At 39.2% G+C, this 57,671-nt stretch carries 55 protein-coding genes (2 of these 55 running past the window's edge); 16 read left to right on the top strand and 39 right to left on the bottom strand.

Annotation, left to right across the window (positions count from 1 at the left end):
* The 6 genes from FFM66_RS04865 to FFM66_RS04840 form a co-directional block, all read right to left on the bottom strand.
* Positions 1-345, bottom strand: the 5' portion of a protein-coding gene (locus FFM66_RS04865; RefSeq protein ID WP_137605175.1) for a RidA family protein. Its footprint begins 42 nt before the window's first position; 345 of the gene's 387 nt are visible here — the first part of the coding sequence; it begins with the start codon at positions 343-345; its stop codon lies beyond the left edge, outside the window.
* The gene (locus FFM66_RS04860; protein WP_137605174.1) at positions 323-775 is read right to left on the bottom strand and encodes a Fur family transcriptional regulator; all 453 of its coding nucleotides are present in this window, start codon (positions 773-775) and stop codon (positions 323-325) included. The genes FFM66_RS04865 and FFM66_RS04860 overlap by 23 nt, the downstream gene beginning before the upstream one ends.
* A gap of 149 nt (positions 776-924) precedes the next feature.
* Positions 925-1,857 carry a cysteine synthase A gene (cysK, locus tag FFM66_RS04855; RefSeq protein ID WP_137605173.1) on the bottom strand — a complete coding sequence of 311 codons (933 nt, stop codon included), beginning with the start codon at positions 1,855-1,857 and terminating at the stop codon, positions 925-927.
* A gap of 104 nt (positions 1,858-1,961) precedes the next feature.
* Positions 1,962-2,822 carry a glucosaminidase domain-containing protein gene (locus FFM66_RS04850; protein ID WP_048605200.1) on the bottom strand — a complete coding sequence of 287 codons (861 nt, stop codon included), beginning with the start codon at positions 2,820-2,822 and terminating at the stop codon, positions 1,962-1,964.
* 215 nt (positions 2,823-3,037) lie between these two features.
* The gene (gene tkt / locus FFM66_RS04845) at positions 3,038-5,032 is read right to left on the bottom strand and encodes a transketolase (RefSeq protein WP_137605172.1); all 1,995 of its coding nucleotides are present in this window, start codon (positions 5,030-5,032) and stop codon (positions 3,038-3,040) included.
* A gap of 81 nt (positions 5,033-5,113) precedes the next feature.
* Positions 5,114-5,356, bottom strand: a complete 243-nt coding sequence (locus FFM66_RS04840) for a DUF896 family protein (protein WP_048605198.1) — start codon at positions 5,354-5,356, stop codon at positions 5,114-5,116.
* 128 nt (positions 5,357-5,484) lie between these two features.
* Here FFM66_RS04840 and lexA point away from each other — a divergent pair, with 128 nt between their 5' ends.
* Together lexA and FFM66_RS04830 are read left to right on the top strand one after the other, a co-directional pair.
* Positions 5,485-6,114 (top strand): transcriptional repressor LexA, encoded by a 630-nt coding sequence (lexA, locus tag FFM66_RS04835; protein WP_137605171.1) that lies wholly within the window; start codon positions 5,485-5,487, stop codon positions 6,112-6,114.
* Between the two features lie 121 nt (positions 6,115-6,235).
* A complete protein-coding gene (locus FFM66_RS04830; RefSeq protein ID WP_048605196.1) occupies positions 6,236-6,451 on the top strand; it encodes a hypothetical protein in 216 nt (71 codons plus the stop codon).
* Positions 6,452-6,525: 74 nt separating this feature from the next.
* On the opposite strand, the gene FFM66_RS04825 is transcribed toward FFM66_RS04830, so the two are convergent.
* From FFM66_RS04825 to FFM66_RS04785, 9 genes are all read right to left on the bottom strand, one after another.
* On the bottom strand, positions 6,526-7,038 hold the full coding sequence (locus FFM66_RS04825) for an adenine phosphoribosyltransferase (protein ID WP_048605195.1): 513 nt from the start codon (positions 7,036-7,038) through the stop codon (positions 6,526-6,528).
* A gap of 12 nt (positions 7,039-7,050) precedes the next feature.
* The gene (gene recJ, locus FFM66_RS04820) at positions 7,051-9,351 is read right to left on the bottom strand and encodes a single-stranded-DNA-specific exonuclease RecJ (protein ID WP_137605170.1); all 2,301 of its coding nucleotides are present in this window, start codon (positions 9,349-9,351) and stop codon (positions 7,051-7,053) included.
* 224 nt (positions 9,352-9,575) lie between these two features.
* Positions 9,576-9,941, bottom strand: a complete 366-nt coding sequence (locus FFM66_RS04815; protein WP_048605193.1) for a LapA family protein — start codon at positions 9,939-9,941, stop codon at positions 9,576-9,578.
* A gap of 9 nt (positions 9,942-9,950) precedes the next feature.
* Positions 9,951-10,736, bottom strand: coding sequence for an SDR family NAD(P)-dependent oxidoreductase (locus tag FFM66_RS04810; protein ID WP_137605169.1), 786 nt, complete (start codon positions 10,734-10,736; stop codon positions 9,951-9,953).
* Positions 10,737-10,751: 15 nt separating this feature from the next.
* Positions 10,752-11,684, bottom strand: coding sequence for a ribonuclease Z (rnz, locus tag FFM66_RS04805; RefSeq protein ID WP_137605168.1), 933 nt, complete (start codon positions 11,682-11,684; stop codon positions 10,752-10,754).
* Between the two features lie 89 nt (positions 11,685-11,773).
* The gene (locus FFM66_RS04800; protein ID WP_137605167.1) at positions 11,774-12,358 is read right to left on the bottom strand and encodes a DUF1269 domain-containing protein; all 585 of its coding nucleotides are present in this window, start codon (positions 12,356-12,358) and stop codon (positions 11,774-11,776) included.
* A gap of 145 nt (positions 12,359-12,503) precedes the next feature.
* Positions 12,504-13,817 carry a GTPase ObgE gene (gene obgE / locus FFM66_RS04795; RefSeq protein ID WP_137605166.1) on the bottom strand — a complete coding sequence of 438 codons (1,314 nt, stop codon included), beginning with the start codon at positions 13,815-13,817 and terminating at the stop codon, positions 12,504-12,506.
* 165 nt (positions 13,818-13,982) lie between these two features.
* Complete coding sequence (locus FFM66_RS04790) at positions 13,983-15,323, bottom strand: DUF4179 domain-containing protein (protein ID WP_137605165.1); 1,341 nt, start codon at positions 15,321-15,323, stop codon at positions 13,983-13,985.
* The gene (locus FFM66_RS04785) at positions 15,316-15,846 is read right to left on the bottom strand and encodes a sigma-70 family RNA polymerase sigma factor (RefSeq protein WP_048605352.1); all 531 of its coding nucleotides are present in this window, start codon (positions 15,844-15,846) and stop codon (positions 15,316-15,318) included. The genes FFM66_RS04790 and FFM66_RS04785 overlap by 8 nt, the downstream gene beginning before the upstream one ends.
* A gap of 207 nt (positions 15,847-16,053) precedes the next feature.
* On the opposite strand from FFM66_RS04785, the gene gap reads away from it, so the two are divergent.
* The gene (gene gap / locus FFM66_RS04780; protein WP_048605187.1) at positions 16,054-17,064 is read left to right on the top strand and encodes a type I glyceraldehyde-3-phosphate dehydrogenase; all 1,011 of its coding nucleotides are present in this window, start codon (positions 16,054-16,056) and stop codon (positions 17,062-17,064) included.
* Positions 17,065-17,128: 64 nt separating this feature from the next.
* Here the strand turns inward: gap and FFM66_RS04775 are convergent, their stop codons facing one another.
* Entirely contained in the window at positions 17,129-18,220 is a 1,092-nt protein-coding gene (locus FFM66_RS04775; RefSeq protein ID WP_137605164.1) for a DUF871 domain-containing protein, read from the bottom strand.
* Positions 18,221-18,388: 168 nt separating this feature from the next.
* Here FFM66_RS04775 and FFM66_RS04770 point away from each other — a divergent pair, with 168 nt between their 5' ends.
* Entirely contained in the window at positions 18,389-19,129 is a 741-nt protein-coding gene (locus FFM66_RS04770; protein ID WP_048605185.1) for a peptidylprolyl isomerase, read from the top strand.
* Between the two features lie 57 nt (positions 19,130-19,186).
* Here FFM66_RS04770 and fabZ read toward each other — a convergent pair whose 3' ends face one another.
* Positions 19,187-19,627, bottom strand: coding sequence for a 3-hydroxyacyl-ACP dehydratase FabZ (fabZ, locus tag FFM66_RS04765; RefSeq protein WP_048605184.1), 441 nt, complete (start codon positions 19,625-19,627; stop codon positions 19,187-19,189).
* 290 nt (positions 19,628-19,917) lie between these two features.
* On the opposite strand from fabZ, the gene fabI reads away from it, so the two are divergent.
* The gene (gene fabI / locus FFM66_RS04760) at positions 19,918-20,673 is read left to right on the top strand and encodes an enoyl-ACP reductase FabI (protein WP_048605182.1); all 756 of its coding nucleotides are present in this window, start codon (positions 19,918-19,920) and stop codon (positions 20,671-20,673) included.
* 105 nt (positions 20,674-20,778) lie between these two features.
* Positions 20,779-21,693 (top strand): mechanosensitive ion channel family protein, encoded by a 915-nt coding sequence (locus FFM66_RS04755; protein WP_137605163.1) that lies wholly within the window; start codon positions 20,779-20,781, stop codon positions 21,691-21,693.
* 76 nt (positions 21,694-21,769) lie between these two features.
* On the opposite strand, the gene FFM66_RS04750 is transcribed toward FFM66_RS04755, so the two are convergent.
* The 9 genes from FFM66_RS04750 to FFM66_RS04710 form a co-directional block, all read right to left on the bottom strand.
* On the bottom strand, positions 21,770-22,267 hold the full coding sequence (locus tag FFM66_RS04750) for an NUDIX hydrolase (RefSeq protein WP_137605162.1): 498 nt from the start codon (positions 22,265-22,267) through the stop codon (positions 21,770-21,772).
* A 70-nt stretch (positions 22,268-22,337) separates the two neighbouring features.
* Positions 22,338-22,835, bottom strand: coding sequence for a cyclic-di-AMP-binding protein CbpB (gene cbpB / locus FFM66_RS04745; protein WP_137605161.1), 498 nt, complete (start codon positions 22,833-22,835; stop codon positions 22,338-22,340).
* A gap of 112 nt (positions 22,836-22,947) precedes the next feature.
* Positions 22,948-23,460 carry a metallophosphoesterase gene (locus FFM66_RS04740; RefSeq protein WP_137605160.1) on the bottom strand — a complete coding sequence of 171 codons (513 nt, stop codon included), beginning with the start codon at positions 23,458-23,460 and terminating at the stop codon, positions 22,948-22,950.
* A 1-nt stretch (position 23,461) separates the two neighbouring features.
* Positions 23,462-24,802 carry a ribonuclease PH gene (gene rph, locus FFM66_RS04735; protein WP_137605159.1) on the bottom strand — a complete coding sequence of 447 codons (1,341 nt, stop codon included), beginning with the start codon at positions 24,800-24,802 and terminating at the stop codon, positions 23,462-23,464.
* Positions 24,802-25,608, bottom strand: a complete 807-nt coding sequence (racE, locus tag FFM66_RS04730; RefSeq protein ID WP_137605158.1) for a glutamate racemase — start codon at positions 25,606-25,608, stop codon at positions 24,802-24,804. Before racE ends, rph begins: the two co-directional genes overlap by 1 nt.
* A 174-nt stretch (positions 25,609-25,782) precedes the next feature.
* On the bottom strand, positions 25,783-26,439 hold the full coding sequence (locus tag FFM66_RS04725) for an amino acid ABC transporter permease (protein WP_048605175.1): 657 nt from the start codon (positions 26,437-26,439) through the stop codon (positions 25,783-25,785).
* 15 nt (positions 26,440-26,454) lie between these two features.
* A complete protein-coding gene (locus tag FFM66_RS04720; RefSeq protein WP_137605157.1) occupies positions 26,455-27,102 on the bottom strand; it encodes an amino acid ABC transporter permease in 648 nt (215 codons plus the stop codon).
* Between the two features lie 2 nt (positions 27,103-27,104).
* A complete protein-coding gene (locus FFM66_RS04715) occupies positions 27,105-27,917 on the bottom strand; it encodes a transporter substrate-binding domain-containing protein (RefSeq protein ID WP_137605156.1) in 813 nt (270 codons plus the stop codon).
* 11 nt (positions 27,918-27,928) lie between these two features.
* Positions 27,929-28,666, bottom strand: a complete 738-nt coding sequence (locus tag FFM66_RS04710; RefSeq protein WP_048605172.1) for an amino acid ABC transporter ATP-binding protein — start codon at positions 28,664-28,666, stop codon at positions 27,929-27,931.
* 273 nt (positions 28,667-28,939) lie between these two features.
* Between FFM66_RS04710 and trpS the strand changes: the two genes are divergently transcribed.
* Complete coding sequence (gene trpS / locus FFM66_RS04705; RefSeq protein ID WP_137605155.1) at positions 28,940-29,950, top strand: tryptophan--tRNA ligase; 1,011 nt, start codon at positions 28,940-28,942, stop codon at positions 29,948-29,950.
* 62 nt (positions 29,951-30,012) lie between these two features.
* On the opposite strand, the gene pheT is transcribed toward trpS, so the two are convergent.
* From pheT to lepB, 6 genes are all read right to left on the bottom strand, one after another.
* Positions 30,013-32,433, bottom strand: coding sequence for a phenylalanine--tRNA ligase subunit beta (gene pheT, locus FFM66_RS04700; protein WP_137605154.1), 2,421 nt, complete (start codon positions 32,431-32,433; stop codon positions 30,013-30,015).
* Positions 32,434-32,439: 6 nt separating this feature from the next.
* A complete protein-coding gene (gene pheS / locus FFM66_RS04695) occupies positions 32,440-33,483 on the bottom strand; it encodes a phenylalanine--tRNA ligase subunit alpha (RefSeq protein ID WP_048605169.1) in 1,044 nt (347 codons plus the stop codon).
* A gap of 333 nt (positions 33,484-33,816) precedes the next feature.
* Entirely contained in the window at positions 33,817-34,140 is a 324-nt protein-coding gene (locus tag FFM66_RS04690; RefSeq protein ID WP_048605168.1) for a winged helix-turn-helix transcriptional regulator, read from the bottom strand.
* A gap of 64 nt (positions 34,141-34,204) precedes the next feature.
* Positions 34,205-37,882, bottom strand: coding sequence for a helicase-exonuclease AddAB subunit AddA (addA, locus tag FFM66_RS04685; protein WP_137605153.1), 3,678 nt, complete (start codon positions 37,880-37,882; stop codon positions 34,205-34,207).
* A complete protein-coding gene (locus FFM66_RS04680) occupies positions 37,875-41,414 on the bottom strand; it encodes a PD-(D/E)XK nuclease family protein (RefSeq protein ID WP_137605152.1) in 3,540 nt (1,179 codons plus the stop codon). The genes addA and FFM66_RS04680 overlap by 8 nt, the downstream gene beginning before the upstream one ends.
* Positions 41,415-41,543: 129 nt before the next feature.
* A complete protein-coding gene (gene lepB / locus FFM66_RS04675; protein ID WP_137605151.1) occupies positions 41,544-42,089 on the bottom strand; it encodes a signal peptidase I in 546 nt (181 codons plus the stop codon).
* Between the two features lie 175 nt (positions 42,090-42,264).
* On the opposite strand from lepB, the gene FFM66_RS04670 reads away from it, so the two are divergent.
* Together FFM66_RS04670 and FFM66_RS04665 are read left to right on the top strand one after the other, a co-directional pair.
* Positions 42,265-43,725, top strand: coding sequence for an NAD-dependent succinate-semialdehyde dehydrogenase (locus FFM66_RS04670; protein WP_137605150.1), 1,461 nt, complete (start codon positions 42,265-42,267; stop codon positions 43,723-43,725).
* A gap of 100 nt (positions 43,726-43,825) precedes the next feature.
* Positions 43,826-44,422 (top strand): nitroreductase family protein, encoded by a 597-nt coding sequence (locus tag FFM66_RS04665; protein ID WP_048605163.1) that lies wholly within the window; start codon positions 43,826-43,828, stop codon positions 44,420-44,422.
* A 51-nt stretch (positions 44,423-44,473) separates the two neighbouring features.
* Here FFM66_RS04665 and FFM66_RS04660 read toward each other — a convergent pair whose 3' ends face one another.
* Positions 44,474-44,956 (bottom strand): hypothetical protein, encoded by a 483-nt coding sequence (locus FFM66_RS04660; protein WP_048605162.1) that lies wholly within the window; start codon positions 44,954-44,956, stop codon positions 44,474-44,476.
* 152 nt (positions 44,957-45,108) lie between these two features.
* Here FFM66_RS04660 and FFM66_RS04655 point away from each other — a divergent pair, with 152 nt between their 5' ends.
* Together FFM66_RS04655 and FFM66_RS04650 are read left to right on the top strand one after the other, a co-directional pair.
* Complete coding sequence (locus FFM66_RS04655) at positions 45,109-45,639, top strand: HdeD family acid-resistance protein (RefSeq protein ID WP_137605149.1); 531 nt, start codon at positions 45,109-45,111, stop codon at positions 45,637-45,639.
* 108 nt (positions 45,640-45,747) lie between these two features.
* Entirely contained in the window at positions 45,748-46,194 is a 447-nt protein-coding gene (locus FFM66_RS04650; protein WP_137605148.1) for a hypothetical protein, read from the top strand.
* Between the two features lie 42 nt (positions 46,195-46,236).
* On the opposite strand, the gene FFM66_RS04645 is transcribed toward FFM66_RS04650, so the two are convergent.
* From FFM66_RS04645 to FFM66_RS04630, 4 genes are all read right to left on the bottom strand, one after another.
* Positions 46,237-46,671, bottom strand: a complete 435-nt coding sequence (locus tag FFM66_RS04645) for a DUF2188 domain-containing protein (protein WP_137605147.1) — start codon at positions 46,669-46,671, stop codon at positions 46,237-46,239.
* A gap of 119 nt (positions 46,672-46,790) precedes the next feature.
* Positions 46,791-49,460, bottom strand: coding sequence for a cation-translocating P-type ATPase (locus FFM66_RS04640; RefSeq protein WP_137605220.1), 2,670 nt, complete (start codon positions 49,458-49,460; stop codon positions 46,791-46,793).
* A 311-nt stretch (positions 49,461-49,771) separates the two neighbouring features.
* Positions 49,772-50,455, bottom strand: a complete 684-nt coding sequence (locus tag FFM66_RS04635; RefSeq protein WP_048605158.1) for a hypothetical protein — start codon at positions 50,453-50,455, stop codon at positions 49,772-49,774.
* A gap of 10 nt (positions 50,456-50,465) precedes the next feature.
* On the bottom strand, positions 50,466-50,960 hold the full coding sequence (locus tag FFM66_RS04630; RefSeq protein WP_137605146.1) for a helix-turn-helix transcriptional regulator: 495 nt from the start codon (positions 50,958-50,960) through the stop codon (positions 50,466-50,468).
* 280 nt (positions 50,961-51,240) lie between these two features.
* On the opposite strand from FFM66_RS04630, the gene FFM66_RS04625 reads away from it, so the two are divergent.
* From FFM66_RS04625 to FFM66_RS04605, 5 genes are all read left to right on the top strand, one after another.
* Positions 51,241-52,350 carry a hypothetical protein gene (locus FFM66_RS04625; protein ID WP_137605145.1) on the top strand — a complete coding sequence of 370 codons (1,110 nt, stop codon included), beginning with the start codon at positions 51,241-51,243 and terminating at the stop codon, positions 52,348-52,350.
* A gap of 11 nt (positions 52,351-52,361) precedes the next feature.
* Positions 52,362-53,546: a hypothetical protein gene (locus FFM66_RS04620; protein WP_137605144.1), complete on the top strand. Its 1,185-nt coding sequence runs from the start codon at positions 52,362-52,364 to the stop codon at positions 53,544-53,546.
* Complete coding sequence (locus FFM66_RS04615; protein WP_137605143.1) at positions 53,543-54,421, top strand: ABC transporter ATP-binding protein; 879 nt, start codon at positions 53,543-53,545, stop codon at positions 54,419-54,421. Before FFM66_RS04620 ends, FFM66_RS04615 begins: the two co-directional genes overlap by 4 nt.
* Positions 54,422-54,487: 66 nt before the next feature.
* Positions 54,488-55,189 (top strand): hypothetical protein, encoded by a 702-nt coding sequence (locus tag FFM66_RS04610; protein ID WP_137605142.1) that lies wholly within the window; start codon positions 54,488-54,490, stop codon positions 55,187-55,189.
* A 107-nt stretch (positions 55,190-55,296) separates the two neighbouring features.
* Positions 55,297-56,277, top strand: coding sequence for a DNA/RNA non-specific endonuclease (locus tag FFM66_RS04605; protein ID WP_137605141.1), 981 nt, complete (start codon positions 55,297-55,299; stop codon positions 56,275-56,277).
* 73 nt (positions 56,278-56,350) lie between these two features.
* Here the strand turns inward: FFM66_RS04605 and FFM66_RS04600 are convergent, their stop codons facing one another.
* Both FFM66_RS04600 and FFM66_RS04595 read right to left on the bottom strand, forming a co-directional pair.
* Positions 56,351-57,085, bottom strand: a complete 735-nt coding sequence (locus FFM66_RS04600; RefSeq protein ID WP_137605140.1) for an ABC transporter permease — start codon at positions 57,083-57,085, stop codon at positions 56,351-56,353.
* A 3-nt stretch (positions 57,086-57,088) separates the two neighbouring features.
* Positions 57,089-57,671, bottom strand: partial view of an ABC transporter ATP-binding protein gene (locus FFM66_RS04595; protein WP_137605139.1) — the 3' portion only. 314 nt of this gene lie beyond the right edge of the window; 583 of the gene's 897 nt are visible here — the last part of the coding sequence; its start codon lies off the right edge, out of view — the gene reads right to left on this strand; it ends in the stop codon at positions 57,089-57,091.

Raw genomic sequence — 57,671 nt, 5'->3', positions numbered from 1 at the left:
AGCATCTTTTGGTAATCGTGCAACTTCGATTGCTGAACGGGCCGGAAAATCACCTGCAGAAAAGGCTTTTCCATAGACTTCATTAAAAGAGACGAAATCCTCCATGTTTTTCAAAAAACACGTGGTCTTGACCACATCTTTTTCTGCTATCCCAGCTGCTTCTAAGATTCCATGAATGTTTTTAAAAACCTGTGCAGCCTGCTCTTGAATCGTCGTTCCAACAATTTCTCCCGTTTGTGGATCTAAAGGAATTTGACCAGAAGCAAATAAAAAACCATTGACGATTTTCCCTTGAACGTAGGGTCCGATCGCAGCGGGGGCATTAGATGTTTGAATTATTTTCATCACGTTTCTCCTTACATTCTGGACATAGTCCATAAACTTCCAACCGATGCTCATTGATTTCAAAACCTGTCAACTGACTAGCCGCCATTTCAACATCCTCAAGTCCCGGATAATAAAAATCAACGATCTTGCCGCAATTTTGACAAATCGCATGATAATGCGGCTTTGATGAAAAATCAAAACGGCTAGAGGCATCCCCATATTTCATTTCCTGAACAAAACCGATATCGGTAAACAAGCGTAAATTATTATAGACTGTTGCGACACTCATATTAGGAAAATCGGCAGCAATTGCTTGATAAATTTCATCGGCTGTAGGATGGGAATGATGTTTTACCAGATAGTGTAAAACGGCATACCGTTGAGGAGTGATCCGCACATTATCTTTTTTTAATTGTTCAACAGCTTGTTCAAGCACTGAACTTTCCATCTGTGCTCCTCCTATTCCTTCCATTTAGTATTCTCATCATACTATTTTCAAGCTAAAATTTCTAGCTTCTACACAAAAAAAGACAGCCGGAAAAACAAAATTTATCTTTGCTTTTTGCTGTCTTCAATAAATTTGTTGTTCACCTTTTCTTATTTCTCATCAAATTGATAAAGAGCGGTAGACAAATAACGTTCTCCATTGTCCGGAACGATTGCTAACACGCGTTTGCCTGCACCTAATTCTTTGGCAACCATCAATGCTGCATTGATTGCTACGCCAGAAGAAATTCCAACCAGGATTCCTTCCTTGGTTCCCATTTCTCGTGCAGTTGCCATTGCATCATCACTAGTGACTGCAAGAACTTTATCATATACGCTGGTATCCAATGTGTCCGGTACAAATCCAGTTCCGATTCCTTGGATTTTATGAGGACCAGGACTACCTCCTTCTAAAATCGCAGATTCTGCCGGTTCAACACCGTAGATATGGATTTGCGGATAGACACGTTTCAATTCACGTCCAGCCCCAGTAATCGTGCCCCCAGTTCCAATTCCCGCAACAAAAGCGTCTAATCCTTGTACACCAAAAGCTTCTTGGATTTCTTTCCCAGTTGTTTTTTCGTGGATATCCGGATTTGCGGGATTTTCAAACTGCAAAGGGAGGAAATAGCCATGTTCTTTTGCTAATTCTTTAGCCGTTTCAATCGATTTCTTTATCCCCTCTGCACCAGGTGTTAAGACCAATTCTGCTCCATACGCCTGCATTAATTTACGACGTTCAATACTCATTGTATCCGGCATAACAATAACCACACGATACCCTTTTGCCGCGCCAACCATCGATAAACCGATGCCCGTATTCCCTGAAGTTGGTTCAATAATTGTGTCTCCAGGATGAAGTTTGCCTTCTGATTCTGCCTTTTCAATCATGCTTAATGCAATCCGATCCTTCACACTACTACCAGGATTAAAAAATTCCAGTTTTACATAAACATCTGCTGCACCTTCTGGAACCAAATTATTCAACTTCACGATAGGTGTGTGTCCAATCAACTCGGTAATAGATTGATGTACTTTCAACATAGAAATTCCTCCTTATTTAACTAATTTAATCATAACCAATGTCTTGCGTTCTTGCGAATATTTTGCATTAAAAAAAGCCAAGTTCAAAACTCGGCTTTCCCTCTTTAAACAGATAATTGTTGTCCAACCATAATAACATCACTGGTTAATCCATTCATCGACATCAATTGATCGACCGTTAACCCGTAAGATGAAGCAATATCCCACAATGTATCCCCAGAAGCCACCGTATAGGTTCCAGTACTTGTAGAAGCTGAAGCCGTTGTTGTTTGTGCGGTCTCTGTCGTTTGTGTTTCCGTCGTCGCCGATGGTGCTCCATTAGATGGCGTATCAAATCGCGTCAAATTATAGGCTTGAATCAACCAATTTAATTTTTGATTGTAGCCGGGATCTGTTGCATAACGACCAGTAAGATACGCAGTCGCATCCATATAGCTGGAAGTATTACTTTTCCATGTTCCTGAATAATGGGCAGTACCGGTTGAAAAGCTCGTGCTGCGCAATACATTCGCATGGTCTTGGAAAGATTCCCAATATGAGTTGTATTGACGGAAAGGCTCGTTCATCGTTACCCATTGTCCATTTAGATATTCTTGCGTGGGCAGATAAACCGACTGTCCATTGTAAGAACCTTTGACCCCAAATAAATTATAGTAAGGAGCACTTCCTAACATGGAGGTTCCATTACCGCTTTCTAATAAAGCCTGTGCAATCATCACTGAAGCATAAAGATCATTGGCACTTGCTACTTCTGCTGCTGACCAGCCGATTTGCTCAATAAATGTATTCACATCATTTGTTGTTTGATATTCGGCAGCACTAGCGGTTGCAGGATTCAAAGCTAGGACGCTGGGGGTTACCAACAAACCCGTTCCAACAACTGTCGCAATCGATTTTTTATTTATTTTGAATGTTATGGCGGTTTTCGCCTGGTGTCGTTGACTTCTTGTTTGATACTGATTCATAGAACAACCTCCGTAAGTCTTTAAAAAAACTTTCCCATTTCTTAACTTTTTCATTATACGACTTTTTCGATAAAACGACAAACAAAATAATTGCTGTAATATTTATTTAATAAAACTAACCTCATCGAAATAATTTTAAGAAACGAAAGAAAAAACTTTTAAAAACACGATAAAAAAACTCCGGGAAACCGGAGTTTTTCGTAGATATTTTGGCTCTATAATGAATTGTAGGTAGCAACCACATTTTCCGTAGTGAAACCAAATTCAGTCAAAATCTTGTTCCCTGGAGCGGATGCACCAAAATGATCAATAGCGATGATTTTCCCATCAAAGCCAACATATTTTTCCCAGCCAAATGGTGCAGCTGCTTCAATCGCTACCCGATTCGTTACTGCTTTTGGTAAGACAGATTCTTTGTAGCTGTCTGTTTGTGCGTCAAACAATTCAAAACTTGGCAAAGAAACAACAGAAACATCTTTTCCTTGTTTTGCCAATTCTTCTTGTGCCGCAACTGCTAAAGCAACTTCAGAACCAGTTGCGATTAGAATTCCTTCAGGCTTTTCACCCTTTTGAGGAGACAACACGTAACCGCCTTTTGCGACATTCTCATCTGCTGTTTTTGCTGTTCCTGGTAAGACTGGCAGATTTTGTCGGCTTAAAACAAGAATCGTTGGTACGTCAGTTGAGGTCATCGCAATTTTCCATGCTGCACGGGTTTCGTTCCCATCTGCTGGACGAATAACTTGCACATTAGGCATGCAACGAACGCTGGCTAATTGTTCGATTGGTTCGTGAGTTGGTCCATCTTCTCCTACTGCAACTGAATCATGTGTCAGAACGTAAGTTACCGGTACTTTTTGCAAAGCTGCTAAACGGATTGCAGGACGCAGATAATCTGTAAATACGAAGAAAGTTCCTCCATAAACCCGCGTGCCCCCATGTAATTGAATCCCATTCATGGCTGACGCCATTGCAAATTCACGAACGCCAAACCAAATATTGCGGCCTTCATATTGTCCTGGTTCAAAATCTTTTTCCGCTGCAACCATTGTATTGTTGGAAGCAGATAGATCTGCGGAACCGCCCCATAAACTTGGTACAGCTTGGGAAAGGGCTTGAATCATTTCTTTGCTTGATACACGACTCGCTTGACTTGTTCCTTCTTCATAAACAGGCAATCCTTCTGCCCAGTTTTCAGGAAGCTCACCAGCAAAGGCTTGTTTAAATTGTGCAGCTAATTCTGGATACGCTTTTTCATATGCAGCAAATTGTTGGTTCCACTCTGCTTCTGCTTTTGCACCACGCACTTCAATTGTTTCTTTGAAGCGATCAGCTGCTTCTTCAGGAACAGTGAAATCTGGGTATTCCCAACCATAAACCGCCTTAGCAGCCTTGATGCCATCTTCACCGATTGGTGCGCCATGTACAGAAGAAGTTCCTTCTTTTGGTGCACCATAACCAATCACCGTTTTAACTTCAATCAATGTTGGTTTATCTGTTTCTGCTTTCGCTTCTTCGATAGCTTTAGAAATTGCTTCTAAATCATTGCCGTCTTTCACTAAAAGATGTTGCCAACCATAGGCTTCAAATCGTTGACCAACATTTTCAGTGAATGCTTTTGACGTAGGACCATCAAGAGAAATATCATTCGAATCGTATAAAACGATTAATTTCCCTAATTTCATGTGTCCAGCCATGGAACTTGCTTCTTGAGAAACGCCTTCCATCAAGTCTCCATCTCCACAAAGAGCAAAAGTGTAATGGTCCATGATAGCAAATTTATCACGATTATAGGTCGCAGCTAAATGAGATTCCGCCATTGCCATACCAACTGACATAGCAATTCCTTGACCTAAAGGCCCTGTTGTTGCTTCCACACCGTCTGTATGGTTGACTTCTGGATGTCCGGGTGTTTTACTGTCCCATTGACGGAATCCCTTCAAATCATCAATCGTTACGTTGTAGCCTGCACAATGGAGTAAGCTATAGAGCAATGCAGAACCATGCCCTGCTGACAATACAAAACGATCCCGGTCTACCCAATTTCTAGATGTTTTTGGATTAATTTTTAAATGTTTGGTCCAAAGAGCGTACGCCATTGGTGCTGCTCCCATCGGTAACCCCGGATGTCCAGAATTCGCTTTTTGGACGGCTTCAATACTCAACGTCCGCAGGGTATTGACTCCTAACTCATCAACTTTATCAAACAATTTTATTTCCTCCCATTTAGGTTTTTTTTACCTTTATTGATACTCTCATTGTAAAGGATTACACATCAAATTGCAATTCCTTTATGAACGATCATGCAGACCATTCTTTTTTTGAATTTCTTTTAATTTTTCCGGTGTAACATCATTACCTTCGGGATCGATTACTTTCATCCCCTCAATATGATGCCGCATACCCGAACGAAATGACTCTAAATATTCTTCTCTTAAAAGAATTTGTTCCTTCTCTTCTTCAGCTGTCAGCACACCTGTTTTCTTTTTTCGTGCCAACACATTGATACGCGCTAATTTTTCTTTAGACAGCACTGGATTACCTCCTTTTTTACTCTCTTATCTTATAAAAAATCAGTCAAAAACACAACCACAATAAAAGCGAACGTTTGTTTGATTTATTGGTATGGCTATGGTACACTAAATTTAGAAAATGAAAGAGGGTGCATGATGTGGCGAAACGCACAGAAAGTCGACAAATTGAAGTGTTAAAATTCATTCATGCCCGTGTAACTGAAAAAGGCTATCCCCCAACCGTTCGCGAAATTGGCGAAGCTGTCAACCTGTCCTCGACCTCAACAGTGCACGGACATTTATCTAGATTAGAAAAAAAAGGGTTGATTCTGCGAGATCCAACAAAACCTCGCGCAATTGAGCTTACTCCCTTAGGTTTAGAAAAAATCGGCGTTCAGCCTGATACTATTCCCCTTTTAGGCGTTGTTACCGCCGGTGAACCAATTTTAGCAGTAGAAGAAGCTTCAGACTTTTTTCCACTGCCACCTAATCTTGCCAATGATTCCGGCAGCTTGTTCATGCTGACGATTCGCGGTGAAAGTATGATGAATATCGGCATACTTGATGGTGACCAGGTAATTGTACGCAAACAAGCCATTGCAAACAATGGAGACGTCGTAATCGCTATGACAGATGAAAATGAAGCGACCTGTAAACGATTTTTCAAAGAAAAAGACCACATTCGTCTTCAACCGGAAAATGATTTTATGGAACCAATCATTTTACCAAATGTAACAATTTTAGGCTTAGTCGTCGGCTTGTACCGTTCTCTAATATAATCACTGAAGAAATCTTCAAGGTAATTATGAAGATTTCTATTTTTTTCTTTACAAACCGAACAAACATTCGTATAATAAAGACACAAACATTTGTTCGTATTATTAAACGAGGTGAGAGAAAATGAAAGGTATTCGAAATATTGCTTTGATTATCTTAGGTTTACTGATGGGATTTGTTGCTAACAATTTTGGGATTGAAATGACACTGTTAGTTTTTGCCCCTTTGTTCTTATTATGGTTCACCTTCTGGGATGATAAAAAATTCCGTCAATCTGAACGTCAACGCCACTACCACTATTCTACACACAATAATTCTGAATTTTATCATTATGAATAAATCTGTTTCAGCACACTCGATTAGGTGTGCTGATTTCAAAAAAAGGCGAGAATCCGCAAAGATTCTCGTCTTTTTTAATATTCCATTAAGGTCAACATATCGTACCCAGTGATTTTATCTCGTCCGTGAAGCTCCATCAATTCGATCAAAAAGGCACAGCCAACAACAACGCCGCCTAATTTTTCTACTAAATCAATTGTTGCTTTGATTGTTCCGCCGGTCGCCAACAAATCATCACAAATCAATACCCGTTGCCCTGGCAGAATGGCATCTTCATGAAGAGTCAGTGTATCCGTACCATATTCAAGATCATAAGACACTTCAATCGTCTTACGAGGCAGCTTGCCTTTTTTGCGGACTGGAGCAAATCCAACACCCAATTCGTATGCTACCGGACAGCCAACGATAAATCCGCGTGCTTCTGGACCTACCACCATGTCGATTCTTTTTTCTTTTGCATAGTCCACGATTTGTTTTGTCGCTTCCCGATATGCATCCCCATTTGCCATTAAGGGAGAAATATCCCGAAAGATAATTCCTTTTGATGGGTAATCAGGGATACTTGCAATATAATCTTTTAAATCCATTCGCGTTTCCTCCTACGCTGTCAGCCAAGCCTTCAATGTTGTTAAATCACTCAGCAGCAGAAATTCTTCTGTTTTTATTTTTTTCAATCGTTTCTGATACACCTTGCTTATCGCAAGATCTTTTTTCTCTGGGGTCATCGTTTTTTTCAAAACGCCGTCGTTTATTGTAACAAATTCTAAATCAAAAAACACCTGAATCATGAAAATTAATAATTTTTCGGGGATTTTTAAATAATCTGCTACTGCCGGCAACTTATAACGTACATCTACTTGTTCCTGTGTATTGATAAATTTAAAAAGTCGAGCATATTGTTCTCGCGTTCCAATACCGTCAAGATAGGCTTCATCTTGAGCGGAACAGATAAAGAGAACGCGTTTGATTTCACTAAGCTGTATGATTTCTTTGATAGTGTCCGCATCGGTCGGACAATCAATGATGACTAACTGTTGATATTCGATACCACGAATTTTGAGCTGAAAATCTGTTAGCTCTGTGAAATGATATTTTTCTCCACTGAGATAAGAATTTAATGGTTCGGGAATTTTTTTACCAAAATGGATACATAATGATTTTGTGGTATCACTTAGTTGATGCTGTGTTTTTTTCGCCCGGTAATCAAATAATTGCAACCCGTTACTGGCAAAATCTTCTAACATCAACTGAGGCTTGCGGTTGCCGTTCCATTGATTGATCGACAACTGCCCTACAGCATCGAATGTTTCTTGAAACTCTTGAATTTGTTTTCCAAAACCGAAACCGATAACATCTAAACCCGGCTGTTCATCAAAGGTCAACGTCATTTTCAGATGATCACCGGCTGTCCCAATTGCTTTTTTATTTTGAGCGTGTACATCTTGAAATAAAAATCGCGGAATGGGGTTATCTGTTCCAAAAGGTGCCAAGCGATTCAAGGTATCGATAAATTTGAGAGAGACATCAGCTAATGTCAGTCGATCATCAATTATCAGAGAACTTCCCTTCGAAAGATCAATTTCTTTTTGCCGAATGTATTGATTGATTTTTTCTTGCAAAGGAGCAAGGTTCTCCGATGCCAAAGTCAAACCGACAGCGGCGTGGTGACCGCCAAAATTAACAAACATTTCCCGCATGCCATCCAGCATCTGAAATAAATTCAAGGCATCACTGCTGCGACCTGATCCTTTGGCTTGTCCATTCTCTTTGATGGTTAGAATAATTGTTGGTCGTCCGGTTTTTTTAAGTATTTTCCCTGCGACAATTCCTAATACCCCTTCATGCCAACCAGAATGGGCAATTACATGGACCTCATTTTGAGAATCAACCAACTGTAACGCTTCTTGCGTAATAGTTTCTACAAGTCCTTTTCGTTGTTCGTTAATGTCGTCAAGATTTTTTGCGAGCTGCTTAGCTTCATCCTCATCAAAGGTCGAAAGCAGTTGTACTGCCGGATTGGCATCTCCTAAACGACCAATCGCATTTAATCGGGGACCAATTGAAAAACCAACCGTGGTTTCAGTTATTTCTGAAGATTTTACTCCACTGACTGTCAACAATTCTCGTAAACCAAGCCGCTCGGACTCTTTCATTGCTTGTAAACCTAAAGAAACCAACGCACGATTTTCATCTGTCAAGGATACCATGTCAGCAATCGTTCCAATTGCTGCTAAATCCAAAAATTCCAGTGGTACTTCATCCAGTAATGCCGTTGCAACTTTAAAGGCCACTCCAACACCGGCTAAATCTTTGAAAGGATACGCACCTTTAGGATGACGTGGATGAATGATTGCAAAAGCGTTTGGCAGCTCTTGAGGCAATTCGTGATGGTCTGTGACAATTACATCTACATTTTGCGAATTGGCATAAGCAATCGCCTCATGTCCAGAAACCCCGTTATCAACTGTAACAATCAGCTGCACACCGGCGTCAATCTGTTGCTGATACACTGCTAAATTTGGACCATAGCCATCTGTAAAGCGATTCGGCAAATAGTAGGCTACATCAGCGCCCAAGAGCTCCAATGTTTCCTTCATAATCGTTGTACTAGTGATGCCATCCGCATCATAGTCCCCATAAACTAAAATTCGTTCCCCGTTGACGATTGCATCTTGAATCCGTTCTACAGCCTTTTCCATTTCATAAAGTAAAAAAGGATCATAAAGGTCCTGAATAGATGGCTGTAAAAATCCTGCTAATTTTTCGGGGGTCTGAATTCCTCGATTCCACAATATATCACCAATCAAGGGACTTAAATCATACTTATCTAATTCTTCTTTAAACGCTGTCGAAACCTCTTGCTCAACAGGCAAATTCCATTGATAGTTTGAGTTTCTCACGTAATCACTCCCAACCAAATAATTATAGCAAAGCTTTTCTTAAATGAAAAGAAGACAGATATCTTTTCCTTCTTTATAATAAATTGAATACTCAAAAAAGAGGTTGAAAACAAAAAAACGAACAATAGTGAATTCTTCGCTCCAATCCGTACTCGTCCTAAAAGTCCGACGTTTTGGAACTTCTTCTATCTATTGTTCGAATTATTTTCTTATAATCTATTTGTTTATTCCTCAGGCTCATCAATCGCTTTTTCAGGAACTGCTTCTGTAGCATCCATTTGCTGATTTTGCCAGATTCGCTTTTCTTTTGCTACTTCTGCCTGTACTTTTTCTTGAAAATTTTCTTGGTAATCCGTTAATTGTTTGCTTAATTCTTTGATGGTTTTTCGTTGTTGCCATAGCGTACTGGTGGAAGTAAGAAAAAGAATTATCGCACCTAAAATCGTCGAACCAAGAATCACCAAAATTAACGGTGCCTCGATTTTTCCAAAGCCAAAATTAATTGCCACCGGCATTGTATTAAATACGGCAAACAAAACAACGATCAAAACCAAAATAAAGCCTAAAATTGCCCGCCATTGATTTTTCATCTATTTCCCTCACTTTTGGTTAAAAATCCCGCCTGCTAAATAATCACCAATGGTCGGGAACAACGTATAAAATCGAGCTGCCACTTCCATAATGCGGGGCCGATTGATTTCTCGTACTGGTCTTTCCATGCTACGGACAATTGTTGCCGCTAATTTTTGCGGATCTAAAACAAAGGCATCGACCGTCGCAAGATAATCCCCTGAAGGATCTGCTTTGTCAAAAAATTCAGTCCGAATTGGTCCAGGATTAACAGTTGTTACATGAATATTAGAAGGTTTCAACTCCAGACGCAAAGCGTTAGAGAATCCCAACACTGCATATTTCGTTGCTGAATAAACTGCGGATTTGGGCGTTGCCATTTTTCCAGCCATCGAGGCGATATTGATAATATGCCCCTTCTTTTCTTTCAACATTTCTAAAAGGATCTTTTGTGTCAAAAACATCATCCCTAACACATTGACTTCGAACATATTTCTTGCCTGTTCTAGATCAAAATCGGCAAAGTTATCAAAAAAACCAAAGCCAGCGTTATTAACCAAGACATCTACTGTTCCGATTTCAGCAACTTTTTCTAAAAAGCTCTCGATACTTTCAGGATTGCTGACATCAAGCTGAAAAGCATAGGCGGGTTTCCCGCTTAATTCGCTACAGTTGTCTTTGACTTTACCAATCAAATTGATTCGACGGGCGCAGGTGATTACAATAGCGCCTTTTCTTGCTGCTTCATAACAAATTTGTTCTCCTAGTCCGGCAGAGCTGCCGGTAACTAAAACGATTTTATCTTCTAAATCCATTGTATCGCTCCTTCCTTATTTCTCACAAAAAGGAATTTCAATCACATCAAAATCCTTCACAATTTTTGTATTTGGAAAAATTTCCTGTGCTTCAGCTTCTAAGCCCAACACATCTTTGCCTAAATAACGCGCACTGATATGGGTCAACAACAACTGCTTGACTTGTGCATTCTTTGCTACTTCCGCTGCTTGATGCGTTGTAGAATGAAAATAGGCCTTTGCCATCTGTGCTTCATTTTTATTAAAGGTGCTTTCGTGAACCAGCACATCTGCATTTTGTGCAAGTGCCACTGCATTTTGCGTTTTTCGGGTATCTCCTAAAATCGTTACGATTCGCCCTTTTTTCGCAGTTCCAACGAAATCCTTGCCACTGATTTTTCGTCCATCAGGTAAAGCCACAGTCATGCCTTTTTTTAATTGTCCATAAATTGGTCCTGGTGCAATTCCTAGCTCTTGCAACGCAGCAACCTGTAATTCACCATCATGGTCAGCTTCAACGATTCGAAAACCATAGCTGGTAATTCCATGCTCTAATTTGTGGCAATAGACCTGAAATTGCTGGTCTTTGAAAAGTAGACCTTCATTTTCAATCTCAATATATTTTATTGGGTAGCTCAAACGAGTTTGGGAAGTTTTCAACGCAGTTTGGATAAAATTTTTAACGCCTTTAGGTCCATAAATTTCAAGGGCTTCATTGCCCCCTTGAAATGAACGGCTACTGATCAGTCCCGGTAATCCAAAGATATGATCCCCATGAAGATGGGTGATAAAAATTTTTTCGATTTTTCTTGGGCGAATATTCGTCCGCAAAATTTGCATTTGCGTTCCTTCACCACAGTCAAAAAGCCAAACGGCATTCCGTTCGTCTAAAAGTTTAAAAGCAATACTGCTGACATTTCGATGCTTTGCCGGAACACCGGCGCCAGTTCCTAAAAATTCTAGTTCCATTTTTTTCCATCTTTCTACTAATTCACTTGATGTTTAGGTGAATATTCTCACCACTAGGGACTAGTATATCATTTTCAGTTCTCTTTTTCTTACTTTTTATTTGAGTTGATTTCGGCTGTAGCTGAATTTTCTTCATGCTTTGACTGCCAATCTTTCTTGGCATTTTCCTGCGTATTTTTTTCAACTTCCCGGGCTTTTCTGACCTCTTCTTCCACATCTTCTAATTCCAAGCGCGTGATGCCGCCGCCTAATTCGTTAATGATCACCTGATTGATGGGACGATTGTCTTCTTCGTCTGCAATCAAAATCAGCCCTGTTTGTCCTTCGCTGATTTGATTGATAACAAATTCAAAAACATTTTGGGCATCTTTGATTTCTTTAGCATCTTGAGTGGCTCCAATCATACTCCCTCCAAACCAGCCAAGAAGAACGCCCAACGGTCCGCCAAGAATCCCCACCAACATGCCGATCAGTCCGCCTTTGGAAGTTTTATTGCTACCTGTAAAATCTAGAAAATCATCGATAGAAAATTTATGATCCCCTACCGAATGAGTGACAACAGCCATTTGTTCCCCTTTGACAGCTCCTTGAGCCGCCAATTTCTTAATTTCAGAAAATGCTTGATAAGCTTGGGATGTTACTTCAAAGTTCATAACAATTACTCTTTTTGTCATATTCTCAGTCCTCCGTTATTTTATTCTCTTAAATTTTACCAGTAATTTGCAAGAATGGGAAAAGAAAGCACTTAAAAAACCAGTTCATGATTGCTCATAAACTGGTTTTCGCTATTTTAACTCATCCACTCTTTTTGCAAATTGCTTATTCAACAAATTCAAATTCAAAATTACCAATCCGAACGATATCGCCATCTTTTGCTCCACGGGCACGTAAGGCTTCGTCCACACCTAATCCTCGCAATTGACGGGCAAAGCGCATCACCGTCTCATCATGGTCGAAATTCGTCATCTGGAATAGTTTTTCGATTTTCTCGCCAGAAAGCGTCCATGAAGCATCAGGTTCACGATCGATTTCAAATTCAGGACCTTCTGCAGTAAAACCGTAATGTACTGCATCTTCTTCCAGTTCTTCTTCATAAAGAGGAAACTCTGGCGTTACTTCTAATAAATCAGCCGTAGCATTTAGTAAAGCATTGATTCCTTTGCGGGTCACACTGGAGATTGGAAAAATTGGCAGATCATCTGCATATTCATCGGTTTTTTCTTTTGCAATCTGTTTCTTAAACTTCTTCAGATTTTCTTCAGATTCCGGCATATCCATTTTATTTGCTACGATAATTTGCGGACGTTCCATCAAACGCAAATTATGTGAAGCTAATTCTTTGTTGATTGCCAGATAGTCTTCGTAGGGATCTCGACCTTCCATGCCACTCATATCGATTACATGCAAAATAACACGTGTCCGTTCGATGTGCCGCAAAAATTGAGTCCCTAATCCTACACCTTGAGACGCTCCTTCAATCAATCCTGGTAAATCAGCTACGGCATAACTCCGTCCATCAGAAGAAGTTACCATACCAAGGTTTGGCACCAAGGTAGTAAAATGATAGGCATCGATTTTAGGACGGGCAGATGAAATAACTGATAATAAGGTAGATTTTCCAACAGAAGGGAATCCAACCAAACCAACATCCGCCAAAACTTTTAACTCTAATTCAAGTTTTCGTTCTTGTCCGGGTTCACCATTTTCTGCTAATTCAGGTGCAGGATTTTTGGGTGAAGCAAACCGGGTATTTCCTCGGCCGCCTCGACCACCTTTTGCGATGACTAATGTCTGACCCTCATCAACCAAATCACCCAGTAATGCACCAGTTTCAGCATCACGAACTGTTGTACCAGGTGGCACCTTAACAAAGGTATCTTCTGCTCCTCTACCGTGCATTCCTTTACTCATACCGTTTTCGCCAGATAATGCTTTAAAATGACGATTGTAACGAAAATCCATCAACGTCCGTAAGCCTTCGTCAACGACTAAAATAATATCGCCGCCGTGCCCGCCATCCCCACCGGCCGGTCCGCCGTCTGGAACATATTTCTCTCTTCTAAATGCCACCATGCCGTCACCGCCTTTTCCGGCTTTTACGTCAATGGTCACTTGATCTAAAAACATGGACATTTTCTTGTCCTCCTCACTTCAATTCCTATTTATTATAGCGGAAAACAACCGCTATCGTCTACTTATTGTTTTTCAGAAACAATTTCGCATGCGCCGATTCAATGTACCATAGAATCAACGAATTGACTAGGAAAGTTGGAAGAACTTTAGGAAGTTTTTCTCTTTTTATTGATAAAAAATGACAGATGCTTTTACTGTCTGAGTTTCTGTGATTCCTTCATCAAACTTCACGCTAAAATATAATTCATTCAAGGCGGCAGTGGTTAGTTGCTCTTTCTCAGTTAAATCAAACGTATTTTGATAGATTCCTTTTTCCCCATCAATCACTTTCACCTGACTACTTGTTTGACTAGCATTATCAGATGCATCAGTATTATTATCCGAAATAGCATGATAGTCTTTCGTTGAGATACGTAGACAATACCCAAGGTTATGGACAAACGCTGATTTTTTTGGTGCATGTTTTACTTGATAGGTAATGACTGCCTTGCCATTTTCTACTTTGCTGTTGAGCAACTGGAAGCTCAAAAGATCAAAGGAAGACGTTAAGAGTGTTTGTTTATCTTCCAGGGAGATTAATTTTGAGTACTCATTTTGTTCATATACAGCTTCAAATGTATACTTGGTATTCTTTTTCGGAAGTTCCTTTAACTGTAAACGTTGATTTCCATTATCAAGGAGTTGGCTGTTTTTAGAAAATAAAAGATCATTTCCCTCCTCATCGAGGATTTTCATTCCTTCAATCGTCGCATCAGTTTTTGACTGATTGATTTGAACATCCAATGTGCTGATTTTTTCAGACGGGTTAAGTGAAACAAGTTGATACTTGAGTCCATCAACCCCAAAATCGAGCGTTTTATCTACGTCAATTTTTTCCCCTTTTGATTGTTTCAGAGGAATAGAGAAAGTCCACGGCCCTTTAACACCATTAATGGTTGTAATCTCTAATAAAAATGTGGAAGCATCGGGAATTTGCTCTGAGGACAATCTTTGATGGATTTGAAACTTATACCCATTCTTTATTTCTTCAAACGCTGTTCCTTCACTTACTGCTATTTTTTGTTCGGCGATTTCCAAAGAAAGTTCATTTTCCTTATTTAAATTGGGAATATCTCCCGTAACGGTTCCAGTAAATGAGAGAATATCCCCCTCATAATACGCATCATTCACTGTGACGTTTATGCCATTTTTTGTTTCAGTCAGATTTAAGGCCTGTGTTTTCCCCTCCTCTAGCATCATCTCACCAAGAGAGTCTCCATTTCGCGCATAAAAATGACCAATCCACGGAAGTTGAGCGAACGCGCGTCCAATAGTGGGGTTGATGAAACCACTGGCAAAAAAGAGTGTGAGTGCTGCAACTAAGCCAATTGATAAGCGGATTTGACCGCGTTTCCTCTTGCTATAAAATGGACTTCGTTTTGTTCCACTATGAATCGCATCGATTACTTTTTGACGTGGTACTGGAATTTGTTCGATCATTTCTTTTATTATCTTTTTTTCATTCATAATAATTTCCTCCTAAAAACTGTTGAAGTTGTTGACGACCACGAGCCAGATAGGTTTTCACGGTTCCTTCTGGTATTTTTAATAAGCGGCTGATCTCTTTAATAGAAAAATCCTGATAATAAAATAATTGCAACACTTCTCGATAATTTTGATTGATTTTTTTCATTGCTTCCGTAAGATCCATGCTTGTTTCGGACGAACCACTGAAATCTTCAATGGGTACCGCAACCTCTTCAAGCGGTATTTGCTGAGTATTTCCACGTTTGGTCAAAATTTTCCCGGAAGTGCGAATCAGAATTCTGGTAAACCATGTATAAAAATATTCGGGTTGTACCAACTTGCGTATAGTTCGCATTCCCTGGAAAGTCGCTTCCTGAACGGCATCCAGAGCATCTTCTTGTGAGTGTAGATAAAGAAATGCTGTTCGATAAATATAGTCATATTCTTGAATCAACAATTCCTCGTAAGCAGTTTTGTTTCCTTTAACCGCTAACTTTGCTAATTCTAATTGTTTTTCTGTCATTTTCGGCACTGCATTATCCCTCCTTTACACCCCATTAGTGTCCAATAGCCGTTGAAAAGTTTCAATTATTTTTTGCTTTCTTTTTTTCTCACAAAAGACGAATTCTTTGACAAAAAAGCTGGTTGCAGTCATGATATTAATAGAATAAAGCCTTTTCAAAATGGAAGGTTTTATAAAAAATAAATCATGCACCAGGGAGGAAATTTTATGACAGTAAAAGTTGGTATTAACGGTTTCGGACGAATTGGACGTCTTGCCTTTCGTCGAATCAAAGAAGTTTCAGATGATATTGAAGTTGTTGCAATCAATGATTTAACAAGTCCAGTGATGTTAGCTCAGCTCCTACAGTTTGATTCAACTCACGGAACCTATCCAGGAACTGTTACGGCAACAGATAATTCGATTGTGGTCGATGGTGAAGAAACCCGTGTCTATGCCGAACCTGATGCAAGTAAGATCCCTTGGGCAAAAGATAATGGCGTCGATATCGTATTGGAATGTACTGGTTTCTATACATCGAAAGAAAAAGCACAGGCCCATTTAGATGCCGGAGTAAAACGCGTGGTTATTTCAGCTCCTGCCGGACAAATGAAGACGATCGTTTACAATGTCAACGATGATACCTTGACCTCAGATGATACCATTATCTCAGCAGGTTCTTGTACCACAAACTGTCTGGCACCGATGGCTTATTTCTTAAATAATGAATTTGGTATTGAAGTTGGAACAATGACAACGGTTCATGCTTATACATCAACCCAAATGTTGTTGGATGGTCCTGTTCGTGGAGGAAATTTACGGGCGGCTCGTTCAGCTGCGGATAATACCATTCCTCATTCTACTGGTGCAGCTAAAGCAATTGGTTTAGTTATTCCAGAATTGAACGGAAAACTGCAAGGACATGCACAACGGGTTCCTGTTGTTGATGGTTCCTTGACGGAGCTCGTTTCAATTTTGAAAACTAAGGTGACTGCAGAGGAAGTAAACGAAGCAATCAAGAAACATACGGTGGACAATCCTTCCTTTGGTTACGATGATCGTCAAATCGTTTCTACTGATGTTATTGGAACGACAGAAGGTTCAATCTTTGATCCAACTCAAACAGAAGTAACTTCAGCCGGAGATTTCCAATTGGTCAAAACGGTTGCTTGGTACGACAATGAATATGGCTTCACTTGCCAAATGATTCGTTTGTTGGAAAAATTCGCTAATCTTTAATTTTTAATCCAAATATCGACAAAAAACTCGCTTGCAGTCGGATCTGACTTGCAAGCGAGTTTTTTTATTTGTTTTCAATCAGTTTAAAGTTAGACCAAGGTTTAATGAAATTCAGCAAAAATAATTCGTCATCGGCAATTCGTCCGACAACGTTTACGCGACCGTCATTTTTCATGTCCTTCAACGCAATTTGTGTTTCCCCTTTGTATTGACCAAATTCTACATTATCAATCAACACATCGCCACGAGTCATATCTTTTGTGTTATGAGGCGGAAATTCTTTGTCTTTGTAATATACCCGAGTCATTGTTGAACGTAGGATATATTCGGAACGATCCCCACGGTAGCTGTGTAGGTTGTCGAACAAACAAATCCGTTCATTTTCTAAAATATCTTCTGCCACATCGACTTTCAATGTTGGGTATGGTGAAGTGAAGGCTTCTGCCATCGCTTGTAATTCTCGTTCTGACGCGTAGGCATTTCCAATCGTGATATCATCGATCAAGCCGGTCAGCATTAAATGTTTTACTTGAGTTGCGATTTCTAGTTCTCGATGGTCTTCCAAAGAACAAAGGCCGTCTTGTGTTGGCCATGGTCCAAAGGTTGCGTCATGAGAGTTGACAAACGCCATAGTGTTCAAATTATATTTACGGAATTTTTCTGAGCAATAAACAAAATGATCATAGCTCAAGCCAGAATAACGATGAGGATAAAAATTATGTGAACCCAGTAAATGATTCGTATTTGGTGAGTAGCTCATGATGTTATCTACATAATTTGTTCCGCTGCTCATATTGATCTCGATTTTGATGCCATAAGGATTTCGAGTCATCCGAGCTTCTTCTGCTCCAGTAAACCCAACGTCCAATCGTACCCCGTCAGCACCGAGATCTTTAAAGAAGGATAAATCGTCATAGGAAATATCTAATTGTTCAAACAAAGCTGGATTAATATCCACCATGACTTCCATATCCAAGCTGTTTGCGTAATCAACTACACGTTTAAATTCAGCTAATACTTTTTCTTTGTCGTCTTTGATTTGCAAAAGACTGGTAAATACCCGTTTAAATCCATATTTATGCGCTAGCTCTAAATATGTTTTGTCCTTTTCAAACGTTGAACGTTCTGGATAAATCGAAATACCTAATTTTCCCATTGTGTTTCCTCCTAGTATTTACTGCTTTTTTTGAATGCACTTTCATTATATCATTCTGCTTTAATTTGGTCTACACCTTTCCTTTTACTGATTTTTTTTAGAAAGACTAGTCAGTCTTTTAGATATTTGTTATCCTTATCTAGAATACAAATGAGAAAGGAAAAACAAATGAAAACAAAAAAATGGCTTATTTTTGGTTCGATCGCAGCAACTTTTTTCTTAGGCGCCTGTGGCAATCAACAAACAACAAGCAGTAGTTCAGAACAAACAACGGAATCCTCCGTTGACTTAAGTAAAGTAGAACTTCCACAACTAAGTACAGAAGTGGCAGAAAATGAAGATTTGATTGAAATGGTCACGACTGACGGTTCAATCAAAATCAAACTTTTTCCAGAACAAGCACCAAAAGCCGTTGAAAATTTTGTAACTCATGCCAAAGATGGTTACTATGATGGGTTGACTTTCCACCGAGTGGTTGAAGATTTTATGATTCAAGGCGGTGATCCAAAAGGCGACGGTTCTGGTGGCGAAAGTATTTGGGGCGAAGGATTCGGGCCTGAGATTTCCAACCAGTTATACAATATTCGTGGCGCTCTATCCATGGCACAGTCAAGCCAACCTAACAGCATCGGAAGTCAATTTTTTATCGTCCAAAACCATGACGATATGTCCGGTAATTTAGCAAAACAATTTACGCCGGAGAAAATTATCGAAACATATAAAGAAGGCGGTGCACCAAGTCTAGACGGTCAATACACCGTATTTGGTCAAGTCATCGAAGGAATGGACGTCGTTGATAAAATTGCCAAAGCTGAAACTACCGGCGAAGCAAATAGTCAGGGAGAAGATTCCACTCCAAAAAACCCGGTTAAAATCGAATCCATCAAAATTCTGCAAGAAGCAAAATAAATTTTCAACAGATACAAAAAAGAACTTTTCGCCAGTAAAAAAGCGAAAAGTTCTTTTTTATTTCTGATCACCGACAATAAATGTAAACTCACATTCAGCAGCCTTTTCTCCTTCTACTGTTGCTATTGCCTGTGCTGTGCCAACGCTTCCTTTGATTTTCGTAATTTCAAACATTAATTTCAGAACATCCCCCGGTGTCACTTTTCGTCGGAATTTTGCTTTGTTGATTCCACCGATGTAAGCCGTTCTGCCTAGAAATTCTTCCGTTTTTAAAATAAGAATGGACCCTGCCTGCGCCAATGTTTCTAAAATCAAGGCACCTGGCATCACAGGATTTCCAGGAAAATGACCTTGGAAAAAATCTTCATTCATCGTAACATTTTTCGTTGCAATGATTTTTTTTCCAGGCTCCAGTTCGTCCACATAGTCAATATAAAAAATCGGATAGCGATTCGGAATCAATTCCATTACTTCAACTTCTGTTAAGGCTTTTTTCATTGGTCGTCTCCTTACAATTTTAAAAGTTAATTACTTTGATAATCAAAGTAACATATTCAAATAAATATGGCAAATTAGTATTTAATTAGAAAAAATTAGTTTGACAATCAAACCATATTAGCTAATAATAAAGCAAGGTTAAAAACCAGAGAATCATTTTAAACAATACTATCCGTCGTAAAATTTACTACAGATAGGAATAAGGATGCCAGTTCTACTTTCTCCAAAACGTCTAGTGGAATGGTATACGGTATGAAAATTTAATACAAACATGAATAAGGAGTGGAAACATGAGTTTTTTAAGTGGAAAAAAAATTGTCGTAATGGGTGTGGCAAATAAACGCAGCATCGCCTGGGGTTGTGCCCAAGCACTTCGCCAACAAGGAGCTGAAGTAATCTATACGTATCAAAATGAACGGATGAAAAAACCGTTACAAAAACTGATTGATGCCAACGATTTTGTTGTGGAATGTGATGTTGCCAGTGATGAAAGTATCCAACAGGCATTTGAAACAATCAAAGAGTATGCGGGAGAAATTCATGGTGTGGTCCATGCAGTAGCTTATGCCAACAAAGATGATTTGTCTGGAGAAGTGACAGCAATTTCTCGCGATGGCTATCAGTTGGCACAAGATATCAGTGCCTATTCTCTGATTGCGGTCACCCGCTATGCCCAACCGATTTTGGCAGAAAACAGCGGTATTGTCACCCTTTCCTATCTTGGTGCACAGCGAGCTGTGCCAAATTACAACATGATGGGGATTGCTAAAGCAGCGTTAGAAGCCTCTGTTCGCTATTTAGCCGCAGAATTATCTCCTAAAGGAATTCGCGTCAACGGAGTTTCCGCCGGTGCTATCAAGACTTTGGCCGTGACTGGTGTGAAAGATTATCAAAAACTAATCCAATTATCAGAGGATCGTACACCAGATCATGTGGGTGTTACCATTGAAGAAGTTGGCAATGCTTGTGCCTTTTTAATCAGCCCACTGTCCAGTGGAATTATCGGTGAAGTGATTTTTGTCGATAAAGGGGTCCACCTTTCTTAATTTTTAATTGCTAGAAATTCCTAAAGTCTGCCTTTTCAAGGTAGGCTTTTTTTGCGAAAATTGTTACAATAGACCTAACTTTGTATGCTAGGGAGAGATTTTTTTATGTTTTTAGCTGTTGCTGAAACAACGGATTCAACAGGTTCAAAATTAACCGAACCTGCTGCAGAACAACTTAATGCACTGCAACGCTGGTGGAACAATATTGATTGGGAAGCAATCGTTGGTATTTTGATCCAAAAAGGATTGACACTACTTCTATTATTGATTCTTTTTGGGCTGCTGTTTCGGCTAGGTGATTTTTTAGTCGACCGCAGTTACCATTCCTATAAAAAACGAAACAATATGAACGAAAGTCGGGTCCACACGTTACATACTTTGATCCAAAACGTCGTACACTACACACTGGGCTTCTTTTTTATCTACTCTTTGCTATCGACGATCGGTATCCCAGTCGGCTCCTTGTTAGCCGGTGCCGGGATTGCTGGTTTGGCAATTGGTCTTGGTGCACAGGGATTTATGAATGATATCATCACCGGTTTTTTCATTATCATGGAACAACAAATTGATGTTGGTGATTACATTCGATTGGCAAATCTTTCCATTGAAGGAACCGTGACTTCGGTAGGAATTCGAACATTACAGATGAAATCGTTAGACGGAACTGTTCACTTTGTTCCCAACCGTAATATTACCACCATTAGTAATACTTCCCGCGCCAATATGCAGGTAGTTGTTGATGTCCGTATTTTGCCTAGTGAAGGCATTGCTCAGATTCGTGGTATTATTGAGACAACCAACCAAAAAATACGAGAAGCACATGAAGGTGACATTCAAACTCCACCAACAATTTTCGGACTGGTTGATTTGGGTAACAGTAATTATGCGATACGTACAACGATGTACGTATTAAACGGTAAGCAAGCTTCTATCAAGGAAGACTTTTTGGCGGCTTCAGTAGACGCTTTGACTGAGGCTGGTTTTACGATTCCCAATGATCCAATAGCTGGTTTGGCGTAAAAAAACTTCTGTATAAAATGGAAAATCTGAAGAATAACCTTTTTGATAGGTATCCTTCAGATTTTTTATTTATAATTTAAAATTGTGGTTTTTCTTGTACTTGCCATTTATCTAGATAAATTTCTGAAAAAGGATTTTTCTTTTTTAAACAATACTCTTTTGCTAACCACACAATTGGTGAAGCATTTTCGTTGGTAATCAAGGACAAAGGAACCCACGCAGCTCCCAAGGAATCCTGTCCCATAAAATCAGTAACTTCCTGTTGAACATCACCAATATATTCTGAAACTTGATAAAACACACAGATATGCCGGTTCATGGTTGCATTTTGATAGTGCCAAGGCAAAATAATACTGCTTGTTCCTAATTGCTGCCACTTCGTCGCTATTATTCCAGTTTCTTCTTTTATTTCTCGTTGCAGCGTTGCTGATAAACTTTCCCCTGTTTCTAAACTTCCTCCCGGTAAATCATACCGATTCGTATAGGGTCCGCCTTTCTTCTTAATTAAAAGAAGTCTGTTTTTTTCAAAAATTACGCCATATACTCCGAATGCATCATGAAAAATCTTCTCCATATTCCCCCCGTTTACCTAGTTTTTTCCATATAAAAACGCTCAACTATTTAAACAGTTGAACGTTTTTCTCTCAAATAACCTTTAAGCCTTCTGATTCTTTGGCTACTTTCGGTACTAATTCATATCTGCGCTCGATTTCATGCGCCAAATGATTAACCGATTTTAAAATTTCTTTTCGCGTAATGATTCCCACAAAACGATTTTCATCATCCACCATCGGTAGAAAAGAATTATCTACCAACAAGTGCAAAATGTCTTCTAGTGGACTATCTTCCCTTATACAAGTCACATTTACTTCCATAACATCTGCTACTGTCATACCCGAGAGATTATCGGTATCGATTTTGGTCAAATCAATCATCTTACCCACGATATCATTCAAACCGATCAAGCCAACAAAGTGATCTTCTTTATCCAAAACGGGAATTTTTGAATAACCGACTTTTGACAAAACCAATAACGCATGGTCTAAAGGATTTGCATACATTAAGTTTGCGACATTATCTGCAGGGACTACAAACGTATCTTGTTTTTCCAGCAACAACTCTTTTACCGTTTGCCCTATCATCAAGTTGCCTCCATTTCTGCTTCTAGCTACCTCTTCATTGTACCTAAAAAAACAAAAGAAAGCAGATGAATCGCTTTCTTTTTATAAAAAATTAGACAATTTTTATTTACTTTCAACGAGCAAATTCAAACGCCAGCTCCTTGACTGGTTGATGACTTCGATCATAGTATTGAATTTGATACCCCTTTTCCTCACTGGTAATAATAGCATAGCTGTGAACCTGAATGGATCCTCGAGGTTGAGAAATGCTGCCGGGATTAAGATACAAGCGATGCTGTACCAACTCGCAGCCGATTTGATGTGTGTGCCCGAACAAAACGATGTTCGCATCTGCTTGCTGTGCTTCCAATGAAATCTGCGTCAAACCAAAACGAACATTAGATAAATGTCCATGGGTCATGTAAATGCGATCCAAGGGCGTTTGTACCAATTGGCGATCCAAAAATCCAGCATCAAAATCGCAATTCCCCCCAACTACAGTGTAGGTTTCAAACAGAGGGTCTGCACTGCTCAGCTCAGAATCCCCACAGTGAAAAAAATAATCGACAGAATCTTGATTTTTTTCTAAAATATCAACTAAAATCTCCCGATCACTATGACTATCACTCACGACTAAATACTTCACACTATCCGTCTCCTTCCAACCAATCCAGCCAGACAGCTTGCAATTTTTGCAATGCCTGTCCTCGGTGACTAAGCTTGTTCTTTTCTGCCGCAGGTAATTCTGCCGCATGCTTTTCCAGTCCATCAACGATAAAAAGCGGATCATAGCCAAAGCCATTTTCTCCTCGAGGGATTCGAGCAATTCGTCCCGGCCATTCGGCTTCAACCACTAAGCTTTCTTTGTTGGGCGCAGCAAAAACCAAGGTGCAGTGAAATTGTGCGGTACGTTTCTCATCCGGCACACCGGTTAATTCATGTAATAATTTTGCGTTGTTTGCCGCATCGCTTTTTCGTTCACCGGCAAACCGAGCAGAATAAATTCCCGGCATCCCATGTAACGCATCCACCTTCAAACCTGAATCATCAGCTAAAACTGGCCGTTTTAAAATCTGGGCAATCGTTTCTGCCTTTAGACGGGCATTTTCTTCAAAGGTTTTTCCAGTTTCAGCAACATCAGGTAATTCAGGAAAATCAAGCAAAGTTTTCACTTGATACCCTGATGCGCCAAAAAGGGCATGAAATTCTTTGGCTTTTCCGGGATTTCTCGTGGCAATAACAATTGTTTGATCATCTGTTGACGCTACCTCTTCTAGTAATGCTTCTTTTTGAAAAGCAATTAATGACTCGATGGCTGTTTTGCCAAAAAAGAGCATACTATTTAATTGTTCTCCGTCGAAGGTCGCTTCTTCTCCAGTTCCCTGAATCTCAACAAAACGTCCGGACTCGGTCATTACCAGATTCATATCAACGAGTGCTGAAAAATCTTCTTCATAATCCAGATCCGTTACAATTTCCCCGTCTGGTAAAATCCCCACGCTGATTGCTGCCAAATGTTCCTTAATGGGATCTTCCGTCAAAATATTTTTTTGCAATAGTTGGTTGACCGCCAAACGCAAAGCAACAAACGCACCAGTGATACTGGCAGTTCGCGTGCCGCCATCTGCCTGCAGGACATCACAATCAACAACGATACTGCGCTCGCCTAATTTTTTCAAATCAACAACAGCCCGCAAGGAACGACCAATCAGTCGTTGAATTTCCATTGTTCTACCGGAAATTTTTCCCTTGCTGCTTTCTCGACGATTTCGACTAGCCGTAGCACGAGGTAGCATGCTATATTCTGCTGTAACCCATCCGGTGTGGCTATCTCGTAAAAAAGGCGGAACGGACTGTTCAACCGTTGCGGAACAAATCACCTTTGTATCACCAAAAGAAATAACAACCGACCCTTCTGGATATTTGTAGACATTTGTTTCAATGGTGATTTTACGGATATCTTGAATGCTACGACCATCATGACGCATTAATGTGCTCCTCCTAATTCGATATGTTGTGCTTCGACATTGATTTCTAGCCAGTCATTGGCAATTTCATCAAACATTTTTGTCGAGCCTGTGGTGTAAAAGGTGCGTTGCGGCGGCTTATTAGACGCTGCTGCAATGCCAAAATAATCCAACAGCATGCTGACTTCCCCAACAGTTTCTGCCCCCGAATCAATCAAATGCACATTGCCCACCACATTTTGAATAAGTGGACGCAACAACGGATAATGGGTACACCCCAGCACCAAAGTATCAATTTTTTTATTTTTTAGCGGTAGTAAGGTTTCTGCAACAATTTTTTTTGCAACAGAAGACTGATACTCATTGCTTTCAACGATAGGAACAAATTTTGGACACGCCAGACTAAAGACTTTGCTGCTTGGTGTTTTAGCACGGATCGCCCGTTCATAGGAACCGCTTCTGATCGTTCCTTGGGTACCAATCACTCCGATTCGTTGATTTTTGGTGAATTTAACTGCCGCTCGTGAACCGGGTAAGATAACCCCGACTACTGGAATCGGCAACTGATCTTTAATTTCTTCTAAAGCAACTGCTGTAGCTGTATTGCAGGCAATCACTAACAATTTGATTTTCTTTTCCAGCAGAAAATTAGTCATCTGCCATGTAAATTCAACAACTTGCTCTGCAGGACGTGGCCCATATGGACAACGAGCGGTATCGCCAAGATAAACGATCGATTCATTCGGCAATTGTTTCAGTGCTTCTTTAACAACCGTTAAACCTCCAACACCGGAATCGATAAAGCCGATAGGTTGTTCATTTGACATATATTTTTCTTCCTTTACTCAGGGATCTTTTTTATCAGTCCAATGTCCCTATTTTCTCCTTTTTTTTGTTTTTTTTCAAGTCTAGCTTTTAATTCTGTGTCAGAGCATTAAGATCCCTTAATAATTGTAAGAAAAGAAGAAACCGCGGAAAACGATTCGTTCTCCGCAGTTCTTTTAATAGTTGTATTGCTTTGTTTCCAAATAACGGGAAACCAAAGATAGTAGATAACAAACAGCAAAGTAGGCAATCGTCATTGCCAAAAACATCGGCAAAACATATTGTTCATTTTGACCGTAAATAATTTTAGCATTATGAGTTAACTCCGGCAATGAAATAATTACTGCCAGTGAAGTATCTTTAATCAAAGAAATCAACTGACTGAGAATCGCTGGAATCATTGATTTAAAAGCCTGTGGTAAAACAATTGTCCTCATCGATTCAAGATAACTTAATCCAGTCGATAAACCTGCCTCCATCTGTCCTTTTGGTACGGCATTTAAGCCAGCACGAAAAATTTCTGACAACATGGCTGATTCAAAAATTGTCAGCGCTACGACTGCTGACCAAAAAATGTCAAAGCTAATCCCAATTTGCGGTAAAGCAAAGTAGGTAAAGAAAATAATCAGCAGCAACGGTAAATTACGAATCACATCAATAATTATGCCGATGATCCGTGACAGAAATGGAACTTTGGAAAAACGAATCACACCAGCAAGTCCACCGATTAAAAAACTAAAAACGATAGAAAGCAGTGAGACTTCCACCGTTACCCGCAGTCCCTCAAAAAGAAAGCGCAGATTTACCCATGAAAATGCATCAAAAAAATTCATTATCTTCTCCCCTTTCTAAGAGCGAACTGCCCAGCGTTTTTCTAGATAAACCATCAAATACGACAATGGCAATGTAAGTGTCAAATAGAAAATCCCTACGATAATATACGTATCAAACGTATTAAAAGTCTCTCCGGCAATCAAATCTCCTTGATACATCAAATCTAATCCAGCGACCATCGCCAAAACCGAAGAATTTTTTACTAAATTGATGAATTGATTGCCTAATGGTGGAACCACGATTTTGAACGCTTGAGGCAAAATAATATATCGCATTGTTTGTGCGTAGGTAAAGCCTGAAGAGAGCCCCGCCTCCATTTGTCCTTTGGGAACGGTCTGGATTCCTGAACGAACGGTTTCTGCAATAAATGCTGAAGTATAAATGACTAGTCCAATCGTCCCAGCTTGGAACCCATCAATATTTGCGCCGTACATCGGTAAGACAACAAAGAAAAACATGGCAATAATCAACAAGGGAATATTTCTGAAAAATTCAACGTATGCTCTTGCTAAACCACGGATGATTTTACTTTTAGCTAATTGAAGAATCGCCATCATTGTCCCAATCAACAAACTAAAAAATAGTGCAATCAGACTGGAGTAAATGGTGAACTTAAACCCTTCCAGAAACATACCAGAATATTCATTAAAAAGTGTAAGCATAATTATTCCGCCACCTTTCCAGTTTCCGCATCAGGGAACCATTTTTGGAAAATCTCATCGTAACTACCGTCTTCATGCATTTCTTTCAATGCTTGATTGACCTCGTTTAAAAAATTCTCCTGTCCTTTATTAATCGCAATGCCATACGGCTCTTCTGTAAAGGTTCCTCCGACAAGCTCGTACTCATTATTTGCTGAAGCCATTCCCAATAAAATTGCGTTATCTGTGGTCATGACATCCCCTTGACCGGATTGCAAAGCGGTGAACGCCTCAGAATAATTTTCCAATTCTAAAATTTTCGCATCAGGTGCATGCTCGCGAATGTTCGCTGCAGAGGTGGAACCTTTTACTGCCAATACAGTATTTTCAGCACTTAGGTCATCGACACTTTTAATTGAGCCACCTTTTTTCACTAAAAGGGATTGTCCAGCATCAAAATAGACGTCTGAAAAATCAACTTGTTTTTTTCGTTCTTCTGAAATCGTCATAGTTGCGACGATGGCATCGATATTGCCATTTTTTAATAAAGGAATCCGCGTTTTCGATGTCACTTCTACAAAAATTGCATTCCCGTCACGACCTAAAAGTTTTTCCGTGATTTTTCGCGCAATATCGATATCAAAACCACGAACCTCGCCTGTTGCGATATCCATTAACCCAAAAAGTCGAGTGTCATATTTTACGCCCCATACGATTTGATTTTTTTCAATACTCGTTTTTGCAATATCTTGCTCTGCAACGCTCTTCCCACGGCAGGCACTTAAGCTGACCAAAACCAAAAGGAGAGCCAAAATCGTTCTTATTCTTTTTTTCATAAAGCGTCCTCCTAATGATCAATGACTTTACTGATGAATTGCTGTGCCCGATCAGTTTTTGGATGGTCAAAAAATTCTGCGACATTTCGACTTTCTTCAACGACTTCTCCGTCAGCCATAAAAACTACCCGATCCGCTACTTCTTTGGCAAAGCCCATTTCGTGGGTCACTACTACCATGGTCATTCCATCATGGGCTATTTTTTTCATAACATTTAGTACATCACCAATCATTTCCGGATCAAGGGCAGAGGTGGGCTCATCAAATAAAAGTACTTCTGGGTTCATCGCCAATCCTCGCGCGATTGCAACCCGCTGCTGTTGTCCCCCTGAAAGCATCGATGGATAGGAATCTTTTTTATCCAACATCCCAACTCGATTTAATAATTTTTCCGCTAAATCAATAGCTTCTGCTTCTTTTTTCTTTAACACTTTGATAGGCGCCAACGTGATATTTTCTAACACTGTTTTATTTGGGTATAAGTTAAAGTGCTGGAAGACCATTCCAATATTTTTACGGATCTCCGTCAGCTTCACATCCTTGCTGTGGAGATTTTTTTTATTGATTAACAATTCTCCGGAAGTGATGGTTTCAAGGCCGTTGATACAGCGCAGCATCGTACTTTTCCCTGATCCGGATGGTCCGATAACAACAACTACCTCTCCTTTTTCAAAAGTTAAATTGATATTTTTTAGTGCATGAAACTTCCCATAATACTTTTCGACTTGTTTAAATTCGATCATGGATATTTCGCCACCTTTCTCTATACTTAGAATTACATTAAATATTTTTTAAGATTAAGTAACATTATAGTCTACTATTTTTTAATTTGTAAAGTTTTTGTTGAAATTTTTTCAAATAAATCAATTATTTTTGTTTTTCATGACATTGCTATGTAATAAAATACGCTTTTGACTTCTGCTAAATGAGAAATCTTCCATTTATGGGAGTTGTTTCATCTTGAGAAAAAAGGTAAGATGAGAGTTGTAGATTTATAGATTTTTAGAAAAGGTGGAACTCACTTGAAAAATATTATTCTGACTGGAGATCGTCCAACGGGAAAACTCCATTTAGGTCATTATGTCGGCTCTCTAAAAAAACGAGTAGAAATGCAAAATGATCCTGAAAACCAACTATTTGTTATGATTGCAGACATGCAAGCTTTAACAGACAATGCGAAAAATCCTGAAAAAGTTTCTTCAAATGTCTTGGAAGTAGCTCTTGATTATCTTTCCGTCGGGTTAGATCCTGCCCGTACCACATTGTTTATCCAATCGCAAATTCCTCAATTAGCAGAATTGACGATGTATTATTTAAATCTCGTCAGTGTTGGTCGTGTGCGACGTAATCCGACCGTCAAAGCAGAAATCGAGCAAAAACAATTTGGTGAAGGCGTTCCAACTGGTTTCTTCATCTATCCTGTGTCACAGGCAGCTGACATCACCGCCTTTAAGGCTACATTGGTTCCTGTTGGTGAAGATCAAAAACCTATGTTGGAACAAACTCAAGAAATCGTCCACAGTTTCAACTCCACCTATAGAGAAGTTTTAGTTGAACCAAAAGCTGTTTTGCCCCCCAAAGGAATGGGTCGCTTACCAGGAATCGACGGCAACGGCAAAATGAGTAAATCTTTGGGTAATGGGATTTATTTAGCTGACCCTGCAGAAGTTGTACAGAAAAAAGTGATGAGTATGTATACGGACCCAAATCACATCCATGTGGAAGATCCTGGTCAGGTGGAAGGCAATATGGTCTTTACCTATCTTGATGTTTTCGGCAAAGACAAGGCCTATATTGAAGAGTTGAAGAATCATTACCGCCAAGGTGGACTTGGGGATGTTAAAATCAAACGCTATCTGATTGATGTTTTAGAAGAAGAATTAGCACCGATCCGCGCCCGCCGTGCAGAATTTGCAAAAGATCCTGCTGGTGTCATGGCGATCCTTCGTGAAGGTAGCCAGGCTGCTGAAAAAGTTGCATCTCAAACCCTATCAGAAGTCAAACGAGCAATGGGCATCGAATACTTTAATTAAAAAATCAAAAATTCCGCCGGCTAAAATAGTCAGCGGAATTTTTTTTAACTATTATTTATTTTTTATCGAATTTCAGCTGCAACTTCACTTGTTAAGGCGCCCACTACTTTTTCCATCGCCCGATTGATTTCTTCGTCCGTCAATGTTGCGTCTGGATTACCAAATGTCAGACTGTAAGCCATTGAGCGGTAGCCTGCTTCAATATTTTTTCCTTGATAAACATCGAACAATTGAATCGAATTCAAATATTTTCCGGCAGCTGTGCGAATAACTTCAACGATTGTTTGACTCGCAACGTCTTGTTTGACCAACAAAGCGATATCCCGACTTACTGATGGGAATTTGGAAACGGCTTGATAGATAACTTTTGCCACATCAGCCGCTAACAAGGCTTCCAAGTTCAACTCTGCCACATAGGTTTCAGAAATAGCATATTGCTTCGCCACACTCGGATGGACTTGTCCAACAAAACCGATTTTATCTTCTCCTAAGAAAATCTCAGCTGTTCTTCCCGGATGCATTTCCGGCATTTCAGCAGTCTTTTGATAAGTGATTCGCTCATTGATGGAAAGTGTCTGGAACAAGTTTTCCAAAATTCCTTTAATCGTAAAGAAATCCACTTTTTCTGCTGGCATTTGCCAATCTTTGCTTTGCCAATCCCCAGATAATGCCAACGCTACGTGAGTTTCTTCCAACGGTAGATTTTTCTTAGGATCTGCTTCTTGATAAAAGACCCGACCGATTTCGTACAACGCAATTTGCGTATTCTTACGGGCAACATTGTAAGCAACATCATCCAACAACCCACTAATTAAATTCAGGCGTAATACAGATCGTTCTTCACTCATCGGCCAATCCAAACGAGTCATTTGGCTTTCACGCATCATGAAAGAAGCAGATTTGTCTTCTGTTGTTAACGCATAGCTGATTGCTTCTGAAACGCCGGAACCTTCCAAGACTGTCCGAATCTTCCGTGTTTTTGCTTGCTCAGCTGTCAAACTACCAGCAACCGTTTCGCCACTTGGTAAAGTCGAAGGCAAACGATCATATCCATAGATTCTGGCAACTTCTTCAATGATATCCGCCTCAATCGTAATATCCCATCGCCGAGGTGGGATCGTCACTGTGTAAGTTTCTTCTTTTTCTTCAAAAGGGAAACCTAACGCATCGAAAATATGATTGACTTCAGCAACTGTCAGTTTTGTTCCTAATGAACGATTGATTTTTTCTAAGCGAATCGTGACAACTTGATCTTCTACTTTGATTTCAGATCCGCTAACACGTCCTTTTAGTACATTCCCTCCGGCTAATTCAGCGATCATGGCTGCTGCTGCATCACTTGCTGCACCAATCGTTGCTTTGTTGATGCCCTTTTCAAAACGTGCGGAAGATTCACTGCGTAAATTAAATTGCTTCGATGTTCGACGAATCGAAACACCATCAAATAAGGCAGATTCTAACGCTACGGTTGTTGTCGTTTCTGAAATTTCAGAGTCCAATCCTCCCATTACACCAGCCAATGCAACCGGAACTTTTCCATTAGTGATTACAATGTTTTCTGGTGTCAATTCTCTGGTTTCTCCATCCAGAGTAACAAATTTTTCCTGTGGAGTAGCACGACGAACAAGAATTTCTTTACTACCTAGTTTGTCATAATCAAACGCATGCAACGGTTGACCAAACAACAATAAAATATAGTTGGTCACATCCACCACATTATTAATTGGACGAATTCCTTCATTCATCAACCGATTTTGCAACCATTGAGGACTTGGTGCGATTTTAACATTTTCAATGATGCGAATTTGATAGACGGGCGCATCTGTCGTATCCTCAACTGTCACTTGGATTTTCTCCGCTGCAGCTTCTTCTGATTCCACTAACGTTTCTTCTTTGAATTGCGGTTTTTGATTATAGATTGCTCCGACCTCGTAAGCAACACCTCGCATACTTAATGCATCTGCACGATTCGGTGTAATCGAAAGTTCAATGATACTGTCATCCATATCAAGATAAGAAAAAACTGGTTCGCCATTGACAGCAGTTTCTGGCATATATTGGATGCCTTCCGAATATTCTTTTGGAATCACGCTGTCACTATAACCGATTTCCTGCAAAGAGCAGATCATTCCATTTGAAACTTCTCCCCGCATTTTTCCCTTTTTAATTTTCACATTGCCGGCAATCCGTGAGCCCGGTAAAGCAACAATTACTTTGATGCCCGCCTTCACATTTGGTGCACCGCAAACGATTTGAGACAATTCTTCTTCACCAATATCTACTTGACAAATAGATAGGTGGTCAGAATCAGGATGTGGTTTACATTCCTTAACCTCACCGATAACGATTTTTTTCAAACCGGTTTGCGGTTGAGTAACACCTTCAACTTCAATACCGGTAACAGACATTTTATCTGCCAATTCTTGTGGCGAAACGGCAGAAAGGTCAAGATATTCATTTAACCATTTATAGGATACTAACATTTTTCTTTATTCCCCCTTGAATTGACTTAAAAAGCGTAGATCATTTTGATAAAAATTCCGGATATCATTGACGCCATATCGTAGCATTGCTACTCGATCTGGTCCTAATCCAAAAGCAAACCCGCTGTATTCTTCCGGATCGATGCCTGACATTTTTAATACATTTGGATGAACCATGCCGGCGCCTAAAATTTCAATCCAGCCAGTGTACTTGCAGACGTTACATCCAGCACCGCCGCACTTGAAGCAGCTAACATCCACTTCAACAGAAGGTTCCGTAAACGGAAAATAACTTGGACGTAGACGAATTTCACGTTCTTCACCAAACATTTTCTTCATCATGACTTCCAATGTACCTTTTAAATCTGCCATTGTTACGTTTTTATCTACGACCAATCCTTCAATTTGGTGGAATTGATGGCTGTGAGTCGCGTCATCTGTATCTCTACGGAAAACTTTCCCCGGTGAGATCATTCGTAACGGACCTTTTGAAAAATCATGGGATTCCATTACTCGTGCTTGAACCGGAGACGTATGGGTCCGAATCAAAATATCTTCTGAAATATAAAAAGTATCTTGCATATCCCGTGCCGGATGATCTTTTGGCAAATTCATTCGTTCAAAGTTGTAATGATCTGATTCAACTTCATACCCTTCAATGATTTGATAACCCATACCGACGAAAATATCTTCAATTTCTTCCATAATTTGGGTCAATACATGACGATCGCCTTGTTTAACAGGTTTTCCCGGTAGCGTCACGTCAATACTTTCCTTGACTAACGCTTGGTTCATGGCTGCTTGTTCCAGTTCTGCTTTTTTTTCTTCGATTTTTTGCGTCAATAAGTCACGAATCTCATTCGCAAAGCTGCCGACTTTTGGTCGTTCTTCCGCAGACAGGTCCTTCATTCCTCGTAAGACTTCTGTGATTGGTCCTTTTTTTCCTAATGTTTCCACACGAATTTGATTTAATAAATTCAAATCGATTGCTTCATTGATTTTATTAAGCGTTTCATGCTTCAATGCTTCCAGTTGTTCCTGTAAAGACATTTCTTTTCCTCCTATTTTGTTAAGAAATTTTCTTAAGGAAAATCTCCTTATTTTGTCGCACAAAAAGAGACCCCATTCCATAAAGGAACGAGGTCTCGCGTTACCATCCTATTTTCGTGACAACATCACGCACTTGATTTGATTAACGGTTGTGATGACCGGTCTGAGGGTAAGCTCAGACTAGCTCAGGAAGTGAACTTCATTTTTCGAACAATGCCCCTGCTTTCAGTCTGCGACAGGGTTCCCTTTTCAAGTTCAGCCAAATTACTCTTTTCCGTCAAAGCTATTTTAACTATTTGAATGTATTCAGTGTACAAAACTTTTCACATAAAATCAACTGCATTCTTCAGGAGTAATCCATTTCTCGCTCCAATTTTTCACTGAAATAAGACTTTTTTCAAAATCAGTTCCTTTTTCTGTCAACGTATAAAGATTTTCTTCTTTTGCGATAATTCCTTCTCGTTCCAGTTCCCGCAAACGTTCCACTAAGACACGATCACTCACCTCAGGAATTTTTTTTGCCAATTCAACAAAACGTTGGGAGCCGTCTTCAATCAAAACATCGATAATCAGACCATTCCATTTTTTTCCTAAAATCGAGAATGCCTTTTCGAACTTGGGACAGAGTGAAAATTCTGCTGCTTTTACTTGTTCCATCTTTCGTCACCTCGCTATGAGTATACCACATCTCTTACAATTTGTAAGTGAACAAGTTTCTCGATTAATTAAGTGTCAGCAATTGTTTTCCCGAAAGTAAAACAAGATAGGTTTCGGTTACCGGTTTATTATACGCTTCTTCCAATGCTTCACGATACAGTTTTAATTGCCCTCGATATTTTGCTGCTAACGAATCGGTATCACCATTGATAATGTGGTCGGTTTTAAAATCATATAAAATTAGATGATCTTCAAATTCAATGAACCCATCAATAATTCCGTGAATCAGTAATTCATCTTTTACTTCGTCATAGTCAACAAAAATTTGTTCAGCATTCTTCAACATCGCAAAAGGTTGTTCTCGTTTCACTTTTCCCGAATTGGCAAGCAGTTGCTCCCCTAATGGGGTACCAAAAAACCACAGTAAACTTTCTCGATCAATTTTTTTCGCCACTGTAATATCCAGTGTTCCACAAGAAACTAACTGTTGGATAAAGTCTTCGATACTTTCAGCAGTTGGTTTTTGGGTTAACGGCAACATCTGCATCGTTGTGTGGGTCGCAGTTCCGACACTAGCGGCATCCGTTGCTGTCTGTTCAATGAACTGCGGGCGGGACAGTCGTTCTTCAGTATAACGATACTGTTGAAAAACAGCTTTTTCCTGAGTACTTTGCCAAGTTAAGCGGGCATCATCCAAGTTATCGGGATCATCAAAAATTCGTTTGATTTCCGATACAGATTGATAGCTTGTCGTCATCGGAGCCTTTTCGAAAGGATACTGGTATTCTAAGCGCTGTTGCAGTTTTGGAAGTACGCCTTCCTCACTGCTTGCGCTTGCTAAAATCAATGTCGGTTTTTCTTCAATCGTTTGAAGGGCTGTAGAAATTTGCTCTTGATTCCACCATTGAATTTTAAAATGAGCGTCTGAGGATACTGTAAATTGGCGTTCACTAGCCTCGGAAAAAATTGTTTCCATCTCCGGATGGCGCATTAAACTCATTCCCACCCAGTTTAGCAAAATATTCGTTTTTTTCATCCGCAAAACAGGATTCAGAACCAATTCTTTTTGGGACAAAGCTTCACGCCATTTTTTCAAGGCATCGGTTCGATCTTTATAGGAACCCACTAAGAATAATTTTTGCTCTGCTCGAGTTAACGCAACATAAAGTTTTCGCATTTCCTCCGAAAACGCTTTTTTCAATCGTAATTGCTGAATCGCCTGATAAGGCATGGTCCCATAGCGAACCCGCCGATCAGGGTCAATGTATTGAATCCCCGCACCTAATCTTTCTTCAAAAATATAGTCACGGGTGAAATCTTGATTATTGAAATTTTTTGACATATCCAGTAAGAAAACAATCGGAAATTCCAGCCCTTTGCTGGCATGAATCGTCATGACTCGAACAGCATTTTCAACCGGCATTGCAAGAGGCTCAGCCAAATCTTTGTCCTTTTCCTGCATTTTCTCGATGAAACGAATAAATTGGTACAAGCCACGAAAGCTACTACGTTCATAGCTTTGTGCACGATCTACCAGAGCAATCAGATTTGCGTACCGCTGTTGTCCAGCCGGAAGTCCTAATACATAGTCCGGATAAGCCGATTCTTCATAAATTTCCCAGAGTAATTCTGGAATTGCCAGTTTCTTCGAATGATCTCGCCAGCGAGCAAATGTTTCAAGAAAAGCGACAACTTTCTCCTGCAACGGCGTTTCAATTACTTCCGTAAATTCCAGCAGTGCTTGATAAAAATCTGCCGTCGTATTCGCCAAACGAATCAATGCTAATTCATCTTCTTGCAGTCCAACGATTGGCGAACGTAATACTGCCGCCAACGGAATATCATTGTAAGGATTGTCAATAATCTGCAACAAACTGATCATGGTTTTAATCTCGGTTGCTTGAAAATAATTTTGAGCGTCATTTACTTCCAAGGGAATCGCAAATTTCTTGAACACATCTAAAATATCTAAATTATTTTTCTTCGTCGGTGTCAATAAAACAATGTCGCGATAATCAACCGGTCGATTGCTGCCGATTTTTTTATCAAAAATCTCAAATTTCTGATCGATCAGCTCACGAATTTTCAGCGCTGTCACATAAAGTTCACCTTCTGTTTTGCTTTCAACAACTTCCGAGTCTTCTTCTACCGCCTTTTCGTAAATCAACAGCTCTGTATGGAATTGATCACTCTCAGGAAACGCAGGAAAACCTGGAATCAGCGCTGCGGCTTCATCGTAAGGAATCTGCCCTACCCGTTCATCCATCAATTGTTGAAAAACCAGATTGGTAAAGGCGAGAACCTCTTGGCGAGAACGAAAATTTTCTGCAAGGACAATCCGACGTCCTCCTTTTTCTTGACCAAAAGACAAATATTTTTCGATAAATAATGTCGGATCAGCCAAGCGAAAGGCATAGATTGATTGCTTGACATCCCCTACCATAAACATATTTCCAGGTGACTCCTCTTGGCGAACCCAGAATAAAAGTGCTTCCTGCAATCGGTTGACATCCTGATACTCATCTACTAAAACTTCTTCAAACTTTGTGCGGTAATAAGTCGCCGCTTCACTTCCAGCTCCATTATTTCCTTGTAGAATCTGCAAAGCAAAATGTTCCAGATCATTGAAATCCAAAACACCTTTATCTTGTTTTCGTTGTTGATATCGGTCAATAAACTCTGCTGTCAGCTCCGCCATTTTTTCGACAAGGGGCAGCGATTTTTCCATCAATTCGGTCATTCGTTGGGGAGAATATGGTAACGCCTCATTGATGCCCGTCTCTAAATAACTGCGGGCAGTCTTTCGCAGTTCGCCGATTTCATCGGAGAGGGCTTTGTATTCTGCTTTTCGCAAGCCGGGATAGCGTTGCTTTAAATCAAACCCTTCAACTTGGCTGTAAGCTGTCGCTAAATTATCGGCTACTACCGCATCATAAAGTCGTTGGGCTTGATTTTGTTCGTGAGCAATAAATCCATGAATTTTTTCAAACGCAGGATCAAATTCCGATAAACGAAATGCCTGCTGGTAATGTTCCAACGACATCTGAAGCGCATTAATCAATAAGGGTTTGATTTGGGATTGGTACAGAGGATTTTTCTCTAAACCATCTGTTGCTTCATAATTTTTTTTCAGACTCGCTAACCAAGCCTTTGGATCAGGATTTGCCCGAGCGAAAGTGTAAAGAGACATAATCAAATCCGTCAAGCCTTCATCCGAACGGTCACCGGAAAAATTTTCCGTCAATTGGAAGAAAACTTCTTCTTTCGCTTCATATTTTTCCTCCCGCAGTTCACCCCAGACTTCTTCTTTTAACAATAAAATCTCGGTTTCATCGGTCAACATTCGAAATACCGGATCAAGATCAATCAAAAAATAAAAGCGGCGAATGATTGTTAAACAAAAAGAATGCAGAGTGGAAATGTTCGCTGTTGGCAGTAAAACCAGCTGCTTCGTAAAATGTTGTCGTCTTTTTTCGTTAGATTCCTGATTGACCGCCAATTGCAGTGCTTCTTGGATTCGTTCTTTCATTTCCCGTGCAGCTGCTTCGGTAAAAGTAACAATCAATAATTCGTCGATGTTGCTGCCACTTTTCAGTTTTTCAATGACCCGGCGAACCAATACCGTCGTTTTTCCTGATCCGGCAGAAGCTGAAACCAGCAAATTGTCCCCTTTATCAAAAATCGCCTGCCATTGACGATCGGTAAACTTTTCATTTTGGGGTTTTAAAGGGATATCAGTCATTTTCTTCCTCCATCATTCGCTTCAACACGTCTTCTTTTGATAATTTTTCCAATCGATGGTAATTATTTTCCGGCAGCATGACATCAAACTCACACACGCTTCGAAATGGGCAAAATTGACAGGCAATCCGTTCTTTGCCCTTATAGGCTGGGTTTAACCCGATATCGCCAGAAACAATTTTTTCACCCGCTTGCTGCATTTGAGTGCGATTATGCTGCATCAGAATTCGTAACTCGTCTTCCGTATAGAACTTCGGTGAATTTTTCGTTGGTTTCTGAAGCTGTCCTTCTTTATCCATCTTCAAAGGAAAGACCGCCGAATTTTCTTTTGGCGCTAACGATTGGTCAAGTCTTTCGAATAAGCGAGGATCATCCACAAATAAACCGTCAAACTGGTACTTTTTCAACTGAGCATTTTCATCGCTTTCCTCTGGTTTCAACACAGGATTGTACACATGCATATAATACGCTCCGCCGGGTTTGACAACATCAGTACCCACTAGCTGGACGGCATCGGTCAATGCCACATCCAAATAAGTAACCAACTGCATTGCTAAGCCGTAATAAGCATCCACAACATCAAATTGTCGATGACTTGACTTGTAATCAACGACTGATAACCAAGTATCCGTACCGTTCGTTGCAGTATCAACCCGATCAATTTTTCCACGAACATGAAGCTTTCCACCAGTAGTCAGCGGCAACTCCAAACCAGAGATTCCCTTCTGACTAGCAATTTGACCAAATAAAACCTCTGTTTGAATCGGGGAAAGATCTGATCTTTGGCTTTGTCTTTGCAATGCCCAAGTCACTTTTTTGATTGTTTTTCCTAGTTGATAACGAATATAGTTTAAACGTGCAGAGCTGTTCAATACTTGGAACCGCGGCTCACCAAAAATTCGTACCAATATTTCTTCAATGAATTGCTCCCGTTGCTGGTCATCCATTTCTTGCAGTGGTGTTCCTTTTTCAATCAGAGCCGTCAAAAATTGATCCAGCGAATCATGGAAAAATTCTCCGGTCATAATCGGATTTAAGCCATAGATGCGTCGTTCTTTCAATCGTAAGCCAAAGTTTGCAAAATATTTGTATTCACAGTTATAAAAACTTTCCATTCGTGAAATCGAAGTATAAATGTCCTGACCATATAATTTTTCTGCTAACTCAGGAGAAAGACTGACGGGAACATTTTGATGGGTGCGACTTTCAAACACTTTATGAGCAAACTCGGCAATCGGAGAAGCCATCAGCAGTTTTTCCAAACCAAGCCAAACTGGCGGCAGGGTCTTTTTTTCATCCGCAGCTTGTCGATAAAGATCGTTCAACTGACTGACAAGGTTTCGATAGGTGCTGACAAAATGCTCTGCTTTGCTTTGGGTAGTCAGAGGATTTTTCTCAATAACTGAAATACCCAAATAAGTAACCAAGCGTTTGACATACGGCGAAAGCTGCAAATTCTGTTGTGTATCGTAATTGGCAGCATAGCTCAAATATAAGCGTTCTGTCCCGGATAGAAAAACGTGGTAGGCTTCCAATGGTGCGTTTGAAAGAGAATCTGCTACTGCGTCCCGTAAAAACTGTTGTTCACCAAATTGTTCATTCAGACGTTGACGGTCTTCACTTGTCAGCAGGCTATGATCTTCCATCGTCCGAGGAAAAGTTTGCTCGTTCAATCCCACCGCAAAAGTGATTTTGGCTTGATTTGGTCGAGCCAACTGCAAACGGTTGATTCGAACTTGATCGATTGCTGTCGGAATTTTTCCGTAAGTGGCATTTTCTAAACCAGTAGAAAAGATTGTTTGGAAAACAGTAAAATCAAAGGTATCTTCCCCATAAATCTGCAAATAATCATCCATCAGATCCATCAGTGCCTGCCACGTTTGTTCATGATTTCGAGCTAAATCAAGGTGTCCTTCGGCAATATCTTGATCCCGCCAATGAAGCAGTTGTTGTTCAACTCCTGCTGTCACTAAAAACTGATACAGCTTTTTGACCGCTTCTGCACCGGTTTCACTGACTTTTAATTCCTGTAAAAAGACAGCAATCTGTTGACTAAATTGCCGGCGGACAAAGTTGGTCATCCGCGTTAGTTCCTTCGTTTCTTCCAATTCATTTTGATCGTAGTCGTAATGAATTACCTGCCAGTCTTCAGAACGTGTCCAATAGGTTCCTTGAAAATTATTTTCCAACGCCACATTTTCAGTTTGATCAATGTAATCACGAAATAGGGTTTGTGCCTGTTGCCACTCTGGCTGGTTTTCTTCAAGATCGTGAGGCAAAAAAAGCCCCGTCTTCAACAAGCGTAAAATATCCTGTAATCGGTAATTGTATCGCTGGATCGCAAATAATGACTGCAAAAATTCTACTAGCGGATGCTGTGCCATATACCAATCACGGTCAAGATAAAAAGGTAAATCGAGTTCCTTAAAAATTGAAGGAATCAACTGTCCATAAAGATCCGGCTCTGCGGTTAATAACTGGATATCTTTGTATCGAATCTGCGGATTTTCCGCAACCAATTTTCGAATCTCCACGCCAATTTGACGAATTTCTTCTTCTGGGTTGACCGCCTTCCAAATCTGCAGACAATCATCTGCGGGCAAATTGGCTTCAAACTTTTCCTGATTTTGGGTTTGCCGCCACAATCGTTCAACCTCTGTCAAACACGTAGCCGACTTGTCCGGCGCCTTTTCGTCAAATGCCACTGCCACATTGTTGGCTGAGGCAAACGATTTTAGTTGAAAATAGGTGGTTCCGGCTTCCCGAAAAAGATTTAAAGGAGAGGGCGCCTCAACCGGATACCCTCGATCTAAAAGCAAAGAAACAAAAAGAGAGCCTTTTTGCATCAGCGTATCTAATAAAAGCAGCTCCTGTCCGCTAAAACCTGAAAAACCAGTCACGATGAATAACGTTTTAGACAAATTCGGCATCACGGAAAAACAGTCTTGGTCTTCTGTAAGAAAGCGAGTCAATGTTGCAATAGGGTTTTCCACCTGCAGCTCACGTTCCTGCAATTCATTTTGATATGCACGATAAATCAACATTAAATCTTTAAATTTCAATTGCTGATCTGCTTCATTTGTTTTTTCTGACTGTAATTGAATCTGCAAATCTTCTGGGGAAATATTTCCCATTTGTAATTCTAAAAACAAGTCAAGTAATTGTTGGATAAATCCCTCTTTAGAAACTTCTCCCCGATAAACCGTTAATTGTTCTGCTAAGTCTTGCAAAACTCGACGCATAATCATCGCGCTGCCGACTTCGGAAATAACATTTTTTGATAACAATCCGGTTTGTTGCAAGAAGTACCAGGCTAACCGATGAAAGCTGAATACCTGTGTGCGGATTGTACTGAAATTTTCTCCATGTTTAAGTCCAGATAAAATTTCATGTTCTTGTTCAAATTTATTGTAATTAGGAACCAGGAAAAAAACTTGATTCTCTGAATCTTCTATCAACCATTGCTGTGCTTTTTCTAAATAGGCTTGCGCATGATTTTTGCCGCCATCGCCAAGTAAAAATTGTAAAGACATCTTCGCGCCTCCTTTTTCTGGAACATATGTTCAGTATAACAAAAAAAAGCCGAAAATTTCGGCTTTGACCCTAAAAAAGCAACAGGTTTTTAGAAATTTTCGTAAAAAAAAGAACCCCGCTAAGAGTTCTTAATGTTTCACTGTACCGATTTCATTCAAAGGCCAGAAAATAAATTTTACATCGCCTAAAATCGCATCCTCATCAATCAAACCAATCATCCGACTGTCTTTTGAAATCCGTCGATTATCCCCCAACACAAGTATTTTACCATCTGGAATGGTTTCAGAAGAAAAATAATCCAACATAGTAAAATCATTCGTCAATGGAGCCCCATCTGTCAATTTGTCTTTGTACTCTTGCAGATAGTCTTCTTCATATTTTTTTCCGTTGATATACAATTGGTCATCCTTATAGGAAACACTGTCACCAGGCAATCCAATCACCCGTTTGATATAATTTTTTCCTGCTTCATCTGGTGCGGGGAAGGTAACGATATCAAAGCGTTTAATTTCGGTATTCTTTAAGGCAATGACATGTTCGCCGTCCTGTAAAGTCGGATCCATTGAATCCCCTTTAACCATCACTGGTGTAAACACAAAGCTTCTTAATAAAATTAAAATCAATGCTACCCCTAAAAAGAAGAGAATCGATCGTAACCATTCATTTTTCTTCAACTGACATTCCTCCAAAATTGATATGCTCAGTGTACCACATTTATTTCAAAACCAAAAAGCGAAACCTACTTTTAAAGAAAAATTCAAAAAAAATCCTCCCTCATCATATAAATTGTGAAAAATAAAAATACGTGTTACCGTTTTCTTATAACGAACAGCGAAAGGATGATACAAAATGAGCCCAAAACTGACCCATGTCCCAACGCAACTTTACATCGATGGTAATTGGATCGATGGCAGCCAACCCACTGCTCCTATCAAAAATCCCGCCACTGGTGAAGTTATCACCGAAGTAAGTCAAGGAGCTGAAGAAGAAACTTTGACAGCTATCGCCGCTGCAAAGGCTGCTTTTCCCCTTTGGTCAAAACATGATCCTCTTGAACGTGCTAACATAATGAATCAAATTGCGGATTTGATTGAAGAAGAAGCCGAACGTTTAGCCTTGATTATGACGCTTGAACAAGGAAAACCATTAAAGGAAGCCCGCAGCGAAATCCAAACCGATATTGAAAATTTCCGCTGGAATGCGGCAGAAGGTCAACGTATTTACGGAGAAATCATTCCCTCACCAATGGATCATCATTGGCTGGTTCGCAAGCAGCCAATCGGGGTAGTTGCAGCAATCACTCCTTGGAATTTTCCGTCAAATATGATTGCGAGAAAAATTGCTCCTGCTCTCGCTGTTGGTTGCACACTTGTAATGAAACCTTCCAAGGAAACACCCCTTTCTGCCTTGGCACTGGTTGATATTTTTGATCGTGCCGGCTTACCAAAAGGAGTGGTCAATATTGTTTTAGGGAGTTCAAAAACAATTGGAAAAGTTTTGACGGAAAGCAATGATGTTAAAAAATTGACTTTTACCGGTTCGACGAAAGTTGGTCAATTGCTTTATAAACAATCCGCGCCGACTTTAAAACATGTTTCTTTGGAATTAGGAGGACACGCGCCTTTTATTGTTTTTCAAGATGCAGATCTCTCTTTAGCTGTTGAAAGTTTGCTGGCAGCGAAATTTCGAAATAACGGGCAAGTTTGCACTGCTCCTAATCGAATTTTTTTACATGAAAAAATTAAAGATGATTTTGTAGAACAGCTACTTAAAAAAATTTCTGATGTGAAAGTGGGCAATGGTTTAGACGATCCCGATATTGGTCCATTAATCAACGAATCTGCTATTGAGAAAATCCAAAACCAATTGTCCGACGCCACTCAAAAAGGGGCAACGATTCTTTATGGTGGAAATCGTTTAACAGATGGTGAATATAGAGACGGCCTCTTTTTTGAACCGACGATTATCGACGGTATTACTAACGAGATGAACATTTATTATGAAGAGACTTTTGGCCCAGTCATCCCTCTCATTGGCTTTACGGAAACTGAAGCCGTGATCGCCGCTGCCAATGATACGGAATTTGGCTTAGCCTCTTACTTCTTTTCCAATAATCTACAAACGATTTCCCAAACTGCTTCTTCTCTGGATTATGGCATCGTGGGTGTCAATGAAATGGCCATATCTAACGCAGCCGTACCATTTGGCGGCGTAAAACATTCCGGTTTTGGTCGAGAGAACGGAAAATACGGCGTAGAAGAATACGTAGAAGTCAAATTTATCAACATCAACACCCACCTAAAAAAATAATTTCTCTTTTTCCGAGCAAAATAGTTTACTAACTAATTGTAAGTATGTATACTAGCACTCGTAAGATAAATTTAAAAGAAAAAAAGGTGGAATAATTCTTATGACAAACTTCTTAGACGCATTAAAAAATCGCCGTTCAATCTACGCATTAGGACGCAACGTTTCTCTAACAGAAACTGAAATCGAAGACTTGGTAAAAGACGTCGTTAAACAAAGCCCAACAGCTTTTAACGCACAATCACCACGTGTAGTTATCCTTTTTGGTGAAGCACACGAAAAATTATGGGAATTAACAGAAGCCGCATTAAAACCATTGACACCAGCAGAAGCCTTCCCAAACACACAACAAAAATTAGCTGGCTTTAAAGCTGGTTTAGGTACTGTTTTATTCTTCAAAAACACAGATACTGTAAAAAATCTACAAGAACAATTCGCATTGTATGCAGACAACTTCCCAGATTGGGCAGAACAATCAAACGGAATTGCTACAGCAAATACATGGGTGGCTTTGGAAGAAGCCGGCTTAGGCGCAAACCTACAACATTACAACCCAGTTATTGATGAAGCCGTTGCAAAAGAATGGAACATTCCAGGCAACTGGCAATTACGTTCACAATTAGTATTTGGTTCAAAAGAAGCAGATGCTGGTGAAAAAGATTACTTGGATGACGAAGAACGTTTCCGCGTATTCCGTTAATTCCTTTTTACAAAGAAAGAGCAGCACCTTCAGGCGCTGCTCTTTCTTTGTTTATTTTTCTTCCTCATGATCGATCAAAATATCGATCGGTGTTCCTTCTTTCAGATGATCGGATAAAAATAAAACGATTTCTTGTATGGGTGCCGAAAATTTTAGTAAAGGTCCTCGCATCCCACGGCGAAAGAAATTCATTTTAACAATATTTTCCTGCTGATACAAAACAATCCGATCAATTTCCGCAAAAGGAATGCCCCGTTTGTCCATTGGATTGACTAAAATACGTTCTTCGGTCAAACCACGACCATCCAATAGAAAACTCAAAACAATCAACCCGGATAAAATACCACGGATACTTTCATCCAACGTGGCAGGTTGCCCAAACGTTCCCCATAAAACAAAAATCGTTGCCAGAGGAATGATGATCCAACTGCCTTTTCTTTTTTTGGCGCGAAAAACCAATTCTTTTTGTATAATCAATAAAAAGAAAAACAAAACAAAAACAAAGATGATTAATAGTAGTGTAAATAAATCCATAGCCTGCTCCATTCTTTCATTTGCAGTTCCATCTTAACACAAAAACAAAGGGACCAAAATAATTTCTCTTCTTTTCCTATCTTCCATTCATTTAATTTTCCATTTTCAGAAAATTTCGTTACAATAAGGAAAAATGAGATGGAGGTTTTTTCATGGATTCGTTTATAAAAAAATTACAAAAATACCAACTGCTTCGTGCGGTCTTTTATGCTCTCGTTGGTATACTGATCTTGCTGCAGCCTAGACCTTTTTTCAATGTCATCGTCTACATTGTAGCTGCTTATTTTGTTTTTCTCAGCATTGTGAATTTGATTTCTGCCTGGCGGGAGAAAAAAGCAACCGGGTATTATGGCTCTGAAATGACGATTGGGATTCTATTTTTAGTCGTCGCTGCCATCGTCTTGATTTTTGCCAAACTCATCATTTCGATTATCCCATTCTTCTTGGGACTTTTGGTCTTACTAAGTGGGATTCGCCAATTGGTGCAAGAATTGAATCTGCGAAAACAAGGAATCTCTTCGTTAGGTTGGTTTTTATTTAGTCTTGCGATGATCATTGTCGGTGGGGTATTGGTCTTCAATCCTTTTGGCAGTGTTCTCGTCTTGTTCCAGATTTTCGGAGCTGTTTTAATCGTTTTGGCAATTTCAGAGATTATTGCCTACTTTCAGCTTAAAAAGAACTAAAGATTTTTTCATTTTTTCTTGAATTCTTGCGGAAGTGATGGTTTTTTCAGATGAAATCACGTATACTCTACATAACAACAGTGATGGATAGATGTGGAGGTGGCTTCGATGAAAAATTTAAAGACAGAACCTGAAAATTTAAATGATATTCCGGTTATTTTTGTCTATAATCAGTATGGTCAAATTGCTGAAAAGATTTCTATTAATGAATGGCGCAGACGAAAAGAACAGGAAAAAGAAATTGAAAATTTTGAAATTCGTCTTTATCGGGAAGCCTTGAATTATTATGGTCAGAAAGAGTTTGAAAAAGCAGAAGATTTACTGACCTTTCTAGTTGCTCGAACCAACTATACCCATTACGAGTATGTGGAACGCTTGGCAAATATCTATCGACAAGAAAAACGAACAAGCAAAGAACGTACGGTTCTCCTACTTGCTCGTCGTAGTTTATTAGCAACCGAAGACTTTGACGGTGTTATCCGCCGAATCGACAAACGGCTCCATTTGCTGGGTCATCCTCTCGATAAATCGCTTGGCGTTGCTTTTCAAAATTAATAGTTCATTGCAAATTAAAAGGAGACGAAAATGTCTCCTTTTTTATTTTTGCAATGTACCATCTTTTTTGTAGATTTTGACCGCAGTTCCTTTGTTTTCGGCAATTTTCTTTGCTCGCTTCACTGCTTCATCCTTTGTATCAAAGCGATCACTTGCCCGCTCCGCACCTTCTGAAATCACCTGCCACTGATCTTCAGAAAATTGGACTAAAACATCTGCCGACAACAATTCCTCCGCATTTCGATCTTTCTCATGAAAATCCCCTTTTTGCGGATTTTCTGCTTCTTTAAATTGACGTTTTTCACTTTCGTCCGCATCTTCTACCCATTTTTTTGCTTGACTAATGGCAATCGGGATCGCTCGGTCTTCAGGATAGCCATCGGTCAAAAGCGCATTTCCGATGTCAATCGCTTTTTTTCGGACCAAATGATTCAAATTTTTCATAGATACTGGATAATCTTTCATGTTCCATGGCATACAAATATCCTCCTTTTACCTCAGTGATTCTTGCAAAGGCCCTCAAAATGAGCGTCTACTCTTTTATTGTAGCTTGAGAATCGACTGAGGAAAAGAATTTCACCTTATCTCTCTATTGCTTATTTTGCAGATGAATCAGAAAAACTTGGGGCTTTTTTTGAAAATAAAAATTTTCCGTTTGTTTGAATCACTGATAGAAGCACTTTCGTCAATTCCATTAAAATGACTGCTGCAAGCGCCAGGCAAAGAGAAATGAAAAATTGTGTCTGACCAAAATCTGCTGGTATTGAGAATAACCCTCGTAGCGCCGGTAAAAGCGTTCCAGCATACAATAGTCCACAAAAACCGACAGCCGCTAGAACGATCTTATTATGAAAGAAGCCTGCGCCAATCACGGTTTGTGTATTGGATCGTGCTGGGAAAATCTGTAGGGTACGACTCAAAATCAACGTGGAAAAGGACATGGCTACACCTAACTCAGCAGATTGCTGCATTCCAATCCATTGGGCAACGATCACGGCAATACTAATCAAAATTCCCCGATACGCAACCGAGATGAAGGTACTTCCAGAAAAAATGCCCGTTCGTGGATTTCTTGGCTGACGTTGCATAATGTTTGGTTCCGGTTTTTCCATTCCTAAAGCAATTGCTGGCACAGAATCATTCACCAAATTGATAAATAGTAATTGTAAAGCAGTAAATGGATTTGCCCAATTCATCACTAAAGCGAAAATAATTGTGATGATAGCTCCTAAGTTACCGGCAAAAAGATAAGCAACGGCTTTTTTAATATTATCAAAAACATTTCGACCAACACCGATTGCATTGACGATTGAAGCAAAGTTATCATCTGTTAAAACCATTGCTGATGCATCTTTTGCTACATCTGTCCCAGTACCCATGGCGATTCCAATATCTGCTTGCTTCAAGGCAGGAGCATCATTGACTCCATCCCCAGTCATTGCAGAAATGTGTCCTTTTTCCTGCCAAGCCTTTACGATTCGAATTTTATTTTCCGGAGAAACTCGAGCATAAACAGTGACTTTTTCCAACGTTTCCATTAGTTCATCATGAGTTAATTGATCCAACTCAGCACCTGTCAAAGCCAAATCGCCTTTTGAAAATAACCCGATTTCCTGTGCGATTGCCCGAGCTGTTGTTTTGTGATCACCCGTAATCATAATTGGCTTGATTCCGGCATTTTTTGCATCGGTGATTGCTTGATAAACTTCTTCTCTTGGCGGATCGATCATTGCCAACAAACCAAGCAAAATCAATTGATTTTCATCTTCATGAGTCACGTCTGTCGTTTGCACTGGACGATAAGCAAAAGCCAATACCCGCAATGCACGGTTTGAAAATTCTTCGTTTTGTTTTTGGAATTTTTCTAATTGTTTCGCATCAAAAGGTAAAATTTTATTTCCAATCTTAACATGTGTACTGCGTTGGAAAATAACATCCGGTGCACCTTTTGTCAGCAACTGTAATTTCCCATCTATCGTATGAACCGTTGACATTAACTTACGATCTGAATCAAATGGTAATTCATTTTCACGAGGATATTTTTTCCGCAAACTTTCTGCTGAAATTTGTTTCTCGCTACCAAAATCAACTAACGCAATTTCGGTTGGATCACCGATTTTATTTCCTTCTTCATTGATTGCTGCATCATTTGCCAGTAAAGCTGTTTGCAGTAATTGTTGTTGGGTTTCTTCATGGTTTTCAAGAAAAAATGAATCAACAACTGTCATCTTATTTTGAGTCAAGGTTCCTGTTTTATCCGTACAAATAATACTGGTAGCACCTAGAGTTTCCACAGCAGAAAGTTTACGAATGATCGCATGCTGCTTCGCCATTTTTTTCGTTCCCAAGGATAACACAATCGTCACGATAGATTGCAGTGCTTCTGGAATGGCAGCGACAGCTACGGCCACTGCAAACATGAAGGCATTCATCACACTCGGCCAAATATCGGGATTGCCGCTAATAAAGATACGTGCCAACTGAATACCGAAAATCAACAGCGAGAGTGCTAAAATCGCTAACCCTAATTTTTGGCTGAATCGATCCAAATTTCGCTGTAAAGGAGTTGCCGCAGTTGTAGCATTTTCTAACAAATCAGCTACCTGACCGATTTCGGTTTCTTTACCTGTTCGAGAAACAAGAAATTTTCCTCGGCCATAAACTACTAAGGTTCCACTATGCACCATATTGTTGCGGTCACCAACGGGTAGAATCCCTTTGATTTCTGCCGTATTTTTTTCTGCGGGAACTGATTCTCCCGTCAACATTCCTTCATCAATTCGTAAACTTCCAGCTTCGATTAACCGTCCATCTGCCGGAACAAAATCACCTGCATCCAGTAAAACGACATCTCCAGGAACAATCTCTCTGGCGGGTACTGTTTCAGGAGCGCCATTTCGAAGGACCTTTGCACTTGGCGAAGATAATTTTTTCAGAGCATCTAATGAGTTTTCTGCTTTTTTTGTTTGGATCACACTAACAACAGAATTTAGAAGCAAAACGGCAAAAATGACTACCGATTCCAATGGATGGCCCATCACGATCTGTACGACCGCTACAATCAACAGAACAATCACCATCGCATCTTTAAAAGTCTCTAAAAACACTTTCCAAAGAGGTGTTTTTGCTTTACTTTGCAGTTCGTTGAAACCATGAGCTGCCAAACGCTGTTCTACCGCATCACTTGACAAGCCGTTTTCATTGCTGTCTAGTTCGTGGTAGAGATCGGTCATTTTTTTCTGATAATCGGTTGTTTCCTGCTTCATGTCTTTTTCTAATTTCTGTTCCACTCGAGAACCTCCAATAATTTGATTTGAAAGAAAAGAAAAAGACCCAAGACAACTATCTGGATAGTCATCTTAGGTCTTACTGTTTAATATAATACCAGATGATCGAAAACGACCAACTTACTGTTGATATTATCGCGAATACTCGCCAGTTACTCCCCTAAGGAGATATTCTTTTCTTTCGTTATATTAAGAGTAACAAAGTTGAAGAACATGTGCAAGTAAAAACTTTATTTTCCAAAAATATTTTCATTTCAGTTATTTTATAACAACGGTTCCTTTCACTTTCATCATTGAAAAATTCCCATTAAAGCCAATAAAATCATTGTAACAATAGCGACAGCCAGCATAACTTTTTCATATTCTTTCGGAGTCGCCATCAAATTTTTTGGGGTAATTCGTAAAATTTTAATCTCTGGAAATTCTTCCTGCAATTGTGTTTCATATCCCCATGCTTTTGGTGCCAAAGCTACGGTGACGTGTTTGGTATTGTGGTGCAATAGTTCCCTTGTCTCTTCTAACGTCTTCACAAGCCAATAAACTGAGGGATACTCTCTCATTAATTGACGAAGATTCTCTTCTTTAAATTGCGGGCTCAACTCTTTAGGCAGTTTATTTTGATTGATGTCTGAGCCGGCAACAATCAGATAACCAGTCGTTTGACCTATAACCGCAGCCTTTGGTGCCAAAAACCGCATAAACTGATCTGTGGAAATCAAGATCACTTCTACTGTTGGGTACCATTGAAGAATTTCTTTTTTATATTTCAGCGTAATCGGTGTAAAAGCCACTGCCTGATACGCAAGAATTGTGTCTTTGTTCATATCCGAAAGGCTTACCAACTGCCATTCATAATCGCTGTTTTCAGCTTTAAGAACATTCAACGCTCTTGGTTCGTAGACCTGATCTTGTTGCGCCCAAAACAACCCATATTTTTCTTGTGAACTTATCGTAAGTAATGCTCCCTGCTTCATTTTTTTCCTCCTAATTCACAATCAATGATTGTAGTATGACTGTCAAAAAAATGCCCACAAAAAAAGTAATCCAAATCCATCGACCAATATCATACATATTTTCTGTTTGGGAATAAAGGGCTGCTGCTCGTTTGGTTTGCCACATATAAACACCGGTGCCAATCAAACCACCTACTGTATAAAAAAGTAAAATATTCAGTCCGCGTGGTCGCAAAATAATTTGCAGAATCAATAGAATGACAGAAAAAACAATTAATCCATACATGTACCGTTTTGCAAGAGGATAGGTCTTGGTTAACGTCGGCTCCGACTTATTCTCCAGCATTTCATCGATGGAAACCTGATAAAGATTGCTTAAAATCAGTAAATTTTGCAAATCTGGTTGTGCTTTGCCATTCTCCCAATTGGAAACCGTTTGTCGACTGACCAAAATTTTTTTTGCTAATTCTTCTTGCGTTAACTGATGCTCGATTCGCAGCTTCTTCAGCTGTTGATTGAGTTCCATTTTATTCCCCCCCAATACTCCCTGCTTGATATCCCAATCTTAGCAAATTTTTGTAAAAAAACCACAAATACCTCCATTTCTTACCGACAAAATCATTAGACATAGCGCTGGAATAGGGTTTCGAGCCTTTTTTTGGGAAAATTGTGTTCCACAACTCAATCAGCGAAAAGAGAATCAAATTCATTTTCAGAATATTTCGCCTTTTATTTCGTTCAATGTTATACTATTTCTAAAATCTTATTAAAGAGTAATTGAATTTTATTTTGGTAGGTGTACTATTTTGGCTTATTTTAAAACGCTATTTTTAATCAATCGCCATAACATCAAATATCAATTCTTATTAGCTCTCACAATTCTTTTTACATTTATTCAAATTGGAAATACGGTTAGTCAGAACCGCCCCTTTTTATTGGAAGAGAATTCAGCAGCTCGGCAAGCTGTTCAGAGTATTTTATCTCAATTCAAAAAAATTGATCCATCAGAGCAAGAAACTCAAAAAGATCCCCTTTATTTTAATCTGATCCAACAATCAGAATTACTTGCTCGTAAAGAACAAGCTCTTCTGTTTGAAAACTGGAAGCTACTTAATGAAGCCTCATTAGAATTAGTTGAAGTACGAGAATCATTTCTGACACTTCCTGGCTCAAAAAAATATCAATCTTATCTACCAACATTGGCTGAGAATCAATTAGAGAAAACTTTTTTTCAAAAGATTCAAAAAGACCATATTCCTCTAATCACAGAAAACAGTACACTTGTTATGGCGATGATTTCTTTGATTGTTAGCTTAGGATTTCTTTGGTTTCCACTTAATGCATTAATATCTAGTGATTTACTACTAGAAGAAATGAATCACTTGTCTGTTACTAATGGTTATCCGATTTCTTTTCGAAAACGAATACTCCTAAAAATCAGCTTCCTTTTTGGAATTTTTCTGTTGGTTCTCTTTTTGATTTTATTACTGGCAGGTATCATGGGTATTTTTTCCCCGATTGGTTCTCTTTGTTATCCTGTACCTATCTATATCCAAAACTATCAGACGGTTCCTTTTTGGCTGTATCTCTTTTTAATTATAGGTTATCTATTAATGTTGACTCTTTTCACAACATTACTTTCATTGAGCTTGAATTATCTTTTAAATAATTTGTACATCACGATTTTCACCAGTTTTGGTCTTTATTTACTCCCCTACTTTTTTCCAAATTTTATGAAGAGTCTCTGGTTTCTACCTTCTATTTTCCTTAACCCCGTTCAATTGCTGCAAGGAGAATTTTTAAAAGAAACCTTTCTTAGCGGTATTGGTGTTTTAGCAACCTGGTGTTTGTTTTTTATTACTTTTTTAAGCCGCGTATTAAATGCACAGAAGCTTAAAGAAAGAAGGCATCGATGAAAAACTATATCTTGATTGAAAGCAAAGAATTGATTACGAATAGAAAAAATCAAGTAATCTTTATTTTTCTTCTCATTTTCGGTCTGTATTTTAGTTTTATTGACGTCAATAGATTCGATCCTATTGAAAAAGTAAATAAAGCTGAAATTGCGGCGCGTTATGAAGATCGCGAACATTTTTTAAAAAATGTAAAAATTAATGAAACGACTCATTACCTGGTTCGCTTTGCTGCGGAGGTCTTCCCTCAATGGAATAAATTGGATTATGAACGCTTGCGTGGACTTCAAACGAACGATTTAAAAAAATATGCCCAAGCAACGGCTGAGTGGTATGCCTTTTCTGATGATATTTATTTTAAAAAACTATCGGAAGACTTGCGCTACAACACAAGGTACTATCAACTTGGAAATTATTTTGCTCATTTTGATGGCCACTATGCCTACAAACGCGAGAAAGTAAAGTATCAAGCCTTTGCAAAAGCTGACTATTCTTTAGCTCTCAGTGCCTTTGATGAACGAACTGCTTTACAGACTTTTTATCGATTAAGCCAAAACATATTGCCCATAATCGTTCTTATTGCGCTGCTCCTTTTGACAAGCGACATTCTTACTAAGGATACAAAACATCCTTCTCTTGTATCTGGTTATCCTTTGACTCCCTTTTCAAGAATTCTTGGGAAAAGTTTTCTCTTATTCATAGGACTTGTTTTGATTTTCATTGCTTTTTTACCGGCATTCGTGATTATAGGCATTCAGTATGGCTTTGGAGATTTTCGGTATCCTATTCCGATTTATTTAAATGATCAGTTGAATAACGGGGAATTTCACTCTATTTCTTTGGGAAACTATACTCTTATTTTCTTTGGCTTGTTGCTCCTTTGGGGATTTTTATTAAACTTTTTAATCATGTCATTGAGTCTGTTATTTCGAAATGAATTAGTAAATATTGGTTTAGGATTGCTAGTTATCCTACTGGAATTTCTCTATTACCGTCAAGGAATTGGTGAATTTCGCGCCTATGAATGGTTACCGAGCTCTTTTATAAAAATTGGCGAGATTATTACCGGTTATCATAATTATCTTTACGTCACTACAAAATTTACGATTCGTCAGTTCTTGCTCATATTCTCACCATTTATAATTAGTGGAATAGGATTTTCTTATCTTCTATCCAAAAGAAAGGGGCGTTTCTATTGATTTCCGTAAAAAATATCACTGTTTCTTTTGAGCAAGTTACGGTATTGAAGAATCTGACTTTCCAAATATATCCAAGAGAAATCATCGGACTAGTAGCCCCTAATGGTACAGGAAAGTCGACACTTTTAAATGTATTGATGAATTATCTAAGTCCGACTAGTGGAAAAGTTTTCTTTGATGATCTCACCTATCAAAATAAACAAACGGAAAGAAAGATTCACGAACAAATTACCATGATGCCTGATCAAAGTGACTTATACGATTCACTTTCAGGTAGTGATCATTTGAAAATCTATCAGAAAATGTGGTCAAAAACTGCCATCGACTATTTAAAAGTCATTGATGACTTGCATATGGAAAACTATGTAAAACGAAAAGTCGGTGAATATTCCTTAGGTATGCGCCAACGTTTATGTTTTGCAATGCAAATTGTCGCAAACACTCCTTATATGCTAATGGATGAAGTGATGAATGGATTAGATCCGACGAATGTCACACTGCTTTCTCAACTACTGATCCAAAAACGGGAAGAAGGAAAAACTATCATCATTTCTTCTCACCTGTTGGAGAACCTAGAGCAGTATTCCGATCGAATCTTTTTCTTGAAGGATGGCAATTTTATCAAAGAGATCAAAAAAAATGAGGATAATGAACCTGTGGTAAAATTTAAATTCACGTTGAAAAAAACTACTACCATCAATGGAAAACAGGTAACCACTCTTCCAAATGGAACTAGCTATATTCCTTTTGTTAAAAACACAGATGATATAGCCTCCATTTTTCAGCAATTACAGGTTCTAGGCGTTGAAGAAATGGCGATTACAGCAATTGATTTAAAAGATTTGTATTCCTTTTATTTTGAAACAAACGCGTAATGGGAGAATGAGATAGTATTTTTTGAGCATTATGGTATGATAACCGTAACAATTGTTTTTTAGGAGATGATTCTTATCTTTGCCTTTATTGAGTTAAAAGAATGGATTGCCGGTGAACGTTTTTCAGTAATTATTTCCCCTATTTTGATTGTCATGGGAGCTTTGCTGTTACTTGTTTTTATGTTTGCCGTAATCTATCATCATTACCGATTCAGCAAGCATGTAGCCATTTTTTCTTTCGTTGCTTTGTTAACTATTGGTGGTGTTTTTTATCTCCAACACAATCGACTTCAGGAATTCTACACGGTCAGTCGCGACGTTTTACCAAATATTCGTGACCGTGAGCTGACTTTTACTGGGTATGAACCTTATGACGAAGAAACAATCAATTCATTCAAAAGATTTCAGAATCGGGCGGGTATTGAGGCACTTGGTATGTACACTTCTCATCCGGTTAGCGAATCTGTTGATTATCTTGGGACTGCCTATGACTCTTATTATTTTCTTTTCCGTAATCAAGTCGTCTATTTACGGGATAGATCAGAATTTACCGCAGACAAAGAAGCAAAATTAACAGGTATCCAGTATACTTTGGAAAAAAATGAATTTGCTAAGATTGGTTTTTTGAAGGAAACAAACCATTTTCTGGACGTCTTAAAAATCCCTGAAACGCAAAAAGAACTGCTTTACGAGCCTATTGATGGCAAAAAAGCACGTCCCTTTGAAATTGCACAATCTGTTTGGGCAACCTATGATGAACCACAGTAGAATCTGGGATAATCCAGATTCTTTTTTATTTCAAACGTCCCCAAAAATAAAAAATTGTTATATACTCATAAAGAGCTTTTTAGATTTTTTAGTAAAAGGAGAATAATATGCACTTTATCTATGTAATAGTGGGAATTTTTATTATTTTGACCCCCCTAGTCTTTTCCCATCTTTCAAAAAAGAAAAAATATGAACTGCTATCCCTGATTAGCTTAACGGCAATTTTTCTGGCAGGCTGTTCCTCACTCAATCTTCCGGGAAAAGAATCAAGTTCTGATTCAGTTTCACAGGAAAACATTCAAGCAACCAATAGCGAACTTGCAGAGTTGAGTTATAAAGGAACGCAGACCATTGATATAAATCAAGGGAAGCCCACCTTCACCCAAAAAGATTTGACCACCAAAAATGGTCCTTGGGAAAAATATGGCGATTTAGATTCTTTGAATCGACCAACCTATGCCGAAGCATTACTCAAAAAAAGTCTGATGCCGACTGAAAAGCGTGAACCCTTGACCGTGGACCCTACCGGCTGGCGGAATAAAAAAATCAAAGACGGCTATCTGTACAATCGGTCCCATTTGATTGGCTTCCAGTTGACTGGGCAAAATAATAATTTGAAAAATTTGATTACTGGTACTAGACAATTGAATAGTCCGGAAATGCTGCGTTTTGAGTCCGACATCGCCTATTTCCTTAAAGAAAACCCAACAAAGTATGTTCGTTATTCTGTCGTTCCGGTTTTTAATGGAGAAGAATTAGTTGCTCGTGGCGTACACATGCAGGCACAATCCATTGACAGTGACGATATCCAATTTAACGTGTATATTTTTAACATTCAGGATGGTGTAACAATCAATTATTCAGATGGCACCAGTCGAATCGGCTCTTCAACAACCAGTACAACAGAATCCGTGAGCGAAGAAAAAAAATTTGTCGATAAAAATGGCAATGGCTTGATCAAAGGCTCCAATAGCGGAATTTATCATATTCCCGGTTCGAAATATTATGACAAAACGACAAATCCGAAGGCTTGGTTCAAGACTATTGCAGAAGCAAAAGCTGCCGGCTATCGCCCACCGGCGGAGTAATTATTCTATTTGTAACCTCAAAAAGAAGTATCCAACATATGCGGATACTTCTTTTTTACAGCTTCTACTTTTATCAAGCCACATCCTCCCGTTTTCTTGAAATAAGAAACGAGATACCTAAAAAGACAACCCCATAAGCTATCATAATCAAAACAGAAGTTAGCGGTACGGAACCATTCTCGATATAGACCACAGCCAATTCTCGAAAATGATAAGTCGGTGTCATTTGGGAAATAGTTTGTAACCAGTCAGGAAATTGATCAGTCGGAAACCACAATCCACCCAACATGGCTAATCCTAAAAACAAGATATTCGCAAAAACAGACACTGTTTTTTCATCCTTAAAATTGCTGAGAATCGTTCCCAGACTTAGAAAAATCGTTGCCCCAAACAACAGCAACAAAGCAGAAATAATCCATTGTTGCACGGTCAAATCAACTTTTCGTACAAAAAATCCGGTCATGAAGACAAGAAAAATCGCCAAAATGAAGAGGAGTAACATTTTTATTATCTTGATTAAATAAATATCAAATTTTTTGATTGGTAGTCGATTCAAAAGGACGCGCCATCCATTTTTCTTGTCTTCGATAATTTCAAATGGGAAAGTGAAAATAGAAAAGCTGGTTAAGCTAAAGGTTGTCATTGAAATAAGATATTCCTTCATGAAGATCTTTTGATATTCTGGATTGGGAAGTTTAAGCACCGCCGTAAAGATTAGGTAAAATGCAACCGGCATAGCGATGCTCATAAGCAAATATTTTTTGTTGCGGGTAATCCGCAATAATTCGACTTTCATCAAGTTTCTCATTGCTTATTCCGCCTTTCTCTCTTTTCCTTTTTCATTAAAAATCGTATCCAATAAGGAGGTATTGGTTAACTCGATTTTTTCTAAAGGAAAGTCGATGGCTAACAGTTCTTCAAAAATTCTGCTTGTCTGCTCAGCTTGAAAGTGCCATTTTGTCAATTCATTCGTTTCAACAATGCGGATTTGATTAACGGAAATTATTTTTTGGATTTTTTCTTTATATGGTGTATAGTTATCGGATTCGATCCAAAGTATCTTCTCGTGATCCAGCATTCGAAGATGGTAAGGCGTGTCATCAGCAATCAGTTCTCCATCGTTTAACAAAATCACTCGATCTGAACTGTAATTCACTTCTTCAATATAATGTGTCGTAAAAACAATTGTTGTTTCATTATCCATCAATTGCTGGATAATCTCCCAAAAATGCTTTCGAGTGCTGGTATCCATACCATTCGTTGGTTCATCCATAATCAGCAATTTAGGTTTATTAATGATAGACAAACAAAAATCAAGGAGCCGTTGTTGTCCACCAGATAATTTTGCGGCAAATTGATTTAATTGTTCAGAAGAAAATTTTAAGATATTGTTC

Origin of the sequence: Enterococcus songbeiensis (assembly GCF_005405265.1) — a bacterium.
Taxonomy (GTDB): domain Bacteria; phylum Bacillota; class Bacilli; order Lactobacillales; family Enterococcaceae; genus Enterococcus_C; species Enterococcus_C songbeiensis.
Note: the sequence above shows the minus strand (reverse complement) of the source record. Positions and strands in the feature narration are given on the sequence as shown.

Coding starts and splice junctions, on each gene's coding strand:
- FFM66_RS04860 (WP_137605174.1), bottom strand. CDS start 775: ATGGAAAGTTCAGTGCTTGAACAAGCTGTTGAACAATTAAAAAAAGAT.
- cysK (WP_137605173.1), bottom strand. CDS start 1,857: ATGTTGAAAGTACATCAATCTATTACCGAGTTGATTGGACACACACCT.
- FFM66_RS04850 (WP_048605200.1), bottom strand. CDS start 2,822: ATGAATCAGTATCAAACAAGAAGTCAACGACACCAGGCGAAAACCGCC.
- FFM66_RS04830 (WP_048605196.1), top strand. CDS start 6,236: ATGAAAGGTATTCGAAATATTGCTTTGATTATCTTAGGTTTACTGATG.
- FFM66_RS04825 (WP_048605195.1), bottom strand. CDS start 7,038: ATGGATTTAAAAGATTATATTGCAAGTATCCCTGATTACCCATCAAAA.
- FFM66_RS04815 (WP_048605193.1), bottom strand. CDS start 9,941: ATGAAAAATCAATGGCGGGCAATTTTAGGCTTTATTTTGGTTTTGATC.
- FFM66_RS04810 (WP_137605169.1), bottom strand. CDS start 10,736: ATGGATTTAGAAGATAAAATCGTTTTAGTTACCGGCAGCTCTGCCGGA.
- rnz (WP_137605168.1), bottom strand. CDS start 11,684: ATGGAACTAGAATTTTTAGGAACTGGCGCCGGTGTTCCGGCAAAGCAT.
- FFM66_RS04800 (WP_137605167.1), bottom strand. CDS start 12,358: ATGACAAAAAGAGTAATTGTTATGAACTTTGAAGTAACATCCCAAGCT.
- obgE (WP_137605166.1), bottom strand. CDS start 13,817: ATGTCCATGTTTTTAGATCAAGTGACCATTGACGTAAAAGCCGGAAAA.
- FFM66_RS04790 (WP_137605165.1), bottom strand. CDS start 15,323: ATGAATGAAAAAAAGATAATAAAAGAAATGATCGAACAAATTCCAGTA.
- FFM66_RS04785 (WP_048605352.1), bottom strand. CDS start 15,846: ATGACAGAAAAACAATTAGAATTAGCAAAGTTAGCGGTTAAAGGAAAC.
- gap (WP_048605187.1), top strand. CDS start 16,054: ATGACAGTAAAAGTTGGTATTAACGGTTTCGGACGAATTGGACGTCTT.
- FFM66_RS04775 (WP_137605164.1), bottom strand. CDS start 18,220: ATGGGAAAATTAGGTATTTCGATTTATCCAGAACGTTCAACGTTTGAA.
- FFM66_RS04770 (WP_048605185.1), top strand. CDS start 18,389: ATGAAAACAAAAAAATGGCTTATTTTTGGTTCGATCGCAGCAACTTTT.
- fabZ (WP_048605184.1), bottom strand. CDS start 19,627: ATGAAAAAAGCCTTAACAGAAGTTGAAGTAATGGAATTGATTCCGAAT.
- fabI (WP_048605182.1), top strand. CDS start 19,918: ATGAGTTTTTTAAGTGGAAAAAAAATTGTCGTAATGGGTGTGGCAAAT.
- FFM66_RS04755 (WP_137605163.1), top strand. CDS start 20,779: ATGTTTTTAGCTGTTGCTGAAACAACGGATTCAACAGGTTCAAAATTA.
- FFM66_RS04750 (WP_137605162.1), bottom strand. CDS start 22,267: ATGGAGAAGATTTTTCATGATGCATTCGGAGTATATGGCGTAATTTTT.
- cbpB (WP_137605161.1), bottom strand. CDS start 22,835: ATGATAGGGCAAACGGTAAAAGAGTTGTTGCTGGAAAAACAAGATACG.
- rph (WP_137605159.1), bottom strand. CDS start 24,802: ATGCGTCATGATGGTCGTAGCATTCAAGATATCCGTAAAATCACCATT.
- racE (WP_137605158.1), bottom strand. CDS start 25,608: ATGTCAAATGAACAACCTATCGGCTTTATCGATTCCGGTGTTGGAGGT.
- FFM66_RS04725 (WP_048605175.1), bottom strand. CDS start 26,439: ATGAATTTTTTTGATGCATTTTCATGGGTAAATCTGCGCTTTCTTTTT.
- FFM66_RS04720 (WP_137605157.1), bottom strand. CDS start 27,102: ATGCTTACACTTTTTAATGAATATTCTGGTATGTTTCTGGAAGGGTTT.
- FFM66_RS04715 (WP_137605156.1), bottom strand. CDS start 27,917: ATGAAAAAAAGAATAAGAACGATTTTGGCTCTCCTTTTGGTTTTGGTC.
- pheT (WP_137605154.1), bottom strand. CDS start 32,433: ATGTTAGTATCCTATAAATGGTTAAATGAATATCTTGACCTTTCTGCC.
- pheS (WP_048605169.1), bottom strand. CDS start 33,483: ATGTCTTTACAGGAACAACTGGAAGCATTGAAGCATGAAACGCTTAAT.
- FFM66_RS04690 (WP_048605168.1), bottom strand. CDS start 34,140: ATGGAACAAGTAAAAGCAGCAGAATTTTCACTCTGTCCCAAGTTCGAA.
- addA (WP_137605153.1), bottom strand. CDS start 37,882: ATGACTGATATCCCTTTAAAACCCCAAAATGAAAAGTTTACCGATCGT.
- FFM66_RS04680 (WP_137605152.1), bottom strand. CDS start 41,414: ATGTCTTTACAATTTTTACTTGGCGATGGCGGCAAAAATCATGCGCAA.
- FFM66_RS04670 (WP_137605150.1), top strand. CDS start 42,265: ATGAGCCCAAAACTGACCCATGTCCCAACGCAACTTTACATCGATGGT.
- FFM66_RS04665 (WP_048605163.1), top strand. CDS start 43,826: ATGACAAACTTCTTAGACGCATTAAAAAATCGCCGTTCAATCTACGCA.
- FFM66_RS04660 (WP_048605162.1), bottom strand. CDS start 44,956: ATGGATTTATTTACACTACTATTAATCATCTTTGTTTTTGTTTTGTTT.
- FFM66_RS04655 (WP_137605149.1), top strand. CDS start 45,109: ATGGATTCGTTTATAAAAAAATTACAAAAATACCAACTGCTTCGTGCG.
- FFM66_RS04650 (WP_137605148.1), top strand. CDS start 45,748: ATGAAAAATTTAAAGACAGAACCTGAAAATTTAAATGATATTCCGGTT.
- FFM66_RS04645 (WP_137605147.1), bottom strand. CDS start 46,671: ATGCCATGGAACATGAAAGATTATCCAGTATCTATGAAAAATTTGAAT.
- FFM66_RS04640 (WP_137605220.1), bottom strand. CDS start 49,460: ATGAAGCAGGAAACAACCGATTATCAGAAAAAAATGACCGATCTCTAC.
- FFM66_RS04635 (WP_048605158.1), bottom strand. CDS start 50,455: ATGAAGCAGGGAGCATTACTTACGATAAGTTCACAAGAAAAATATGGG.
- FFM66_RS04630 (WP_137605146.1), bottom strand. CDS start 50,960: ATGGAACTCAATCAACAGCTGAAGAAGCTGCGAATCGAGCATCAGTTA.
- FFM66_RS04610 (WP_137605142.1), top strand. CDS start 54,488: ATGATTCTTATCTTTGCCTTTATTGAGTTAAAAGAATGGATTGCCGGT.
- FFM66_RS04605 (WP_137605141.1), top strand. CDS start 55,297: ATGCACTTTATCTATGTAATAGTGGGAATTTTTATTATTTTGACCCCC.
- FFM66_RS04600 (WP_137605140.1), bottom strand. CDS start 57,085: ATGAGAAACTTGATGAAAGTCGAATTATTGCGGATTACCCGCAACAAA.